Origin of the sequence: Massilia sp. MP_M2, from assembly GCF_039123635.1 — a bacterium.
Classification (GTDB): Bacteria; Pseudomonadota; Gammaproteobacteria; order Burkholderiales; family Burkholderiaceae_D; genus Telluria.
This window is the reverse complement of record NZ_JBCHJF010000003.1, coordinates 1-56464: the sequence shown is the minus strand read 5'-3', so window position 1 is coordinate 56464 and position 56464 is coordinate 1. Positions and strand designations below refer to the sequence as shown.

Genomic DNA, 56464 nt, shown 5'->3' with positions numbered 1-56464 from the left:
CGTTCCTGCTGTCTTCGTCGCTGCTGGGCGTGATGGCCCAGCGCCTCGTGCGCAAACTCTGCTCGCAGTGCAAGACCTTCGACGGCACCACCTGGCACGCGGTCGGTTGCGAGCGCTGCGGCCACACCGGCTACCACGGCCGCGTCGGCGTCTACGAGCTGCTCGAGACCACTGACCAGATCCGCGCCCAGATCCACAACCGCGCGTCTGAAGCCGACATCCGCGTCGCCGCGCTGGGCGTGGGCATGAAGACCATGCGCGACGACGGCGAACGCTGGTTGCTCGACGGCACCACCACACGGGCCGAAATCGTGCGCGTGACCAAGGACTAACCGATGCCGGCATTTCGTTACGAGGCGGTCGACAACGCGGGCGCCACGCGCAAGGGCGTGGTCAACGCCGACAGCCCGCGCGCTGCGCGCGCCGATCTGCGCGCGCAGGGCCTGACGCCACTGAGCGTCGAAGCCATTGCGGCCCAGCTCGACGCCGCCGGCGTGGCCCGCTCGCGCGGCATCGGCGAGCGTCTGTCGCAAAACGAACTGGCCCTGTTTACGCGCCAGCTGGCCAGCCTGCTGGAGGCCGGGCTGCCGCTCGAGCAAGCCTTTACCGCCTTGCTCGAACAGGCCGAGCGCCCGTACGTGCGCGATCTGGTCGCGTCGATCCGCGCCGAAGTCATCGGCGGCTCGGCCTTCTCCACCGCCCTGACGCACCACCCGCGCGACTTCGCCGAGATTTACCGGGCCCTGGTCGGCTCGGGCGAGCAGATCGGTCAACTCTCGCGCGTGCTCTCGCGTCTGGCCGATTACATCGAGCGCCGCAACGCCCTCGTGCAAAAGGTGCGCCTGGCATTCACGTATCCGGCGATCGTGACCGTGGTCGCGTTCGCGATCGTGATCTTCCTGCTCACCTATGTGGTGCCGCAGATCGTCTCGGTGTTTGCCAACACCAAGCAAAAGCTGCCGTTCCTCACCGTCGTGATGCTGGCCGTGTCCGACTTCGTGCGCGCGTATGGCATCTATGTCGGCATCCTGATCGCCGGCGCGTTCTGGCTGTGGCGGCGCGCGCTGCGCAATCCCGTGCTCAAGCGCCGCTGGCACACATGGCTGCTGACCGCGCCTATCTACGGCAAGTTCGAGCGCAGCCTGAATACCGCGCGCTTTGCCAGCACGCTGGCAATCACCACCGGCTCGGGCGTGCCGATCCTGCGCGCGCTCGACACCAGCCGCGAGACGCTGTCGAACGTGGCGATGGCCGAACTGGTCGAGCAGGCCACGGCCAGCGTGCGCGAAGGCGTGAGCCTGGCGCGCGCGCTGTCGGCGCAAAAACTGTTTCCACCGATGCTCGTGCACATGATCCGCGCCGGCGAAATCACCGGCGAACTGCCGGCCATGCTCGAGCGCGCTGCCAATTCGCAGCAGGCCGATCTCGAGCGCCGCACGCTGACCATCGCCGGTCTGCTTGAGCCGGTGCTGATCCTGGCGATGGGCCTGGTCGTGCTGCTGATCGTGCTGGCAGTGCTCATGCCGATCATCGAAATCAATCAGCTGGTGCAATAAGACAATCGCGCAGCGATGCCAATGACCCAGATGCGAAAGACACCATGAACAAGCGTTTGCCCCTTTATTTGAACCTGCTGGTCCTGCTCGTGCTGGCGGTATCCATCGCCTATTGGGTGCTGCAGCTGTACAAGCCCGAGCAGCGTCCGCTGGCCGCGGCGCCCATGGCGACCCAGCCCGCACCGAGTCCCGAGGCCGCGGCCACGCTGTTCGGCGGGCAGCCGACGGTCGCAATTTCGAGCTTCCAATTAACGGGTGTGGTCTCGGCCGGCGCCAACAGCGCCGTGATCCTGGTGGCCGACGGTTCGCCGCCGAAAGCGGTGCGCATCGGCCGCGAGATCGCGCCGGGCGTGGTGGTGGCCGAAGTGCATCGGCGCTATGTGATGTTGTCTGACAGCGGCGTCATGAAGCGGGTCGAGCTGGCGCCCGATGCCGGCCAGTCGAATGCGATCAGTCAGCCAGTGCCGCGCGCGGTGCCGCAGCAGCCGATGATGGAACCGCAAATGGCGCCGGGTGTAGTCAGTGCGCCGCCGATGATGCAAAGCGTACCGCCGAATGCCAATCAACAGGGGATGCAGGGCCAGCCCCGGGATCCACCGCCCGAGCAAGACAATCCGGGCCAGCAAGGTCAGCCGCAGATGCCACCGAACGCACAGCCGATGAACGAAGAGCGGCCGGTGATGTAATCACTGGCATGTTGGCGGCCCGGTCACTCAAAAGCACCTGGCCGTAACTGCAGCCGTAGCCACTCAGCGCCGCAATGCTGTAAATGCCGCCAGTTCCCACGACCTGAAGCCCAGCAGCAGCGTATGCCCCTTGCGCTCGTCGGCCGGCAGGCGCCGGTCGTTGCGGTGCAGCCGCGCCAGCTCTGCCGCCAGCTGGTCGATCTTCAGCGACAGTTCGAGCGCACTGGCCGGCGACAGCCGCGCCGGCAGGCACAGCAGGGCTTCGCCAGCGCCGTCGAAGCGGCCCGAGAAGTAATCGCTCACGACGTTCTCACGGAAGAAATGCTGCACCGGGCCATCCGGCAACCAGCGAAATGCATTCGATACCCGCAGCAGATAGCGGTTCAGCGGTTTCAGTTCGATCAGGCCCAGCCGGTCGAGCTCGGCGAGCAGCGTGATGCATTCGGCCTCGGTCAGGTCGTAGGTCTCGATGATCTGTTCAATGCTCCAGTGGCCCAGACAACAGATCGCCATCAGCAGCAGGCGTGGGTTGGCAACGATCGAGCGCTCCTGCGTCAGGCTCAGCGCATCGAGCTGGGGCCGCGCCTCGATCGCGCCGCGCAGCAGGTCTTCCAGCCCGATGCCGGTAGCCTGGCAAATCTCCGCCAGGCGCGACAGCGCCATGTCTTTTTGCCCGAACATGCGCTTGACGCTCGATTCGCTCACGCCAATGCGCTCGGACAGCGTTTTATACGTGATGCCGGCGGCGCGCAAGCGCATGCGCAGGGCGTCGAGGATCAGATCGGGTGAACTCATGGACAATCCAGGGAAAATGACAACGGCTGACTGTAACGTCGAATCACGGTGTGGACAAGGCGCGTACGGCCAATGGTGCGCCGCTGACCCAAAAAAACGGACACCGAGGTGTCCGCAAAGAGTGTATGCACAGCATACTTAGCGCCGGTTCAGTCGTCGTCACCGGCCACCAGCTTGACCTTCCTGAGCGCCTGCTTGGCAGCAGTGCGCTCGCTCGAGAGCGGCTTGGCATGCGGGCCGGCGGCGCGCGCCTTGGCCAGCGCGGCGATGGGATTGCGCGGCTTGCCCGCTTGCTGCGACGGTTCGATCCGCAACCGCATTTTCTGCCGCGTCGCCAATGCCTTGTTTGCCATGCCGCCTTCCCGCAAGAAAATTACAGCACGTAGCGTGACAGGTCTTCGTTGACCGCCAGCGCGTCGAGCCGATCGTTGACAAAGGCCGCGTCGATCCGCACCACCTGGTCTTTTTCAGCACCGGCGGTGAACGAGATTTCCTCGAGCAGCTTTTCCATCACCGTGTACAGGCGGCGCGCGCCGATGTTCTCGGTACGCTCGTTGACCGAAAACGCGATCTCGGCAAGGCGATGGATGCCTTCGTCCAGGAACTCGACCTGCACGCCCTCGGTGGCCAGCAGCGCCTGGTACTGCTTGGTCAGGCTGGCGTGGGTCGACGTCAGGATGCTCTTGAAATCTTCGATCGACAGCGATTCGAGCTCGACGCGGATCGGGAAGCGACCCTGCAACTCGGGGATCAGGTCCGACGGCTTGGCGAGGTGGAACGCGCCCGACGCGATGAACAGGATGTGGTCGGTCTTGATCATCCCGTACTTGGTGTTGACCGTCGTGCCCTCGACCAGTGGCAGCAGGTCGCGCTGCACGCCTGCGCGCGAGACATCGGCGCCGCCATTCTCGGAGCGGGTCGCGATCTTGTCGATCTCGTCGAGGAACACGATGCCGTTCTGCTCGACGTTGGTGATTGCCTTTTGCTTGAGCTCGTCTTCGTTGAGGAGCTTGCCGGCTTCTTCGTCGATCAGGATTTTCATGGCTTCCTGGATCTTGAGCTTGCGCGGCTTCTTGCGCGCATTGTTGGCGCCGGCGAACATCGACTTGATCTGCTCGGTCATTTCTTCCATGCCCGGCGGTGCCATGATGTCCATCTGCGGCGCAGCATCCGACACCTCGATCTCGATTTCACGATCGTCGAGCGCGCCTTCGCGCAGGCGCTTGCGGAAGGTCTGGCGCGTGGCGTCGCCTTCCTTGCTATCCGGCGTATTGGCGGTGTTGAAGCCGAAGTCGCGCGCCGGCGGCACCAGGATGTCGATGATGCGGTCTTCGGCCGCGTCTTCGGCGCGCTGACGCACTTTTTTGGCTTCGCTGGCACGGGTCTGCTTGATGCCGATGTCGATCAGGTCGCGGATGATCGTGTCGACGTCGCGCCCGACATAGCCGACCTCGGTAAACTTGGTCGCCTCGATCTTGATGAACGGCGCATCGGCCAGCTTGGCCAGGCGGCGCGCGATCTCGGTCTTGCCGACGCCTGTCGGGCCGATCATCAGGATGTTCTTCGGCGTGATTTCGTGGCGCAGCGGTTCTTCGACCTGCTGGCGGCGCCAGCGGTTACGCAGCGCGATCGCGACGGCCTTCTTGGCCTTGCCCTGGCCGACGACGTGCTTGTCCAGCTCAGAGACGATTTCGGGTGGGGTCATGTTCATGAAGCTGTTCATATCAGTCCAGGGTCTCGATGATGTGGGACATATTCGTGTAGATGCACAGCTCGCCCGCGATGGTCAGCGCCTTCTTGATGACTTCGGCAGGTGCCATGTCGGTGTTCTCGTACAGGGCCTTGGCGGCCGACTGCGCATAGATGCCACCGGAGCCGATTGCGCCGATGCCGTCTTCCGGTTCGAGCACGTCGCCGTTGCCGGTGATGATCAGGGTCGTCTCGCGGTCGGCCACGAGCAGCATGGCTTCCAGGCGGCGCAGCACGCGGTCGGTGCGCCAGTCCTTGGCCAGCTCGACCGAGGCGCGCAGCAGGTTGCCCTGGTGCTTTTCAAGTTTGCCCTCGAACCGATCGAGCAGCGTGAAGGCGTCGGCGGTGCCGCCAGCGAAACCGCACAGGACCTTGCCCTGATACAGCTTGCGCACCTTGCGGGCCGAGCCCTTCATGACGACGTTGCCGAGCGTGACCTGCCCATCGCCGCCGAGCGCGACCTGATTGCCGCGGCGTACGCTGACGATGGTTGTACCGTGAAATTGTTCCATTTTTACCTCGTGATTGTCTGGCCATCAGCAGGTGGGGACCGTGCGCGGGATTGCAAGATTATTCGAACGGGAAATCCGGATGCGCCACCAAAGCCGGGGCGTTGCAGCGTCAGTAGCGGTGGGGATGTAGCCGCACGCCGGCGCCGGCGCCCAGCAGCCGCAGCAGGGCGGCCACGAGATGGTTCAGTTCGCGCAGCTCGACCGTGCGGCCTGCTGCGGCCTGCGCGTCGAGCCGCGCCAGCAGGCTGCCGGCGCCGGCGTAGTCGATGCGCGCCAGCCGCGAGCAGTCGAGCACGAGCGTGTCGCGCTCTGCGGCGTAGGCCTCGATGGCCCCCATCAATGCCGGGTCCAGGCTGGTGATCACGGCTGGCAACATGAAGCGGTCGCCGTGGCTCGGGGCCGGTGCGGCCGTCGAGACGTGGCGGGGCGCTTCGAACGAGGGTGGCGAGACTTCGTAGGTGACGCAGTAATCCATCGCCGCTTCTTCGAAGTCTTTTTCGCGGTTGGTCAGCAGCAGCAGTTCGAGCAATAGCAGCCATGGCGCCGGGCTGGCCCCGCGCTTGCCGATGACGAGCATCGGACGCAGCGTCGTGATCAGCGTGTCGGCTCCGGCGAGCACCAGGCCGCGGTTGCTCGCGCGCAGCGTCTGCAGCGCGGCCAGCAGGCAGTCGGCACCGTCCGCGTCGATGCTGCGCACCTTGCCGAAATCGAGCCGCACGTTCGGCGCCGGCGCGTCGAGCACGCGCCGCAGGCTGGGCGCAACGCTTGCATCGAGCAGCGTGTCGAAGGCTTCGACGGTGGCCACGCCCTGCGCCGGCTGGCTGGCGATCGAGGCGGGTGGGAGTGGCTTCCAGGTGGGCGGCGAGGTTTCGAAGTGGCTGGCGTAATCGATGGCGACGCTTTCGAACGCTTCTTCGCGGCCGTCGGCCTGGTACAGATCGAACAGCATCCACCATGGCAGGCGTTCATGGCGGCCCAGCGTCGCGAGCGATTCACGCAGCAATTGTTCGGCAGTGGCACTCTGGCCGTTGGCGTACAGGATGGCGCTTTCGTCGACCGCCGGGGCGCTGGCGGGCGCAGCCGCCTGGTCGGGGATGTCCTCAGGATCGGGCGCGGTCGCCGCCGTGACGCCGTTGGCGGGACGGCGGGCACTGTCCCAGGCCGGCTCGTCGTCGAACATGTCGGACGCGAATTCGAGTTCAATTTCGTCGATCTTGGCGGCGGTGGCGCGGGCGATTTCACGCTGGCGCTCGCGCTCGGCATCAGACGCCAGGCGTGATGGTTCGCTGCGCAGGCGCGACTCGGGTGGCGGCCAGCTGGGCGCGGCCACCGCATCGTTCTTTTTCTTCAGGAAGGAAAAAAGCCCCATGCTCACCGTTGTCTCGATAACGTGTCCACCATGACCTTAGCACGGACCTTTGCGACGTATGCTGTGCACACGTGGCCGGGCGCCAGTGTATCCGAAAGGAAATAGTCGTATGGTTTCGAGTCATTGTAGCGTGCGCCCATGGAAAGGATGGCGGCTGTCATGCGTCGTTACAAACATCAGGAAATGATGTCTGCAAACAAAAAAAGCATGCGACGGGTCGCATGCTTTTTGGCCGGTGCTGAATCACTGTTCAGCACGCGCATCAATCAGTCGCCGTACAGCTTCTGCTTGAGTTCGCGACGCTGCTGGGCTTCCAGCGACAGCGTGGCGGTAGGGCGGGCGATCAGGCGCGGAATGCCGATTGGCTCGCCGGTTTCTTCGCACCAGCCGTATTCGCCGCCGTCGATCGACTGGATCGATTGCTGGACTTTCTTGAGCAGCTTGCGCTCGCGGTCGCGGGTGCGCAGTTCGAGCGCATGTTCTTCTTCGATGGTTGCGCGGTCGGCCGGATCGGGAACCAGCACGGTTTCGCGCAGGTGTTCCGTGGTTTCGCCGGCGTTCTTGAGCAGTTCGCGCTCGAGTTCCTGCAGGCGGCTCTTGAAGAATGCCAGCTGGGCCGCGTTCATGTAGTCGCCTTCGCCCATCGCGCGAATCTCGTCTTCCGTAATGATACGGTCGTCGGGCTGGGCGGAATTCTGTTTCGTTGTTTTAGTCATGATGCCTTCGATACGACAGGGGTTTGCATTTTATCAGCTTGCCCATCAGTAACACCGCACAAAAGGGTGCATGCTGGCAAGCTGCCTTGATGGCGACGGTACGCCATCCTATCTCCGTCCGCGCCGCATGGGCGGCAAGGGCGGTTCACCACTGGCTGTTTGAAGCGCGTCGTGGCGGTCCGTGCGGCCCGGCCTGGCACACTGGCGACGCATGGCGCCGGACATGCTTGCTTGGCCAGTCAAACTGATGCAGTTTATACCAAACATTGTTCCAGTCCGCGGATAAATACGTCTTTTGGTAAATTTTTACCAATAAAGACCATCTTGGTGGCGGGCGATTCATTCTCCGCCCATTTCGGTCCCACGTCGCTTCCCATGATCTGATGCACGCCCTGGAACACGACCTTGCGATCCACGCCATCCATCCGCAACACGCCCTTGTAGCGCAGCATTTGCGGGCCGAAAACCTGGACCAGGCTGCCGAGGAATTGTTCCAGGCGTTCCGGGTCGAATGCGCGCTCGCTCTTGAACACGAACGCGGCGATGTCGTCGCTGTGGTGGCTGTGATGGTGGTCGTGGCTGCACGACGCATCGTGCACGTGGTCGTGGCCGCAATCGGCGCCATGCTCGTGCTTGTGATCATGGTCGTGATCGTGCTCGTCTTCGCCGTCGACACGCAGGAAATCGGGATCGATGTCCAGCTTGTCGTTCAGGTTGAAGCCGCGCAGGTCGAGCACGTCGGCGATCGGGGCGCGGCCGAAGTCGCTCGTGGCGATCGACGCGCGCGGATTGATGCGCTGCAGGCGCGCCTTGAGCGCATCGACGGCGGCGGCATCGACCAGATCGGTCTTGGACAGCAGGATCTTGTCGGCAAAGCCAACCTGGCGCTGGGCTTCCTCATGCGCGGTCAATTGTTCCATCGCATGGCGGGCGTCGACCACGGTAACGACGGCGTCGAGCAGGTAGTGGGCGCCAACTTCTTCATCGACGAAGAAGGTCTGGGCCACCGGGCCCGGATTGGCCAGGCCCGTCGTTTCGATGACGACGCGATCAAAGTGGATCTCGCCAGCGGCGCGTTTCCTTGCCAGGCTGTTGAGTGCCTCGATCAGGTCGCCACGCACGGTGCAGCAGATGCAGCCGTTGTTCATCTCGATGATCTGCTCGCCGGCGTCCTGCACCAGGATTTCGTTGTCGATGTTTTCTTCACCGAATTCATTCTCGATGACGGCGATGCGCATGCCGTGGTCTTCCTGCAGGATGCGGTTGAGCAGGGTGGTCTTGCCCGCGCCGAGAAAGCCGGTGAGGATGGTGCTGGGGATCAGGTCCATTGGTTCGCTACTCGTGGTTGACATCAAGGTTGGACAAAAGAACCGGGCGATTATGCCGCAATTCTTGCAACCTCACCATCTAGCGTGTCGCGTGCTGATCGCGTTCGAACCATGGGGGAACTTCTGGCCTGATCGGCAGGGGGGCTACTTCTTGTCCACCGCGTCGTGCGCGCGCGCGGTGTCGGCAGCGGCAATGACTTGGGCAATCGCGGCAATCACGAGCTGCGGTTGTTCCTGGTGGATGTTGTGGCCGCTATCGGGCGTCACCACGTGGCTGCCGCGCCTGAAGCCGCGAAAGAAGCGTGCATGCAGGTCGCGCCAGACGTCGACGGCTGCCGGGGTTTCCAGGAAGAGTTGTGGCTGCTCGCGACGCTGCACGGACGTGAGCACCACGACCGGCACATCCGGCAACAAACCGGCCAAGGGCAGCTGGCCGCTGTCGAGGATCGCCTGCACCTGGCCCAGTTCGGCCTGGAACTTGGGCGGCATGTATTGCACCAGCAGGCGGGCATCGTTGTCGACCGCGGCAGCATCCAGCTTGCGCAGTTCAGTGTTCTGGTGCTCGTCGCTGGGGTCGACGAACACCATGCCGGCGATCTGGGCCGGATGACGTGCGGCGTAGCTGCGAATCAGGAAGCCGCCGTAGGAATGGCCCACCAGCACGAAGGGCGGGCGCAAGCCTGCCGCGGCGATCACTTGTTCCAGTTCATCGGTACGGCTGGCCACGGTCGGCGTCCCGGGGCGCGCCTCCGAGCTGCCATGGCCGGCGCGCGAGTACGTGATCACCTTGTTCGACCTGGCCACCTGCGGCGCCACATCGCGCCATACATTCAGATCGCGCCCGAAGCCTGACTCGAAAATGACGGTATAGGGACCAGCGCCCACGCTGGCCAGCTGCACCCGGTACGGGCCGACGTCCAGCACCTCCGGTGCGTCCTTTGGCATGGCAGCAGGCGTTTGCGCGCCGGCAAACGTGCTCAGTGCCAGCAGGACGGCACCGACGGTGCGGGACAGGTAGACCATGGTGACTCCATCAAATGCGTTGTCATCCTGTCTGCATGCGGCGACAATTGGATGGGAAGCAATATTCTAAGAAATGCGGCAAGACACCGGTACTGTCAAATATGTCAGTCGGGCAGCGGGCTGGGGGAATCAGTGGCAAACGAATCGATGGCGCAATGGCGTGTCCGTCATCTGGAAGCAATGGGACGGGCCGTGGATGCCGATGGCCTGTTCGCAGTCGTCGCCGGCGCGGCGCGCGAACTGGGTTTCGACTATTGCGCCTATGGCATGCGCAAGCCGATGCCGCTGTCGAAACCGTCGACCGTGATGCTGAACAATTACCCGGATGCATGGCAGGCGCGCTATGCCGACCAGGGTTATCTCGGGCATGACCCCACGGTCCGGCATGGTGCTGCATCGCTATTGCCGCTGTTGTGGAGCGAGTCGGTATTCGCGCAGGCGCGCCCGCTGTGGGAAGACGCGCGTGGCCATGGTTTGCAGGTGGGCTGGGCGCAGGCGTCGCGTACACCGGACGGCTGCGTCGGCATGCTGACGCTGGCGCGCTCGCACGATGCGCTGTCCGAAGCCGAGCTGGACCAGAGCGAAGCCAATATGTCGTGGCTGGCGCATGCGGCGCATCAGGGCCTGGCCCGGTTGCAGCGGCCAGCGCCGGGTGCGCCGGTGCTGGCGCTCAGCGCGCGGGAAGCCGAAGTGTTGCGCTGGATGGCCGATGGCAAGACCTCGAGCGAGGCTGGCACCATCCTCAGCCTATCGGAGCGGACCGTCAACTTTCACGTCGCCAATGCCCTGCTCAAGCTGGGCGCGGCCAACAAGACCGCCGCCGTGGTCAAGGCCGCGTTGTTCGGCCTGCTTTAAGAGGCCAGTTGAAGACGCCGCCTCAAGATTCCGGCTTGGCTTTCGCCCGCGGGTGCGCCGCGTCGTACACTTTTGATAAGTGCTGAAAGTCCAGTGCTGTATAGATTTGGGTGGACGTGATGCTGGCGTGGCCCAGCAGTTCCTGCACCGCGCGCAGGTCGCCCGACGATTGCAGCAGGTGCGACGCGAACGAATGGCGCAGTACGTGCGGATGCACGTGCACCGGCCTGCCGGCGCGCAGCGCGTGCTGCTTCAGGCGGGTTTGCACGACGCGCGGCGTGATGCGGGTGTCGCGCGCCGACAGGAACAGCGCGGCGCCCCCGTCGCGGGCGGCAGGGCGCACCGCGAGCCAGCGCGCCAGCGCCTCGCGCGCCGGGCCGCCGACCGGCACCCGGCGCATCTTGTTGCCTTTGCCGGTCACCACCACTTCGCCCGCCTGCAGGTCGAGCCAGCCCAGCGAGCCCGGCTGACCGCCGCGCGCATCCTGCCAGGCCACGTCCAGGCCCGCCAGTTCCGACACGCGCAGGCCGCTCGAATAGAGCAGTTCGAACATCGCGTGATTGCACAGCTCGAACGGCTCGAGGTGGCCGCGCTGGTTTGCTTCCATCAAATGCACCGCGTCGTCGACCGCGAGCGCCTTCGGCAGGCTCTGCGCGCGCTTCGGGGCGCGTACGCCGTCGACCGGATTGGCAGCAAGCGTCGTCTGGTGCGACAGCCATTCATAAAAGCCGCGCCAGCCGGAGAGCTTGCGCGCAATGGTGCGCGCGGACTGGCCACCGGCATGCAGCTTGCCGGCAAAGCGGCGGATGTCGGCGTGGACCAGCCGGGCCCAGTCGCTGTGGCCGGCCAGCCCGGCCAGCTCAAGCAGGTCGCGCCGGTAGGCGGCGATCGTGTGCGGCGACAACTGGCGCTGGGTGGCCAGTTCGCCAAGGTAGCGCGCGGCCCAATCGGATGACGGATCGCGCGCGTCCATGCTGGTCAAGCGCGCAGCGGCGCCAGGGCGGTGGTGGCGGTGGCGGCGATGTGGACCAGGAAATCGGTTGCCATCGCGGTGGTGAAGCGCGCCGGATCGGGCGAACCGAGCACCAGCAGGCCAAAGCTCTGGCCCGGCGCACCGAGGGGCAGCATGACCGTCGAGCGGATCGATGCGGCGTCGTCCAGCCAGCGCACCGCTTCGAAATCATTGTTCGGGCCGCAGTACGGCGCGCGCAGGCTGTTGGCGAAGATACGTGCATCGTCCGAGACATTGCTGGCGAACCAGGCAGCGGCATGGTCCGGTGTTACATGCCACAGGCGCAACGTCACTTGCGGCACCGTGAAGTGGGTGCGCAAGCCCTCGGTCAGGTCACGCGCCATCGCAGCGCCACCCTTCGAGACCAAGAGGGACTGGGTCCAGGCGTGGAAGCGGTTGGCGATGCCAGCGTTTTCTTCGGCGCGGCGCGACAGGTCGGCGAGGCGCAGCTCGAGGGCGCGGTATTTGTCGCGCATGACTTCCATCTGGCGTTCCTGGAGCGACACGGCGCGGCCGGTCAGTGGGCTCGACAGTTTCACGTCACCCAGCAGGCCGGCTTGCTCCTGGAAAAACTCCGGATGATCGGTCAGGTATTGCGCGACGGTACTGGCGTCCAGTGGTGCAGTGCTCATGGGGGAATAGGGTATTGAAATGGATCGAATCATTTTAACCGACGCTGGGCATTGCACCGGAGAACAAAAAAGACGCCCGCAGGCGTCTTTGCATGAACGCGGGTGCGGTCAGAAGCGGTGACGGATACCCATTTGCAAGGCGCGGCCATCGGCGCCCGGCGCTTCGGTAAAGCCGCCCGGATTGCCCGAGGTGCCTGGCGAATACTGCGCTTCGTTGTCGTTCTTGATGAACGCCAGCGCCGTGTACAGGTCGGTACGCTTGGACAGATAATAGTTGTAGCCGACGGCATACAGATTGGCATCGCTGTTGGACGTGGTGCGGTCGTTCTGGTGCGCGTACGACGCGACGATGCGGCCGTTGCCGATCTTGTAGTGGACGCCGACCTGATAGCTGTTGGCGTCCTGCTTCGTGTTGGCCGAGATCGCGTTGGCGAAGATGCCGCGCAGCGCCAGCTGGTTCGGCAGTGGAATACCTTGCGCGGTCAGCGCTGGTGCCACGGCTTGATCCCAGCCATTCAGGTAGTCGGGGATCAGGGCCGAATTCTCGTTGCGCTGGCTGTGGAAGCCGGCGAAGAACTTCCAGCTCTCGCCCAGCGCGTAGGAGCCGCCGACGGTCAGCGTGCGCAGGCTCGGCCGGTTCTGCTGGTCGTAGCCATGGTTGTAGCCGACACCGACGTCGAAGCCGTTGGCCTTGTACGTCATCGCGCCGGCGCGGAACTTGTTGTAGCGACCGAGATAGCCGGAGTTGCGCGCGCCGTACATGACCGAGCCGCCCAGGCCATTCGGCAGCGCGATGCGGTACTGGATGGCTTCCTGCGAGCGGATATCCGCGCCCAGTGCGGTAAAGCCGGCGGTGCCGCCCGTGATGTGGCCCCAGGTGCCGGCGGTGCCCGATTCAAACGCATCGGCCATATTGAACACTTCGTAGCCAGGCGTGTACATGCGGCCCAGCAGCACGGCGCCGATCGGGGTGATCAGGCCGACCATCGAGGTGCGGTCAAACAGCGCTTTTTCCTGGTTGACGGCAGGGCCGCCCGGCGGCTGGATGGCCGCTTGCAGACGGTCGCGGATCGCGACCGGGATGCGCTCCATGCCGCGCAGCAGGTAGCGGCCCGGATTGTCGTTCATCAGCGTCGGCTGCTGCGAACCGGTGTCGAGCTCCACCCGTGCTTCAAGATTGAAAATCGCCTTGTAGCCATTGCCCAGATCTTCGGAGCCGCGCAGGCCGAGGCGTGAGCCGTCGGCACCGCCGCTATAGATCTTGGCTGGGCCGCCTTTTTGCCACATCACGCCGGCGTCGGCAATGCCGTAGATCTGGACGCTGGTCTGGGCCAGGGCGGTGCTTGCGAAGGTCGCGCCGAGCAGGGCGGCAATAAGGCTTTTGTTCATTGTGTCTCCATATTATTTTATTGTCGCGTGGCATAGGCCCGCCACGCAAATATGCCATTGCCTTGCTGCACTGTACAGAACGCTCGTTCGGAAAGGGCCTCGCGGCGCGTTGTCGTTGTGAAAACGCTACAGAGCGTTGCAAACGACAAGGGCGGACACCGTTGCCGATGCCCGCCCTCAAGAGCTTGCAGCCAGCCGCAATGGGTTCAGAACGTGTGGTGAATGCCAATGTCGTACTGGTTGATGGTGCCCGGGGCGGTCAAGAGCCCTTTCTTGCGCGACACGTCGAAATACAGGTAGGTGCGCTTGGACAGGCTGTATTCGTAGCCCAGCGACAGTTGCTTGACCTTTTCCAGACCGTTGGTGTCCTTCTGACCATAGCCAGCGAGGAACTTCCCGGGACCGATCGTGTAATTCGCGCCCACGACCCACGAACTGGTATCGGTATTGAACAGCCGCGTATTGTCTTCGTCGAGCCGTGTGAACGTGCCCATCAGCTTGAGTTCTGGCGTCGGGGTGACCGAGGCGCCAATTGACCAGACCTTCGATTCGACGGCGTTGCGCTCATAAGCCGCCATCAGGGCGGCCGGGCCGTTGTTGTACGTGCCTGAAATGGAGAACGGATTGGCCGAGGCTTCGGTGCCGGCCGCGTACTGCGGCGCTGCTGCATTGCCACGCCCAATGATGGCCACAGCGCCATTGTTTTCTTTGGTGGCGATGGCCGTATTGAGCTGGAAGCCATTCACGACCGGCGAGTTGTACCAGACCGCGTTCGACCAGCGGTTGCCGGAAGAGCCGACCGGGTCGAGCGGCTGCGAGCTGTAGCCGGCCACGCTCAGGTCGGTATAAAAGCCGCCCGCGGTTTCGATCGCGTGGAACGGTTCGAAGGCGCCGATGGTTTCGTGGAACGGGGTCAGGCCGCGCCCGATGCGCAGCATGCCGAAGTCGCCCTGCAGGCCGACGCGGCTCTGGCCCTGGAACAGACGGCGCCCATTGCCATCGGGGCCGATTTCGGCGCTGCCGGTGTCGGGCTCATAGCGCGTTTCAAGTTGGAACAGGGCCTTGAGGCCATTGCCCAATTCTTCGGTGCCCTTGAAGCCGAGCGTGTTGGCCGAGCGCTTGCCGATGCTGACGTTCTGGCTGCTGCGTTTGACGATGCCGGCATCGAGGTTGCCGTAGACCTGCACTGACGTCTGCGCATGGGCCGCACCGGCGCAAGCGCCAAGCAGTGCGACAGCCAGGAGAGAGGTCTTCATCGGGTAATCCTGTAAATAAAGTGAACACGTACATCTGGAGCGTTGAGACCCTGGCTGAACGCGTGATACGTGCACCTTAAATCTTTCAAACGTCAAGACTAGCTAATCCGCCAATTATCGGGTGGCTGCCGCACTCCCTGCCAATAAATCGAACGGTGCTGTTGTATTTTTGAAACTGGTGTCATAAAACGGCGCAACACGACGCCTTTCGACGTGGCAATCCAAGGTGACCGACGGTGGCATGACGGTTTGCCTTGCGATTATCCGGAACAGTTTCATCGGTTTCAGGCTGTTTTGCGACCTCTCAATCTGCTCCGGAATCCAATCGAATCGCCATCTGCCACGGCGTAGACTTTGGCCTCGTTCGCACAGCAGCGCCGTGTGGTGCCGATAGCTTGTATATTTGCAACTTCCACGTTGCCGCTGTGTGTTGCAGCCACACTTTCCACGTCTTTCACGTATTCCAACGATGGCTAACCGCGAAGAACTGGCGATCATCCGCAATGCCCGTGCCGGCCAGGTGGCAGCCCAGCTCGCGCTGGGCAAGCTGTACCTGTTTGGCAGCAGCAGCTTGCCGCAAAGCCTTCCTACCGCACTGCACTGGCTGGAGCGCGCGGCGCGGCAAGATTGTCCGCCGGCCTGGCAATTGATCGGCAACCATATCCCGCTTGAGCTTGCGCAGCGCGACGCAGCCGCCGTGTCGCATTGGTACGAACGCGCCTATGACGACGGCAGCGTGCATGCCGGCCTCGTGTTTGCGCAACTGGTGCTCGATCCCCTGGCGCCCGCCGCGCAGCAGCCGGCCAAAGCCGTACGCGCGCTCGAAGACGCCGCGCGGGCCGGTTTTTCGCATGCCCAGGCTCTGTTAACCCAGCAACACGCGCATGTCGCCAGCAGGGCGGCGGCCACGCCAGCCATGGCGGCCCGTACGCCGGTGGCACAGGGCGCGCTGCATGGCGGGCGGCCCTCGCCGGCGCAGTGCGCATCCATGGCACAGCACGCGGGCCTCGACGCCCTGTGGTTCGCGCGGCGCTGGGCCGATTATCTGCGCCTGGCGTTGCCGCAGGCACGGGCACTGGTCGACCAGCCCGGCGAGCCCGGCGAACTGCGCCGGTTTGCGCCCGACGAGATCGCGCTGCTGTCGCGTTGTGCGCGCCTGATGGACCCCGCGCTCGATGGCGCTCATGGTGTCGGTGGCGTTAATGATGCGGCTGCGGCCGGCGCTGCGCCGGTATCCTGCGATCCCGCTGAACTAGCCATCTTCTGGGAACTGGCTGCAGCCGAACACGATCCCCACGCGCAACTGGCGCTGGGTCTGCGTTCTGCGCGCATGCGGGTGGATGGCCGGCGCATTGGCAGTGGCGATGTACATGCCGCGCACGTTGCCAATTTCAAAAGGGCCATCCGTTGGCTGACACTGGCGGGCGAGCAGGGACTGGCCGAGGCGTGGTACGCGCTGTCGCGCATCTGTATCAAGCCAGAATTCTCACAGCGTAATGTGGCCGATGCCCAGCGCTACCTCGAACGCGCGGCCGAGATGGGGTACCGTGATGCCCAGCTCGAATGCGGCCACAACGCCTGGCGCGGGCGCCGCGAAAACGAAAGCAATGATGTGCGGGCGGTGTACTGGCTGCAGAAGGCGGCGCAGCAGGGTGCGCCGGACGCGGCCAGCCTGCTGCACAAGATCGCGCCGCGCTTGAACACCACGCCGTACACCGACACGGGCGCCTTGCTGGCACTGCACCCCGGGGCGCTGGCGGCGCATCCGCTGCTGGCGGCGCGCCTCGAATTGGCACAGCGGTTCAACCTCTCGCGTCCCGAAGCCTTGCTGCTCGATGTGGTTGCCGCCGACCAGGGCCACTGCCTGGTCATCGATATCCGCGCCAGTTACGGCCGCAGCAAGCGGCGGTTGGTGATGGTGGCGTCGGCGCCCGAGCGCCAGGCGCTCGACCGCATCGTGCGCCTGTTCGAACCGGTCGATTGTGGCCCGGCCGGGCCGGAAGGCAACTACCGCCAGCGCCTGTACCGCCTGCGCACGCTGCTCAAGATCGCGCAGCCTGACAGCGACGACGGGGCCGGGGCCAATGTGGGATTGGCGGCCTGATGCGCATGCCGGTAGGGTGAGCGGGTTTCCCGCTCACGCGTTCAACCTACATCGCTTTTGTGGCGCACTACGGCCGGGCGGCTTCAGATTCAGATCTCGACTTCGCCTTCAAACACAGACACGGCCGGGCCGCTCAGGTACACCGGCTGATCCGGGCCGGCCCAGGCGATGCTGAGCTCACCGCCACGGGCCGAGACGCGCACCGGCGAATCGAGCAGGCCGCGCCGGATGCCGGCCACGACCGCAGCGCAGGCGCCGGTGCCGCAGGCCAGCGTCTCGCCCGCGCCGCGCTCGAACACGCGCAGGCGGATATGGTGCCGGTCCATCACTTGCAGATAGCCGGCATTGACCCGTTTGGCAAAGCGCACATGGCGCTCGATCAGTGGGCCGGTATCGAGCACCGGCGCCGCATCGACATCATCGACCACCTGCACCGCATGCGGATTACCCATCGACACGACCGACACGAAAACGGTCTCGGCGCCAACCGACAACGGCCACAAGGTGTCGTCACCCTGGATCGTGCCTGTCAGCCCGGTCGCGTCGAACGGCACGTCGGCCGGCACGAGGCGCGGCGCGCCCATGTCGACCGTGACGCTGCCATCGTCTTCCAGGCGCGGGTTGATGATGCCCGACATGGTCTGGACGCGGATGCTGCGTGCCTGTGTCAGCCCCTTGTCGACGACAAAGCGCACGAAGGCGCGTGAGCCGTTACCGCACTGCTCGACTTCGCCGCCATCGTTGTTGAAGATGCGATAGCGAAAGTCCACGTCGGCGCCCGTCGGCCGTTCCACGACCAGGATCTGGTCGGCGCCGATGCCGAAGCGGCGGTCGGCCAGGCGGCGCCATTGTTCGATGCTCAGGTCGACCTGCTGGTTGATCGCATCGACGACGATGAAGTCGTTGCCGGCGCCGTGCATCTTGGTGAATTTCAGTTTCATGGCTTCAATCGTACAGCGAAGGTTCACCCGGCGGCCGGGTTTTAAACCGTTTATGGGTCCAAAAATATTGTTCCGGCGCCTCGCGCACGCGCTCTTCGATGAAAGCGTTCATGCGGCGGGTCGCTTCGACCATATCGTCGCCCGGGTAGTTTTCCCAGGCCGGATAAAAGCGCACGCGCCAGCCCTGGTAATTCGGCAGGTACGTGGCGATCACGGGAATCACCTTGGCGCCGGTGGTGCCGGCAATGCGGCCCAGCGCGGTGAGCGTCGCGGCCGGCACGCCGAAGAACGGCACGAACTCGGCATCCTTTTCGCCGAAGTCCATGTCGGGCAGCATGAAGTAGGGCAGGCCGTCGCGCAGTGCGCGCAGAATCGGCTTGATGCCTTCCTTGCGCGTGACCAGGCGTACCGGACCATAGCGTTCGCGGCCGTGGCGCAGCAGGCGGTCGAAGTCTGCGTTTTTTTGCGGCACGTACATGCTGCACACCGGAATCACGCGGGCGCCGATGCCGGCCACGTCCAGGCACACGAAGTGCGGACACAGCAGGATTGTCGGGCCGTCCTGCATGGCCGCCAGCGGCACCGATGGTTCGATCTGGATCAGGCTGCGCACACGTTCTTCCGGCGCCCACCACAGGATCGAGCGCTCGAAAATGCTGCGTGCGTAGGCGCGGAAATGCTGTTTGGCGATCGTGCGGCGTGCCCGCTCGTCGAGCTCGGGCAGGCACAGACGCAGATTGGTCAGCGCGATCTTGCGGCGTTTACCCAGGATCACGAACATCAGGCTGCCAACCGCTTCGCCGAAACGCCCCAGAATAGGTAGTGGCAAGAAATGCAGCAGCCACATAAACCCCAGCAAGATCTTCATGACGCGACCTCGCTGTCCGGGCCCGCCACGCCGTCCGGCTGCTTGTAGCGGTTATAGCTCCAGAAATACTGGGCCGGCGCACGGGCGATGAGTTGCTCCATTGCCCGATTGATGGCCGCTGCCTGCTCCGCGCCCGTGCCCGACAGGTCGCCATCGAATTCGACGAAGCGCACGATGTAGCCGGCGCCATGCGCGCGGCGCTCGGCGTACACCAGCAGGATGTCGGCTTTGCCGAGCTGGGCCAGCTTGGCCGGCAGCGTCATCGTATAGGCATTGCGGCCGAAAAAGGGCGCCCAGACGCCTTCGCCTTCTTGTGGCACCTGGTCTGGCAGCAAGCCGATCGGCTGGCCGCTCTTGAGCGTCTTGGCCAGTATGCGCACGCCCGACAGATTGGCCGGCGCCAGATGCAGGTTGTGGCGCGCACGGGCGCCTTCGACCAGCGGCTTCAGTGCGCTCTGGCGCGGGGGGCGATACATGACCGTCAACGCCGTGCGCAGCGCGATTTGCTGGGCCGTCATTTCAAAGCAGCCCAGGTGTGGCGTAAGAAAGACAATCCCGCGACCGGCGTCGAGCCGCGCCTGGACCAGGTCCCAGTTCTCCACTGTGGCATGCCTGGCAACCCGCTCCGGGTTGGCGCACCAGACGAACGCGAGCTCGATGGCGGCCTTGCCGGCCTCGGCCACGGCCGCACGCCAGTGGGCGTCATAGCCGGCCTGGGCCATGTTGGCGCGCAGGCGCTTGCGATACGATGGCGACAGGCCATAGACCAGCCAACCCATCGCCGCGCCCAGGGCGTGCAGGAGTGGCAAGGGAAACACCGAGAGTGTTCTGAAAAGTACAACTAGCATGTCGATTGTTGGGGGGCGGACGCCACGCGCGTTTCCACACCAAAATTCCAAGGAAGCGTAAAATACCACTTTATGCAGGATCCGCCGAGTTAACAGACAACTTGCGAAGCGGAATATAAATGTCGCTAAAGCGTCGCAGGCTCAGTTTGCTGCGGCAGAATTATGACCCGTACCAGGAGCCTTCATGTCGAACGACTACCTCTTTACCTCTGAATCCGTTTCCGAAGGCCACCCAGACAAGGTGGCTGACCAGATTTCCGACGCCATCCTCGATGCGATCCTCACGCAGGATCCAACCGCCCGCGTCGCTGCGGAAACGCTGTGCAACACCGGCCTCGTCGTCCTGGCCGGTGAAATCACCACCCACGCCAACGTCGACTATATCAAGGTCGCCCGCGACACCATCAAGCGCATCGGCTACGACAACACCGATTTCGGCATCGACTACAAAGGTTGCGCCGTCATGGTCTGCTATGACAAGCAGTCGCCAGACATCGCCCAGGGCGTCGATGAAGGCAAGGGCATCGACCTCGACCAGGGCGCCGGTGACCAGGGCCTGATGTTCGGCTATGCCTGCGACGAAACGCCAGAGCTGATGCCAGCTGCCATCTATTACGCGCACCGCCTGGTCGAGCGCCAGTCGCAGCTGCGCAAGGATGGCCGCCTGGCATGGCTGCGTCCGGATGCCAAGTCGCAAGTCACGCTGCGCTACGTGAACGGTCGCCCGGTGGCCGTCGATACCGTCGTGCTCTCGACCCAGCATCATCCTGACGTGACCCACGCGCAGATCGAAGAAGCCGTCATCGAAGAAATCATCAAGACCACGCTGCCGCGCGAGTGGCTCAAGGACACCCGTTTCCTGGTCAACCCGACCGGTCGCTTCGTCATCGGCGGCCCGCAGGGCGATTGCGGCCTGACCGGTCGCAAGATCATCGTCGACACCTACGGCGGCGCAGCCCCGCACGGCGGCGGCGCGTTCTCGGGCAAGGATCCTACCAAGGTCGACCGTTCGGCTGCCTACGCCGCCCGCTACGTGGCCAAAAACATCGTCGCCGCCGGCCTGGCGCGTCAGTGCCAGGTGCAGGTCAGCTACGCCATTGGCGTGGCGCGTCCGATCAATATCACCGTGTACACCGAAGGCACCGGCGTGATTTCGGATGACAAGATCGCAGCGCTGGTCAACGAACACTTCGACCTGCGCCCGAAAGGCATCGTCCAGATGCTCGACCTGCTGCGTCCGATCTACACAAAGACCGCCGCCTACGGCCACTTCGGCCGCGAAGAGCCGGAATTCACGTGGGAACGCACCGACAAGGCAGCCGAACTGCGCGCAGCAGCCGGCCTCGCATAAGTTCCTGGCGCGCGCGCCGCGACAGTACGACGAACCCCAAAAATTGCGCTGCAGTTTTTGGGGTTTTTTCTTGCCGATTGCAATAGAAGGACGCCATGCAGGTACTGCCCATCTATCAAGTCGGTGCCTTCACGAACCGGCTGTTTGGCGGCAATCCGGCTGCGGTCGTCGTGCTGGACGCATTTCCCGACGACGCGCTGCTGCAGACGATCGCTGCCGAAAACAATCTGGCCGAGACGGCGTTCCTGGTGCCGCATGATGGGCAGTACCGTCTGCGCTGGTTCACGCCGCTGCTCGAGGTGCCCCTGTGCGGGCATGCGACGCTGGCGAGCGCGGCGGTTGTCATGGAACGGCTCGAGCCCGGTCGCACGGAAGTCGTGTTCGACACGGCGAGCGGTCCGTTGCCGGTGCGGCGTTCAGCAACCGGCTACGTGCTGAATTTTCCTGCCCGCAAACCAGCGCCGGTGGCGCCGCCGCCCGGTCTGGGCGCCGCATTGGGTTGCAATCCACACGAACTGCTCGAAGTCCTCGACGATGGATTCGGCTATACGGTGGTGCTGGCAGACGCACGCGCCGTGCGCGAACTCGCGCCTGACTTCAATGCCATCGCGCGCCTGGCGCGGCCCGGCCTGGCCGTGACGGCGCGGGGCGACGGCGACTACGATTGCGTCAGCCGCTACTTTGCACCGGCCAAGGGCGTGCCGGAAGACCCCGTCACGGGCAGCGCCCATTGCGCGCTTGCGCCATACTGGGGCGCGCGGCTGGGCAAGACGACACTGCGCGCCTTCCAGGCATCGCGCCGCGGCGGCGAACTGGCCTGCCGGCTGGTTGACGGCCGGGTCGAGCTCGAAGGTGGATGCGTGCTGTATCTCGAAGGCCGCATCACCGTCTGAACCATCCCCTTTCACTTCACAGGAGCCCCCATGCTGAAAATTCTCGGAAAAGCCGCCTCGCTCAACGTGCGCAAGGTCTTGTGGACCTGCAGCGAACTGGATATCCCGTTCAAGCGCGAAGACTGGGGCGCAGGCTTTCAGTCTCCCCAGCAGGAAGCCTTCCTTGCGCTCAACCCGAACGCCACGGTGCCGGTCATTGTCGATGGCGACTTCGTGCTGTGGGAATCCAACGCGATTTGCCGCTACCTGTGCGCCAACAGCGCCGAACAGCACCTGCTGCCGGCTACGCCGCGCGCCCGCGCGCTGGTCGAGCAATGGATGGACTGGCAAGCCACCGAATTGAACAATGCCTGGCGCTATGCGTTCATGGGGTTGGTACGGAGCAGTCCGGCGCACCGCGATCCCGACCAGATCGCGGCCAGCATCGCGAGCTGGCACCGACATATCGGCATCCTCGAGCGCCAGCTGAGCGCCACCGGCGCCTACGTAACGGGCGCGCAATTCTCGCTGGCCGACGTCGTGCTGGGCTTGTGCGTCAACCGCTGGCTGCTCACGCCGATGGAGCGGCCGGACTATCCGGCCGTGCTCGCTTACATGGAACGCCTGAATGAACGTTCAGGATTCCGGACGTTCGGCGCTAACGGCGAGCCGTGAATGTTGAACGGTGGGCCGTTGCTGTCGGGTCACGCCGTGTCCCGGTGCCCGGCCAGGCAAGCATATCCATTGCGGATCAGGCGTGCTAAACTAATCCGTTCCGAGGAGCGTTGCGACTGAAAGACTGCTTTCAGCCAGGCTCGGATATCAGCAACTGCGCTCACGTTACTTTTTTCTAATCATTGAAAGGAGGGCGTGATGAACGCCGTACTCAAAGAAACTGCCGACTATCTGGTCGCCGACATTTCCCTGGCCGCCTGGGGCGAGAAAGAAATCCGCATCGCTGAAACCGAGATGCCGGGTTTGATGGCGATTCAGGAAGAATACGCTGCCACGCAACCGCTCAAGGGCGCGCGCATTGCCGGCTCGCTGCACATGACCATCCAGACCGCCGTGCTGATCCGCACGCTGGAAGCACTGGGTGCCACCGTGCGCTGGGCATCGTGCAATATCTACTCGACGCAAGACCACGCTGCCGCGGCCATCGCCTCGGTTGGCACGCCGGTGTTCGCCGTCAAGGGCGAAACCCTGGACGAATACTGGGAATACACCCACCGCATCTTCGAATGGCCAGGCAACAGCCACGCCAACATGATCCTGGATGATGGCGGCGATGCAACCCTGCTGCTGCACCTGGGCGTGCGCGCCGAGTCCGATATTTCGGTGCTCGACAAGCCGGGTTCGGAAGAAGAAATCTGCCTGTTCAATGCGATCAAGGGCCGTCTGGCACGTGATCCGAAGTGGTACTCGAAGCGCCTGCCAGAAATCAAGGGCGTGACCGAAGAAACCACGACCGGCGTGCACCGCCTGTACCAGATGCACCAAGAGGGCAAGCTGGCCTTCCCGGCCATCAACGTCAATGACTCGGTCACCAAGTCGAAGTTCGACAACCTGTACGGTTGCCGTGAATCGCTGGTCGACGGCATCAAGCGCGCTACCGACGTCATGATCGCCGGTAAAGTGGCCGTCATCGCCGGTTACGGTGACGTCGGCAAGGGTTCGGCCCAGGCCATGCGCGCGCTGTCGGCGCAGGTGTGGGTGACCGAAATCGATCCGATCTGCGCACTGCAGGCGGCGATGGAAGGCTACCGCGTCGTGACGATGGATTACGCGTGCGAACATGGCGACATTTTCGTCACCTGTACCGGCAACTACCACGTCATCACCGAGCAGCACATGCTCAAGATGAAAGACCAGGCCATCGTCTGCAATATCGGTCACTTCGACAATGAAATCGAAGTTGCCGCGCTCAAGAAATATGAGTGGGACAACATCAAGCCGCAGGTCGATCACGTCATCTTCCCTGATGGCAAGCGCATCATCCTGCTGGCCGAAGGCCGTCTGGTGAACCTCGGTTGCGGTACCGGTCACCCGTCGTACGTGATGAGCTCGTCGTTTGCGAACCAGACGATCGCCCAGATCGAGCTGTTCATGAACACCGAGCAGTATCCGGTGGGCGTGTACACGCTGCCGAAGAAGCTGGACGAGAAAGTCGCGCGCCTGCAACTGCGCAAACTGAACGCCCAACTGACCACGCTGACCGAAGAGCAAGCCAAGTACATCACGGTGAGCCAGGATGGCCCGTACAAGCCGGAGCAATACCGTTACTGATCAGTCCCTGACTGCTTAGTCGCCGTTCCGTTGTTGTGTGAAACGCCTTTCGGGGCGTTTCGTTTATCCAAATCCACGAAAGTCTGTACCGATGCGCCTGTTAATCACTTGGCTGATCAATGCTGCGGCCCTGATGACCCTGCCTTACCTGATGCACTCCGTCGAAGTCTCGAGCCTCGGCACCGCCCTGATCGCCGCGCTGGTGCTGGGCCTGGTCAATACGCTGATCCGTCCCGTCCTGGTGCTGTTGACGCTGCCAGTGACGGTGCTCTCGATGGGCCTGTTCATCCTGGTCATCAATGCCGTGCTGTTCTGGCTGGTGGCGAACGTGGTGGGCGGCTTTGAAGTTGCCGGTTTCTGGTCGGCCTTCCTGGCAGCCATCTTGTACAGCATCATTTCGTGGGCGCTTTCTTCCTTGCTTCTCTCCGACAAAGATGGAAACTCCTGATTTCAGTATCGAGTTCTTCCCGCCCAAGACGGCGGAAGGCGCCGAGAAACTGCGCGTCACGCGGGCCAAGCTGGCCGAGTTGCAGCCCAAGTATTTCTCGGTGACGTTCGGCGCCGGCGGCAGTACCCAGCAGGGTACGCTGCAGACGGTGCAGGAAATCCAGGCCGCCGGCCACGAAGCCGCGCCGCACCTGTCGTGCGTGGGCGCCACGCGCGAGTCGATCCGTGCCGTCCTCAAGCAGTACCAGGACAGCGGCATCCGGCGCGTCGTGGCGTTGCGGGGCGACTTGCCGAGCGGTTACGGCGGCGCCGGCGAATTGCGCTATGCCAGCGACCTGGTCGAATTCATTCGCCAGGAAACCGGCGACTGGTTCCGCATCGAAGTGGCGGCCTATCCCGAAATGCACCCGCAGGCACGTTCGCCGCAGGACGACCTGCAAGCGTTTGCGCGCAAGGTGAGTGCCGGGGCCGACGCCGCCATCACCCAGTATTTTTACAATGCCGACGCGTATTTCGCCTTTGTCGACAATGTGCGCAAGCTGGGTGTGACGGTGCCGATCGTGGCCGGCATCATGCCGATCACGAACTACACGCAATTGCTGCGGTTTTCGGACATGTGCGGCGCCGAGATCCCGCGCTGGGTGCGTCTCAAGCTTGCCAGCTTTGGCGACGATAGCGCCTCGATCAAGGCCTTCGGCCTGGATGTTGTCACTGGCCTGTGCGAAAAGCTGCTGGCTGGCGGTGCGCCGGGTCTGCATTTCTACAGCATGAACCAGGTGGCGCCGACGGCGGCGATCTGGCAGCGGCTCAGGGCTTGAGCGGCTGCGCCAATGTGATTTGAACGCGTGGGCGGCGGAGCCGCCCACCCTACGTTGGACGGCACGGTTTATCCTTCACGCCATAATCATGCGTAGGGTGGGCCGAGACGCGCAGTCGGCTTGCCGTCCACGCGTTCAACCTACGTTCGATACGCCCGGCCACATCACGCTTCGGTCATCACCCGATCGAGCGGTACATCGTGCGCGTCACCGACGAACTCGACCAACTGGCACGCATACGCAATGCCCACCGTGCTCGGGCGCGGCTCGGGGGCCAGCGTCCGGTCGTAAAAGCCGCCGCCATACCCCACGCGATACCCCAGCGCATTAAATCCCAGACACGGCACCAGCAGTGCCGGTGGCCGCGCCACCATGCGCAACTGGGCCGGCACCGCCACGCCCATCCGGTCCTTGACGGTCGGCTCGCCCGGCAGCCACTCGGCAAATTCCAGCGCTGCATGGCGCGCCACGACCACGGGCAGCGCCAGACGTACGCCTGCTGCCGCCATTTCCGCGTACGCTGGGCTCAGATCCGGCTCGCCCGCGAGCGGCCAGTAGACGGCCAGCGAGGCGTGTGGATTGGCCCGCCACCATGCCAGCACGCGCGCGCCGATGCGCTCGTCCCACGCGGCCTTGTCTGCCGGATCGAGCGCACGCCGGCGCGCCTTGAGCGTGTCACGCAACAACGCCTTGTCTTGATGTGGTTGCTGTAGAGCACTTGTGTCTGGTGGCGGCACAGAGGCGCGTGGTATTCTTGGTTCGCCGGTCATGGTTTCAATGCAGCGTATTGTGAGAGTGGTGGATGTTTCAATCGAAATTGCCTGTCGGCCTTTTGCCGGCTGCTATTGCCCTTGTTCTGAATCTGGCGTTCGTGCCAGGTGCAGCGGCCCAGGAAGACCCGGAAGCACCCGCGCCCGAGGTAGCATTGTCCCCCGTTCCGGCGGGTGCGCCTTCCGTGGCGGGCGCAGCCAGCCGCGCCGACGACGACAACTTCATGTTGCTGCGCGAAGCGGCGCGCCAGAGCGACGACGCGCGGACGAATGCGATCGCGTCGCGCCTGCCGGTGACCAATTATCTGCTGGCATCCTACGTTGACTATTATCGTCTGAAACCGCGCCTGCGCGAGGCCATCCAGGACGAGGTGCTGCAAGTGCTGCGGCGCCACGAGGGCACGGCGGTGGCCGAGCAGCTGCGTGCCGAATGGCTGATGGAGCTGGGCAAGCGCCGCGAGTGGAACACGTTCGAACGCGAAGCAGGCGCGCTGGCCCAGTCGGGCAGCCTGCCGATCCGCTGCTACGCGCTGCTGTCCAAAGCCGAGCGCGGTGAGCGCGTTGCCGACGAAGCGCGCGTACTCCTGAAAACCCCGGCCGGCTACGGCGACGCCTGCGGCGCCCTGATCGCGCAATTGGTGGCCAATGGCCAGTTCACCGAAGCCGACCTGCTCACGCAACTGCGCCTGGCGGGCCTGGACAATGCCAGCGGCCCGGCGCGCCGCGCTGCTGTCTTGCTCGGCCTGTCCGAAACCCGGGCCACCCAGGCGGTCGACCTGCCTGCCGTGGCGATGGCGCGCGGGATCGGCAACAGCCGCGCCGAGCGCGAGCTGTACCTGGTTGCCGTGGGCCGCATGGCGCGCACCACGCTGCGCCTCGCCGTGGCCGGCCTCGAAAAGAACAGCGCCCAATTGACGGGCGAAGAACGCGCGATCGGCTGGGCCAATGTGGCGCTGGCCGCATCGATCGTGCTGGCGCCCGAAGCGCACGAGTATTGGGAACGTGCGAAAGGCGCGCCATTGAGCGACTTCCAGATGCAATGGAAGACCCGCATGGCGCTGCGCCGCGGCGACTGGAAAACCGTGCGCACCACGATCGAGACCATGCCGCCGGCCTTGCGCGCCGACTCGACCTGGGTCTACTGGCTCGGGCGCGCTCACCAGGGCGAAGGCCGCCCGGCCGAGGCGCGCGCGCAGTGGCAGAGCATCGCCGGCCAGACCACCTTCTATACCCAGTTGGCCCAGGAAGAACTGGGCAATCAGGTGGTCGCGCCGCCGCCGATCGCGCCGATCACGGCCGCCGAACTGGCCCAGGCCACGGCCAATCAGAGTCTGCAACGGGCCATCAAATTCTACGATCTGCGCCTGCGCGCCGAAGGCAACCGCGAATGGAGCTGGGGTCTGCGCAACCTGTCCGAACGCCAGTTGCTCGCCGCCGCCGAGCTGGCGCGCCGCAACGACCTGCTCGACCGTATGGTCGAGACGTCGCTGCGCACGCGCACCGAGTTCAGCTATGACCAGCGCTTCCCGGCGCCGCACCTCGACGTGCTGCGCCCCACCGCCCAGGGCCTGAGTCTCGACAAGGCCTGGGTGTATGGCCTGATCCGGCAAGAATCGCGCTTCATCCGCGATGCGCGCTCGGGCGTGGGCGCATCGGGCCTGATGCAGGTGATGCCCGCCACCGGCAAATGGGTGGCGGCCAAGATTGGCCTGAACAACTTTGTCACCAGCATGCTCAACGACCTGCACGTGAACATCACGCTCGGGGCCAACTACATGACGATGGTGCTGAACAATTTTGAAGGCTCGCAAGTGCTGGCCACGGCCGCCTACAACGCCGGCCCGAGCCGCTCGCGCACCTGGCGCAGCCGGCTCGACGCGCCGATGGAAGGGGCGATCTTCGTCGAAACCATTCCGTTCACCGAAACGCGCGGCTACGTGCGCAACGTGATGGCCAATGCCACCAATTACGCCTCGATCTTCGAGGGCAAGCCGCAGTCACTCAAGGCGCGCCTGGGCACGATCACGCCGCGCCCGTCCACGTCCGTGCTGGACTGACAAGCGGGGCCCGGCTGCGGTTCACCCTGCTGTCGGGCAACCGCCTTGACAGCCGCGGCATTGGGCCGCAAGCTGATGTCGATTACCGCAGCCGTCCCGGGCGTCCAAGCGCCGCCCGGGACGCCCTTCGCCACGTACTTGACGAGACCCCATGCAGACCATCGAACGCGACCCGATCCTCACGCAGACCCTGGACCAGACCCGCAGCCCCGGCTTGACGCTCATCATCGGCAACAAGAACCTGTCGTCGTGGTCGATGCGCCCCTGGGTCGCGGCCATGGCCTTCGGGATTCCGTTCACTGAAATCAAGGTTTTGCTCGACCAGCCCGACACGTCCAACGAGATCGCGCGCTATTCGCACGCGGGCCGCGTGCCGGTGCTGCTGGCCGGCGAAATGACGGTGTGGGACAGCCTGGCGATCACCGAATACCTGGCCGAGCAGTTTCCCGACAAGCATATGTGGCCGCAAGACGTAGCAGCACGCGCACTGGCGCGCTCGATCGTGGCCGAGATGCACGCCGGCTTTGGCGAACTGCGCAGCGCCATGCCGATGAATATCCAGGCCCGCCTGCCGGGCCGCGGCCGCACGCATGGCGCGCAGGCCGACATCGGCCGTGTCTGCGAAATCTGGGAAGACTGCCTGTCGCGCTTTGGCCATCACCAGTTCCTGTTCGGCGCGTTCTCGATTGCCGACGCCTTCTATGCGCCGATCGTGCTGCGTTTCCAGACCTATGGCGTGACGCTGGCCCCGGCGCTGCAAGCGTATTGCGAGCGCGTGCTGGCCCATCCGGCCGTGGCGCGCTGGGTGAACGAGGCGATGCTGGAAAACCACCCGACGCCGCTGCACGACGCCGATTTGCCGGAGTAAACGATGCGCAGTTATGTTGTCGGCGGCGCCGTGCGCGACGCGCTGCTCGGGCTGCCGGTCAAGGACCACGATCACGTGGTCGTGGGTGCCACGCCCGAACAGATGATCGAGGCCGGCTTTCGCGCCGTAGGCAAGGATTTTCCGGTCTTTTTGCATCCGAAAACGCAGGAGGAATACGCGCTGGCGCGCACCGAGCGCAAGACCGCGCCCGGCTATCACGGCTTCGTGTTCCATGCGGCGCCCGATGTCACGCTCGAACAGGACCTGGTGCGGCGCGACCTGACCATCAATGCGATGGCGCAGGGCGAGGATGGCGTGATCGTCGATCCGCTGGGCGGCCGGCGCGACCTGGAAGCGCGCCTGTTCCGGCACGTGTCCGATGCCTTTGCCGAAGACCCGGTGCGCATCCTGCGCGTTGCGCGCTTTGCCGCGCGCCTGCCCGAATTTCGGGTGGCGGGCGACACCAATGTCTTGATGCGCCAGATGGTCGAGGCGGGGGAGGTCGACGCCCTCGTGCCCGAGCGCGTCTGGCAAGAGCTGGCGCGTGGCCTGATGGAGCGTCAGCCGTCGCGCATGCTGCTCGTGCTGTACGAGTGCGGCGCGCTGGCGCGGCTGTTGCCCGAGCTCGATACGCAAAAGCACACGCTGCGCGTGATCGACACCGCCGCGCAGCAGGACCACCCGCTCGAGATCCGCTTCGCTGCGCTGATGCGCGACGCTGGCATGGCCGCCGTTGAAGCGGTGGCGAAACGCCTGAAAGTGCCCAACGAATGCCGCGACCTGGCCCTGATGACTGCGCGCGAACATGGCCTGCTGGCGCAGGCGCGTGAACTCGATGCCGAGGCGCTCGTCACGCTGTTCGAGCGCAGCGACGCCTTCCGCAAGAGCGCGCGCTTTGCCCAGATGCTGCTGGCCACGCAGTGCCACGCGGATGATCCAAAGCACGACCCGGCAGGCGACTGGCTGTTGCAAGCCCTGGGCGCGGCGCGCGGCGTGGATGCCGGCGCCGTGGCAGCGCGCTGCGACCAGCGTGATCGGATTGCCCAGGCCGTGCACGTGGCGCGGATGGACGCCGTGGCCGCCATTTGTAATAAAGTGTGAAAAACCGCCCTGTAGAGCCTCACAGTTACATGTAGTTACACCCCGCGTGCAGTATGGCCCAGCGTTTTGCTATTCTTCAATATGGTCAATTGTTGCGTTGGAGAAAAAAGATGTTCAGGATGCTGGGACGGCGGATAGGAATTTGGGTACGGCGCCGCCGCCTGTTATTGGCGACCCTGGCCGTCGTATTGATGAGCGCGCTGCTGGTCTTTTTGTACAGCCGCACCGAAGTGATCGACCCCGACGTACGCAGCAATGTGTTGCTCAATCTGCGCGAATTCGAAAAGCTCGATGCCGAATGGGATGCCAATCTATTGCGCGCCCACACCGGCCGCGCCGCGACCCGGCCCGACCTGAGCTCGCAACTGCCGCGCATGCACATCCTGATGGCGCGCCTCGAAGACGCCGCCCCGCTCACCGGCAGCCGCGCCGCCACCGAGGCCTGCGCCCAGCTGCGGGTGGCGCTGCGCAACAAGGAAATGCTGGTGGCCGAGTTCGCGCGGCACAATCCGCGCCTGCGCGCAGCGCTGCTGCACATGCCGCCGGCCGTGGCCGATCTCAAGACCGACATTTCGGGCATCGAAGGCGCGCTGGCGCCGGCCCAGTTCGTCGTGCGGCTCGACACGACCCTCAATGCGCTGCTGAGCGACATCCTGCGCTACAACATCGCCCCATCGCCCGCGCTGGCCAACCGCATCGACGAAATCCTGGGCAATGTCGCGGCCCAGGAGATCGCCTTTTCACCGGCCGTCGTCGACAAGATGGACGCCGTGATCCTGAGCAGCCGCGTCATCCTCGAAAAGCGGCCGCTGGAAAATTTGCTCGAAGCGCAAATTGCTGCCGTTGGCAGCGATGTCGTGCTCGATCGCCTGGAGCAGGAATTCGAGCGCTCGTTCACCACCGTGCTGCTCGAGCGCCAGCGTTTTCGCGGCTACCTGGCGGCGTATTCCGGCCTGCTACTGGTGCTGCTGGCCTATGCCGGCGTGCGCCTGCGCCGCAGCTACCGCATCATCGGCGTCGTCAACCACCGCCTGCAGGCGGCCAACGAAACCCTCGAGCAGCGCGTGGCCGAGCGTACCGCCGAGCTGCAGGCGCAGTCGGTCCAGCTCGAACGCCTGGCCCAGCACGACAGTCTGACCGGCCTCATCAATTACCGGCAACTGACCCGCCTGCTCGAACGGGCGCTGGCCCGGGCCGACCGCCGCGACAGCGTCGTGGTGCTGATGTTTATCGACCTGGACGGCTTCAAGGCAGTCAACGATACCTGGGGCCATGCGACCGGCGACCTGGTGCTCAAGACCGTCGCGCGCCGCGTGCAGGCCAGGCTGCGCGCCGAAGATGCGCTGGCGCGCCTGGGCGGTGATGAATTCGTTATCCTGCTCGAAGACGTGACGTCGCGCGACGGCGCGCTGCGCGTGGCCCGTCTGGCGCTGGCCGAAATCGAGTCGATCACCGAGGCCGATGGCCACGCCGTCAGGATCTCGGCAAGCATCGGCATCGCCAGCGCGCGCGGCCAGATGGGTGCGGCGCGCGGGCAGGACACTTTGCTGGCCGAGGCCGACAAGGCCATGTACGCAGCCAAGCAGGCAGGCAAGGGCCGTTTCGTGGTCAGCGAGCAGGCGCAGTGGCGCGACGAGGACGACCCGGCGGAATCGGTGCCGGAAGGGGCACGGCGCGAGCGGGCGAAGGAGGGCGCCGCCGACAGCACGGGCACGAGCACAAGCACAAGCACAAGCACAAGCACAAGCACAAGCACAAGCACAAGCACAAGCACGGCAGGGGCCGACCGGATCGGCTAAGATTCAGGGTGACATCGACAGGTTGTCGCGCACGGGAAGGTGTGAATATGCTGGACAATCCATTACGCCGCTGGTTGCAGGGCTTGCGCGGCAAGAAAGGGCAGCCGCCGGTCCTGGTCAAGGAATTGCACGAGCGCGACCGCCGCCGCGTGCTGCGCCATCTGCTCGCGCTCGACAAGGATGACCGCCTGCTGCGCTTTGGCAGCATGATGTCCGACGACGGCATCACGGCCTATGTCGGCAAGCTCGATTTCGAGCGCGACATCGTCTTTGGCGTCGTGAGCAATGTGTTCCAGCTGGTGGGCATGGGGCACCTGGCGTTCGCGGCGACCGAAGGGCGTACCAGCACCGCCAAGGCGCAGGTGGCCGAGTTCGGCGTGTCGGTGTCGGCCTCGGCGCGCGGGCAGGGCGTGGGCACGCGCCTGTTCCAGCGCGCGGCGATCCACTGCCGCAATTCGGACGTCGACACGCTCTACATGCAGTGCCTGACGTCCAACAAGACGATGATGCACATCGCAAAGAAAGCCGGGATGGTCGTGACGCGCGAATACGGCGAAGCCGACGCCCACCTCGAATTGCCACCGCCCAGCCCGGGCAGCGTGATGGCCGAGGCGTTAGAGGAGCAGTTCGCGGCGATCGATTACACGGTCAAGGCCAATACGCGGGCAGCGGTGAAGTTCTTCACGCCAAAAAAGTAGGGTGGACGCGGCCGGCGAGGCGGCTTGCCGTCCACGCGTTCAACGTCCGTCACTGCACCACTTCACACCAGCGGCATCGCCGTCGTTTCCTTGATCCGCTGCAGCGCAAAGCTCGACTTCACGTCCAGCACGGCCGGATGCTTGAGCAGCGTGCCCATCATGAAGCGCGAAAAGTGGTCCATGTCGCCCACATGCACGCGCAATAAAAAGTCCATGTCGCCCGTCATCGCGTAGCAGGCGACGACTTCCGGCCAACTGCCCACCGAGACCGCAAAATCGTTGCGCGGCGACGTTGCCGGCAAGCCCGGCTGGCGCGTGGTGCTGGCCACTTCGCTGTGCTTTTCCAGCCGCACGTTCACGTACGCCAGCAAGCCCAGCCCGATCTTGTCCGAGTCGAGCAGCGCCACGTACTGGCGGATCACGCCCGCTTCTTCCAGTCGCTTGATGCGGCGCAGGCAGGGCGACGGCGACAGGTTCACGCGCTCGGCCACATCCTGGTTCGACAAGCGGCCATCGTTCTGCAAAATCTCCAGAATTTTACGATCTGTTTTATCCAGCTCAATCTTTGACATACCTTCCCCACGTCGGTCTTTTGTATGGCAATTTTATTGCGCAATTCAAGAAGGAGGGGGAATTGTTTGGAATTTAATGCTGGGGGGGCAGGTCTATACTGGCGCAAGACGGGAGACCACTCCCGCCAAGGAGCGAGATGCAGGAAATGCACCGCTTCCGGCAACCGCCACCAGTTTCTTGGAGACACAATGAACGCACCACTGGACCGCGCCCACCTGGCGTCGCCGGCATCTGCACCCGCATCCGCATCCGCACCCGCACAAGACATCACGCTCGACGACAAATGGACGCTTGAGCGCGGCCGCGCCTTCATGACCGGCACGCAAGCGCTGATCCGCCTGCCTATGCTGCAGCGCGAGCGCGACGTCAAGGCCGGCCTGAACACGGCCGGTTACATCACCGGCTACCGCGGCTCGCCCGTCACGTCGGTCGACCAGACCGCGATGAAGGCCAAGGCGCACCTCGACGCGCACCACGTCAAGTTCCATCCCGGCATGAACGAAGACCTGGCGGCGACCGCCGTCTGGGGCACCCAGCAAACCAATCTGTACAAGGACGCGAAGTACGACGGCGTGTTCTCTATGTGGTACGGCAAGGGCCCGGGCGTCGACCGCTGCGGCGACGTGTTCAAGCACGGTAATAACGCCGGCTCGTCGCAATACGGCGGCGTGCTGGTGCTGGCCGGCGACGACCACGCGGCCAAATCGTCGTCCACCGCGCACCAGTCCGACCACATCCTGACCCACTGCGGCATCCCGGTGCTGTACCCGTCGACGGTGCAGGAATACCTCGACTTCGGCCTGCACGCCTGGGCCATGAGCCGCTATACGGGCCTGTGGGTATCGATGAAATGCGTCACCGACATCATCGAGTCGGGCGCTGTCGTCGACCTCGATCCGGACCGCGTGCAAACCGTGATTCCGACCGACTTCCAGTTGCCCGAGGGCGGCCTGAACATCCGCTGGCCTGACGCCGTACTGGACCAGGAAGTGCGGATGAGCAACCACAAATGGTATGCCGCGCTGGCCTATGCGCGCGCCAATAAGCTCAACCGTATCATCTGGGACAGCCCGCAGCCGAAGATCGGCATCATCACCGCCGGCAAGAGTTATCTGGACACGCGCCAGGCGCTGGCCGACCTCGGCATCGACGAGCAGGCTGCGCAGGACATTGGCCTGCGCCTGTACAAGGTCGGCATGACCTGGCCGCTCGAAGCCGAAGGCGTGCACGAGTTCGCACGGGGCCTCGATGAAATCCTGGTGGTCGAAGAAAAACGCCAGGTCATGGAATACGCGCTCAAGGAAGAGCTGTACAACCTGCCCGATGGCGAGCGTCCGCGCGTGGTCGGCAAGTTCGACGACACGGGCGAATGGAGCAACAAGAACCGCATGGGCCACGGCGACTGGCTGCTGCCAGCGACGTACGAGCTGAATCCGGCGCAGATCGCGCGCGCGATTGCCTCGCGCATCGGGCACTACTGCGCCGGCCACCCGGTCGCCGAGCGCGTCAAGCAGCGCATCGCCTTCCTCGAAGCCAAGGAACTGGTGCTGCGCAATATTCCGGCCAAGCCTAATCCGGAGACTGACCGCATCCCGTATTTCTGCTCGGGCTGCCCGCACAACAGCTCGACCAAGGTGCCGGAAGGCTCGCGCGCGATGGCCGGCATCGGCTGCCACTATATGGTGCTGTGGATGGACCGTGAAACGTCGACCTTCACGCATATGGGCGCCGAAGGCACGACCTGGATTGGGCAGTCGCCGTTCACCGACGAGAAGCACGTGTTCGTCAATCTGGGCGACGGCACCTACTTCCACTCGGGCATCCTGGCGATCCGCGCCGCAGTGTCGGCCAAGGTCAACATCACCTACAAGATTCTGTACAACGATGCGGTCGCGATGACGGGCGGCCAGAACGTCGACGGCCCGCTCGACCCGGGCATGATCAGCCGCCAGATCGCAGCCGAAGGCGTCACGCCCATCATCGTCGTCACCGATGAGCCCGATAAATACCCGAGCGACTATGCCTGGGCGCCCGGTACCACGGTGCGCCACCGGTCCGAACTGATGGACGTGCAGCGCGAACTGCGCGAAATGCCGGGCGTGTCGGCCGTGATCTATGACCAGACCTGCGCTTCTGAGAAACGTCGGCGCCGGAAAAAAGGCGAATTCCCCGACCCGGCCAAGCGCGCCGTGATCAACGAAGCCGTCTGCGAAGGCTGCGGCGACTGCTCGGTACAGTCCAACTGCCTGTCGGTCGAGCCGCTCGAAACCGAACTGGGCCGCAAGCGCCAGATCAACCAGTCCTCGTGCAACAAGGATTATTCGTGCGTGTCGGGCTTCTGCCCGAGCTTCGTCACCGTCGAAGGCGGCGGCCTGAAAAAGCCGAAAAAAGCCGCAGCGTCCGACGCCGCGCCGCCCGTGTTGCCGGAACCCTGTATCCCGTCGGTTGCCACGCCATTCGGCATTCTCGTGGCCGGCGTGGGCGGCACCGGTGTCGTCACGGTCGGCCAGATCCTGGCCGTGGCGGCGCACGTCGAAGGCAAGGGCGCCATCGTGCTCGACCAGAGCGGCCTGGCCCAGAAGGGCGGCCCGGTCATGTCGCACGTGCGCCTGGCTGAACGCCAGGCCGACCTGCACTCGACGCGCGTGGGCACCGGCAGCGCCGACCTCGTGATCGGCTGCGACCAGATCGTCACGGCCAGCCGCGACGCCTTGTCGCGCATGGGCGAAGGGCGCACCTGGGCCGCCGTCAATTCGAGCACCTCCACCACGGCCGCGTTCGTGAAGAACCCGGACTGGCAATTCCCGGCCGAAGGCTCGCGCGGCGCGATCGAGCAAGCTTGCGGCAAGGCCAACGTCGAATTCCTCGACGCCGGCAGCATCGCCACGGCGCTGCTGGGCGATGCGATCGCCACCAATATGTTCATGCTGGGCTACGCGTTCCAGAAGGGCCGCGTGCCGCTGCACGAAGCCTCGCTGATGAAAGCCATCGAGCTCAATGGCGTGTCGGTCGCGTTCAACAAGGCGGCCTTCAACTGGGGCCGCAGCGCCGGGCACGATCTGGCGGCGGTCAGCAAGTCGGCGCTGCCGGCCAAGGTGATCGAGTTCAAGCGCATGCAGACGCTCGACGATGTCGTCAAGCGCCGGGTCGAGCTGCTCACGGCCTACCAGGACACGGCGTATGCGGGCCAGTACACGGCCTTCGTCGAGCAGGTCAGGGCGCAGGAAGCGCGCCTGGGCAAGGGCACCCGCCTGTCGGAAGCCGTGGCCAAGTACCTGTACAAGCTGATGGCGTACAAGGACGAGTACGAAGTCGCGCGGCTGCACACCGATCCGGCGTTCCGTGAAAAAATCGCCAATATGTTCGAGGGCGATATCACGCTCAAGTTCCACCTTGCCCCGCCGCTGCTGGCCAGGCACGACAAGGAAGGCCGCGCCATCAAGCAGGAGTTCGGCCCGTGGATGATGCGCGCGTTCGGCGTGCTGGCGAAGTTCAAGGGCCTGCGCGGCACCGCGTTCGATGTGTTCGGCTATACAAACGAGCGCCGTGTCGAGCGCGCCCTGATCGGCGAGTACCGCGCGACGGTGGCGGCATTGCTGCCCAAGCTCACGGACGCCAATCTGGCGCAGGCCGTGGCCGTGGCCAGCATCCCGGAAGACATCCGCGGGTACGGGCACGTGAAGGAACGGCACCTGAAAGTGGCGAAGGAAAAAGAAGCGGCGTTGCTGGCGGCATTCCATGCGCCGGTGGGCGCAGCACCACGCGCGGCCTGATGGCGTTTTGATCACGCCGGCGTGGGGTGCGCGCCGGCGGTTTTTTGTTGATGCTTGTCGCCTTGGCATGCTTCGTTGTCGCCTGGCCTCAACTGTGACATTTGGTGGTGTTGTGCAGTAAAACCGCCGTCTATAATCATTTGCATGAGCCCGACATTCTCCCTTCCGCGCAAGGCATTTCCCGTCCGTCTGATGTCAAGCGCGCTGGGTGCGCTGTTCGTTCTCGCCGGGTGCGGCGGTGGCGGGGGCTCGCCCGGTGTGGGCGCGCGGCCGCCCGTGGCAGACACGCCAACGGCGCCGGTCACGCCAACCCCAACCCCGACCGTCAATAGCGCCACGCCGGAAGACCTCAATCCCAACCTGCTCGGCGATGCCTATGGCACTTACTGGAACAAGTGCGCCGCGCCGCGCGCGGGCTTTGATGCCAGCGGCAAGGCATATCCCGATGTGCAGGGCACGCTGCTGGACGAGCTGAAATTCCTGCGCGCCTGGACCAACCAGTACTACCTCTGGTACAACGAAGTCCCGAACACCTACAAGACGGCCGATTTCAAGAGCGCCATTGCCTACTTCGACGTGCTCAAGACGCCGGCCGTAACCGCCACCGGGCAAGCCAAGGACCGTTACCACTTCACCTATCCCACCGCCGAATGGGAAGCGATGCAGACCCAGGGCATCGACCTGGGCTACGGCATCACATGGTCGCGCAACGCGGGCGGCACGGCGCCGCGCACCTGGCTGATCACGGCCGTTGAGCCGGGTTCGCCGGGCGCCGCCGCAGGCCTGGTGCGCGGCGACCAGCTGACCAGGATCGATGGCATCGACTTCGTCAGCGCAAGCGACGCGGCATCGATCGCGCGCATCAACGCGGCCCTGTTCCCCGAAACGGCCGGCAGCGCGCACCGCTTCACGCTGCAGCGCGGCGGCGTGCCGTTCGAGGTGACGATGACGGGCGCCGAGGTGCGCATCGCACCAGTCAAGAACGTCAAGATCATCGACACCGCGACCGGCAAGGTCGGCTACCTGACCTTCGACACCTTCAATGCGGTCTCCGAAAAACAGCTGATCGACGCCTTCACCACGTTCCGCCAGGCCGGCGTGACCGACCTGGTGCTCGACATCCGTTACAACGGCGGCGGCCTGCTGTTCCTGGCCAGCCAGCTGGCCTATATGATCTCGGGACCGGAGTCGACGGCCGGCAAGGTGTTCGAGCAATCGCAGTACAACGACAAGTTGCCGCGCGAAGCGCCGCTGCCCTTCCGCTCGACCGCGTGGGGCTTTGCCTCGAGCAACCCGGTGCGCACCGGCACGCCGCTGCCGACCCTGGGCCTGAAGCGCGTGACGGTGCTGAGCACGGCCGGCACCTGCTCGGCCAGCGAATCGGTGATCAATGGCTTGCGCGGCGCCGATGTCGAGGTCATCCAGATCGGCGGCACCACCTGCGGTAAACCCTACGGCTTCACGCCGGTGCCGAACTGCGGCACGACGTATTTCTCGATCGAGTTCAAGGGCGTCAACAACAAGGGCTTCGGCGACTTTACCGATGGCTTTGCGCCGACCTGCCAGGTGGGCGACGACCTGACGCGGCCGGTGGGCGACCAGAGCGAAGGCTTGCTGGCTGCCGCGCTGACCTACCGCGCCACGCAGGCGTGCCCGGTGTCGACGACGGCCCGCGCCCGCGTCGTGCCGATGGAAATCGTGCGGCCGCAGGTGAAAGAAATCGCGATCAGGCCAACGCCCGGCGCCCCGCCGCGCTGAGCAGACCGGCCGTATTGACGGGCGGCGTGGCCAATCGGCGCGCCGCCCTTCGTGTTTCCAGAACTTAACTTTGCGTCAAGAACGCGTCTATAATCGTCGGCTTCCCTGTCACCTGCCGGAGCTTCTCGATGATTCGTTCTGCGTTACTGCTGGCCCTGCTGTCCGCATTCCCCCTGGCGCACGCCGCTACCCCCGATCTGACGACGATCTCGGAACGCTCCGGCTTCCAGGCCACCGGCCGCTACGATGAAACGATCGCACTGTGCGCCGCGTTTGCGCAGGCGTATCCAAAGCAGGTGCAGTGCATCGATTTCGGCATCACGCCGGAAGGCCGCCCGATGAAGGCGCTGGTGGCCAACAATAACGGCGTGTTCACGCCCGCGGCCGCCAAAAAGGCGGGCTTGCCCGTCACGCTGATCCAGGGCGGCATTCACGCCGGCGAGATCGACGGCAAGGATGCGGGTTTCCTGGCGCTGCGCGAAATCCTCGAAGGGCGCGCGGGCAAGGGCGCGCTCGACAAGCAGGTGCTGCTGTTCGTGCCGGTATTTAACGTCGACGGGCACGAGCGCTTCGGCAAATGGAACCGTCCGAACCAGCGCGGCCCGGTGGAAATGGGCTGGCGCACCACCGCCCAGAACCTGAACCTGAACCGCGACTACCTGAAGGCCGATGCGCCGGAAATGCAGGCGATGCTGGGCCTCGTCAACGCCTGGGATCCGCTGACCTATGTCGACCTGCACGCAACCAATGGCGCGAAGTTCCAGCACGATATCTCGATCCAGGTCGAGCCGGTGTATTCGGGCGACCCCGAGTTCCGCAAGGCCGGCCTGGCCTTGCGCAGCAACGTCATCAAGGACATCGCGAAAGAAGGCTCGACGCCGCAGTCGTACTACATGTCGTTCGTGAAGCAGGACGATCCGATGTCGGGCTTCGAGGACGGCGTGTCGGACCCGCGTTTTTCGACCGGCTATTTCCAGCTGCGTAACCGCATGGCGATGCTGGTGGAAACGCACTCGTGGAAAGAATACCCGGTGCGTGTGCGCATCACCCGCAACACCGTGGTGTCGGTGCTGAACCAGATCGCAAAGAACGGTGCGGACTGGCAAAAAGCGGCCTATGCGGCCGACGCGCGCGCAGCAAAACTGGGCAACAAGAAGGTGGCGCTGAACTACCGCACCACCGACAAGTCGGAGATGGTCAATTTCAACGGCTACGAATACACGCGCAAGCCATCGGAGATTTCGGGCGGCCTGATGACGCGCTACGATGAAACGAAGCCGCAAGTGTGGCGCGTGCCGCTGCGTGAGCAGGTCGTGGCCGATGTGGAAGTCACCGCGCCGGGCGCCGGCTACATCGTGCCGGCTGCGCAGGCGGCCATTGTCGGCGAAAAACTGCGCCAGCATGGCGTGGTATTCCGCAAGCTGGATCAGGGCGTGGCGCGCGCCAACGTCGAGACCTTCCGCGCCGACAAGGCGACGCTCGACGCTGCCTCGGTCGAAGGGCACCAGCGCCTGACGGTCACCGGCAAGTGGATGGCTGAACCACGCGCAGTGACGGCCGGTTCGCTGTTCGTGCCGATCGCGCAGCCGAAGGCGCGGCTGGTGGTGGCGATGTTCGAGCCGCAGGCGCCCGATTCGCTGCTGGCCTGGGGCACGTTCAACACGGCCTTCGAGCGCAAGGAATACATGGAAGACTACGTGGCCGAAGACGTGGCGCGCGAGCAGATGGCGGCCGACTCGAAAGTGGCGGCGGAATTTGCCGAGCGCCTGGCGTCGGACCCAGAGTTTGCCAAGAACCCGCAGGCGCGCCTGGCGTTCTTCGCCAAGCGGCATTCGTCGTATGACGAGCGCTTGAATCTGTATCCGGTGCTGCGCACGGATACGGCGCTGTAACCAGGGCTGTCATGGCCGAACGACAGGTCGGCCATGACGAGCCTCCCAGCAGCGACGACCTGAAGCAGCGTATTGGAGAACACGAATGCATGGCCCAAGTCCTGACACGATTTACCCGATGGAAGGTTTTCCGCAAATCTGCTTTCTGAAAAATGTCATCACACGGCCAAACATTGAAGTGGGTGATTTCACCTACTACGACGATCCGGATGGTGTCGACAACTTCGAAAAAAACGTGCTGTATCACTTTCCTTTTATCGGGGATCGGCTAAGAATCGGTAAGTTTTGTGCGATTGCACGGGGCGTCAAATTCATCATGAATGGTGCCAATCACCAAATGGGTGGTATCTCGACCTACCCGTTCTTTATCTTCGGTAACGGATGGGACGTTGCGCGACCAAGGTCAGACGAGCTGCCGTACAAAGGCGATACCGTCATTGGCAACGATGTGTGGATTGGCTACGATGCGCTGATCATGCCAGGCGTGACGATCGGCGACGGCGCGATCATTGCAGCGCGCTCTGTGGTAACAGCCGATGTCGCGCCCTATACGATCGTCGGTGGCAATCCGGCACAGATGGTGCGACCACGATTCGACGCGCAGAGCGTACGCAGACTGCAATCAGTCGCCTGGTGGGATCGTCCGATGGACTGGATCAGCCAGCATCTTGACCAGATTCGCGGGGGAGACGTCGATGCGCTTGAGCACGCGGCAAAAATTGATTTCTTGCGGTAAATGCGTTCATACGCGTCATCGCATCGTCTGCTCGCGCCATGCACCGGCGTTACGGTGTCTCCGGCAACGACGTCAACAACACTGTCGTTATTTTTCCATCTGCACCATTGATCAGCTGATACAGCCGGTCATACTCGTTGTCCCCGATGTCCGTCCCTGGCGCACCGCCGAACAGGCGCACCAGTTCCGGTAGCGTATTGGAGTGGCCTACCACCAATACCGCACCTTGCAGCGCCTTGACCCTGGCGACCAGCGCCTCCGGCTTGCCCGCATCGTATTGCTGCACGGGCAGGCTGAGCGACGTCGAGAGCGGCTGCGCGGTTTCCCGCGTGCGGACGGTAGCGCTGCTGAAGATGGCCTTGATGCCCGCGCGGTGCAGCATCGCGGCAATATTCTGCGCGCGCTGGCGGCCTTGCGGCGTGAGCGATGGGTCGTTGCCGTTGCTGGCTTTTTCGCCGTGGCGCACCAGGTAGATCATGTCGGGTTGGGCCATGGCGGCGCCGGGCGCGAGCAGGGCAACGGCCAGTGCCATTCGACCCAACAGTTGCAAGGGTCGTGTCAGGGAAAGTTGCATCGCAGTCTCTCAGCATGGTGTGGATAAAAGCAGCGTAGCACGGGGCTGTCAGTCGCCGTGTGCGTTGGCCATGCGTGCGGCCGCGACACCCGTCGTGGCGAAGCGTTCGCGATACACTTTCGGCGCAATCCCCAGCTTTTTCAGGAACACCCGGCGCATGTGCGCTTCGTCGCTGAAGCAGGCGCGCGCCGCGACCGTCTTCAGCGGCAGCGCCACGTCGGCCAGCAACTGCGTGGCGCGCTCGAAGCGGCAGGTTTCGATGAATTCCTGGGTGCTCATGCCCACCTCTTGCTGGAACACGCGGGCGAAATGGCGCTCGCTCATCATCGCCTTGTGCGCCAGCTGGGCGACCGACAGGCGCTCGTGCAGGTTATCCAGGATCCAGCTTTGCAGCTCGCGGATATTCGGCTTGGCCGTGCGCTCGCTGAGCAGATGCGCGCTGAACTGCGACTGGCCGCCAGGACGCTTCAGGTAGACGACCATCTCGGTGGCCACGTCCAGCGCCAGCGCGCGCCCGAAGTCCTGTTCCACCAGTGCGAGGGCCAGGTCCATGCCGGCCGTGACGCCGGCCGAGGTCCAGACATTGCCGGAGCGGATGAAGATGGCGTCGGCATCGATGTCGATGGCGGGGAAATCAGCTTGCAGGCGAGCGGCCACGCCCCAGTGCGTGGTGGCGCGTTTGCCGTCGAGGGCGCCAGCGGCGGCCAGGAAGAAGGCGCCCGAGCACAGGGCGCTGAGGCGCTCGAGGCGCGGGGTGGCGTCGCGGATCCAGTCGATCAGGGCGGCGCTTTCGACCAGCGCAGCCTGGATGTGGCGCGCACCCACCACCATTGCGGTGTGGGGCAGGGCCAGCATGTTGACCACCTTCGTGGCCTCGAGCGACATCAGGGTGTCCGAGCGGATCGGCCCGGTCTTGAAGGACGCCACGCGCACATCGTAGCCGGCCGCCTTGCCTTGCCGCGCCAGGTGCAGATTGGCGTATTCGAACACCGACATGGGGCCGATCGCTTCCATCGCCTTGAAGCCGGGGTAGACGACGATGTCGACGGTGATGGTGTCCGGAGGTGGCGCAGATGGCATCGGCAGGGCAGTCAGTGGCGAAGATCCGGTCATTATTGCACCAAATCCTGCCATTTCCGGCCCGGCGGCATCGGTGGCCGCACCCGCGCCGACACAATGGCCGCCTTCCATTTTACTTAGCCAGAGACCATCACCATGAAAACCAAAGCAGCCATTGCCTGGCGCGCCGGCGCGCCATTGACGATCGAAGAAGTCGATCTGGATGGCCCGCGCGAGGGCGAAGTATTGATTGAACTGAAAGCGACCGGCATTTGTCATACCGATTACTACACGCTGTCGGGCGCCGATCCGGAAGGCCTGTTCCCGGCGATCCTGGGCCATGAAGGCGCGGGCATCGTGGTCGATGTGGGCCCTGGCGTGACGACCTTGAGAAAGGATGATCACGTCATTCCGCTGTACACGCCCGAATGCCGCCAGTGCAAATTCTGTCTGTCGCAAAAGACCAACCTGTGCCAGGCGATCCGCAGCACGCAGGGCCGCGGCCTGATGCCCGACGCGACCAGCCGCTTTTCGCTCGATGGCAAGCCGCTGTTTCACTACATGGGCACGTCGACCTTCTCGAACTACATCGTGGTGCCGGAAATCGCGCTGGCGAAAATCCGTCAAGATGCCCCGTTCGACAAGGTCTGCTACATCGGTTGCGGCGTGACGACCGGCGTGGGCGCGGTGCTGTTTTCGGCCAAGGTCGAAGCGGGCGCCAACGTGGTCGTGTTTGGCCTGGGCGGGATCGGTCTGAACGTGATCCAGGCCGCGAAAATGGTGGGCGCCGACAAGATCATCGGTGTCGACATCAATCCGGCGCGTCAGGCCATGGCGCGCAAGTTCGGCATGACCCATTTCGTCAATCCGAAAGAAGTCGAGAATGTCGTCGATGCGATCGTGCAGATCACCGATGGCGGCGCCGACTACAGTTTCGAGTGTGTCGGCAACGTCAACACGATGCGCCAGGCGCTCGAGTGCACGCACAAGGGCTGGGGCAAATCGTTCATCATCGGCGTGGCGGCCGCTGGCGAAGAAATCGCGACCCGGCCATTCCAGCTGGTGACGGGCCGCGAGTGGCGCGGTTCGGCCTTCGGCGGCGCACGGGGCCGCACCGATGTGCCGAAGATCGTCGACTGGTATATGGAAGGCAAACTCAATATCGACGACCTGATCACGCACCGGCTGCCGCTCGAGCGCATCAATGAAGGGTTCGACCTGATGAAAAGCGGCGAGTCGATCCGCTCGGTGGTGCTGTACTGATGCCGCTGGCCGCGACCGTTCAGGCCAGCGCGGCCACGATGAAGTCGACGAAGGTACGCACCTTGGCCGACAGGTGCTTGCGGCTCGGATAGAGCGCATGGATGCCCAGCTCGGCTGACTGCCAGCCGGGTAGCACCTGCACCAGCCGCCCGGCAGCCAGATCCTCGCCCACGATGAAATGCGGCTGGAAGACGATGCCGGCGCCGGCGACGGCCGCCAGGCGGATCATGTCGCCATTGTCGGCCTTCATCGGGCCATGTACCGGCACGGTGAGGTGTTCGCCAGCGGACTCCAGGCGCCAGTCGGCGCCGCCCCCGCTCAATGAGTAGCTCAGGCATGTATGCCGGCCCAGGTCGTGCGGCGTCTGCGGCGTGCCGTGCGCGGCCAGGTAGCCGGGCGAGGCGCACACGATGCTGCGCGCGACGCCGAGCTTGCGCGCGATCAGATCCGATTGGGGCAGGGCGCCGATCCGGATCGCCACATCAAAGCCTTCCTCGATCAGGTCGACCTTGCGGTCCGACAGCGCAATATCGAGCTGCACCTGCGGGTAGGCCTGGGTATAGGCGCCGATGATGCTGCCCAGGCGATGCTGGGCATAGGACAGCGGAATCGTCACGCGCAGCACGCCGCGTGGCATCGTCGTCATCTGGCCGGCAATCTGTTCGGCCTCGTTCACGTCCCCCAGGATCTGCACGCTGCGCTCGTGGAAGGCACGGCCGGTTTCGGTCAGGCTCAGGCGCCGGGTGGTGCGGTTCAGCAGGCGCGTGCCCAGGTGTTCTTCGAGCTTTTGCACCTGCTTGGACACCATGGCACGTGACACGGCCAGCCTGGTCGCCGCAGCAGCGAAGCTGCCGCTATCGACCACGGCAACGTAGGTTTTCATCGAGCCGAGCAAGTCCATTGGGCGAGATTGTCAATCAAATGGAAATAGTTTAACCACCCTTACCTGCTTTATCAACGAAAGAGACATGGGTAACATGGACGCATCAATTAACGAGGTGCACCATGAACTTGCCTACTCTCTTCGTGTCACATGGATCGCCGATGCTTGCCTTGCAAGACAGTCCGGCACGCCGCTTCCTGCAGGGCCTGGGCCAGACGCTGCCACGGCCGAGCGCGATTGCGGTCGTCTCGGCGCACTGGGAAACCGCCGGCGGCCCGGCCGTCTCGCTGGCAGCCCAGCCAGAAACGATCCACGACTTTGGCGGCTTCCCGCAAGCGCTGTTCGACATGCGCTATCCGGCACCGGGCGCGCCTGCCGCCGCCGAGCGCGCGGCTGCGCTGTTCGAAGCGGCCGGCATCCCGGTCGGCCGCAGTGCGACGCGGGGCCTGGACCATGGCGCCTGGGTTCCGCTCAGCCTGATGTATCCGGCCGCCGATCTGCCGGTCATGCAGATCTCGATCGTGCATGGCGCCGCCCCCGCACTGCATCAGCAACTTGGTTTGGCGCTGCAAGCCTTGCGCCAGGACGGCGTGCTGGTCATCGGTTCGGGATCACTGACGCACAACCTGTATGAAATCCGCGGGCACAGCGCCGATGCGCCGGCGCCAGCCTGGGTCAGCGACTTCGGCACCTGGATGCGCGAGCGGCTGATTGCCAATGACCGCGCCGCCTTGCTGGACTACCGCCAGCTGGCGCCGATGGCCGCGAAAAACCATCCGACTGAAGAACACCTGCTGCCGCTGTTCGTGGCGATGGGCGCTGCCGGGCCCGATGCCAGGGCATCGCTGCTGCACACGAGTGTCGAACATGGCGTGCTGGCCATGGATGCCTACGCGTTCAACTAACGATTTACCTTGTTTTCATTTACGAAAGAACGATCATGCAAACGACTTCTACACAATTGAATACCAACACCAACGACGCCGGCAAACTGGTGCTGCGCGTCGCCCTGGCCACGATGCTGCTGTTCCACGGCGTTGCCAAACTGAGCGGCGGCATCGGCTTCGTGGCCGACATGCTGGCCAAAGCCGGCCTGCCCGCCGTGTTTGGTTACGGGGTATACATCGGCGAAGTCGTGGCACCGCTGCTGATCCTGTTTGGCCTGTTCACCCGTCCTGCCGCGCTGATCGTGGCCATCAACATGATCGTCGCCGTGCTGCTGGCGCACACGAGCCAGTTCTTCACGCTCAACGAGACCGGCGGCTGGGCGCTGGAACTGCAGGGCATGTTCTTCTTTGCGGCAGTGACGGTCGCATTGCTGGGGGCGGGACGTTACAGCATAGGCGGTGTCAACGGCCGCTTGAACTGAATCGCGCTGGTTCCAAAGCCGGGGTCAGGTCTGACATTCGGACACGGCCTCAGCCGTGGTCGAATAGTTTCTCTGAATGCTGAGAAATCTCAGCGCCAGCGATCCCGCATCCACTAGCGTGATCGGATGACACGACCACTCAGACTCGACTTTCCCGGCGCGCTCTACCATGTGACGTCGCGCGGCAACCGGCGTAGCACGATCTATCGCGATGAAGCCGATCGCCGGATTTGGTTAGAGGTTCTTGCAAAGGTGTGTGAACGCCACCACTGCGTCATCCACAGCTTTTGCCAGATGACCAATCACTACCATCTGCTGATCGAAACGGCTGAAGCAAATCTTCCGCAATGCATGCGTCAACTCAACGGCTTGTATTCGCAGCACGTCAATCGACGGCATCATCTTGTCGGTCACTTGTTTCAAGGGCGCTACAAGGCGATTCTGGTGCAAAAGGAAAGTTATCTTCTGGAAGTGTGCCGGTACATCGTGTTGAACCCATTACGTGCACATGTCGTCGAAGCACTGGAGAAATGGCGATGGAGCAGTCATCGTTATTTTGTCGGGGATGAAACGCCGCCTGCATGGTTGGCGCGCGATTGGCTCCTGGCGCGGTTCGGTGACACACGCGCCAGCGCCATTGAGGCATATCAGGCGTTTGTACTGGCGGGTGTCGGGCAAGCGAACCCGCTGAACGCCACCCGCCATCAAATCCTTCTGGGGGATGAAGTTTTCGTATCCGAGCACCAGCAGATGCAGCGATCTGAAGCGCTCAAGGAAACCAAGCGGGCGGCGCGGCGCGCAGTTGCGCTTCCCTTGGTCGACTACCAAGGCAAATATCCCGACAGGGCTGAGGCAATGGCGCGCGCCTACCGATCGACCGCCTACACCATGCCGCAGATTGCGATCTCCTTTGGCGTCTCGACCAAAACGGTCAGCCGCGCGGTTGCTGCTTTTGAGAAAGCGAATACCTAATGTTGAGGTCGTGTCCGAATGTCAGACCTGACCCCGGCTTTGAAGATCAGAGCTGCGCTAGCGAAATTGTGCCCGCGACCGGCGTCGAACATGGCTCTTCATCAAACGCGATATCCCCTAGCGGATTGGCCACGCCATCCGTCTTCAGATCCGCGAAGCCGAACAGGTTACGGTCCATCAAATGCGACGGCACCACGGTCGACAGCGACGAGAAAATGCTTTCCACGCGCCCCGGATGCTTCTTTTCCCACTCGCGCAGCATGTTCTTGATCTGCTTGCGCTGCAGGTTTTCCTGCGAGCCGCACAGGTCGCACGGGATGATCGGGAAGCCTTTTACCACCGCATAGCGCTCGGTGTCAGCCTCTTTCACATACGCCATCGGGCGAATCACCATGTGCTTGCCATCGTCCGACACCAGCTTGGCCGGCATGCCTTTCAGCTTCCCGCCGAAGAACATGTTCAGGAAGAAGGTTTCCAGGATGTCGTCGCGGTGGTGGCCCAGCGCGATCTTGTTGCAGCCCAGCTCATCGGCAACGCGGTACAGGATGCCGCGCCGCAGGCGCGAGCACAGCGAGCAGGTGGTCTTGCCTTCCGGGATCAGGCGCTTGACGATGCTGTAGGTGTCCTGGTTTTCGATGTGGTAATCCACGCCGAGCTTGTCCAGGTAGGCCGGCAGGATGTCAGCCGGGAAGTTCGGCTGCTTCTGGTCGAGGTTGACCGCGACGATGTCGAAGTGGATCGGCGCGCGCTCGCGCAGCGTCAGGAGGATGTCCAGCAGCGCGTAGCTGTCCTTGCCGCCCGACAGGCACACCATCACCTTGTCGCCGTCTTCGATCATGTTGAAGTCGCCGATGGCCTGGCCGACCTGGCGGCACAGGCGCTTGTGCAGCTTGTGGTTTTCGTGGGCGATCTTTTCCTGCTTTTTGGCGTCGATCACGGGGGCGGCCTCGCCCAGCGGGAAATCCGCCTCGGTCAGGCGCTCGATAACGGTTTCGTTCATGCTTCGTCCTTGATACGGAATACTTCGACGCCGACGCCTTCGCAATCGGCATACACGTCGGGTTTCATCGTCGACACGCCCGCCGCGCGCACGCGCGGATGGGCCAGCATGGCCTGGACCATGTCGTCGCACAGTGTCTCTTGCAGGTGGATATGGCCCTTGGAAATGCGCTGGGCCACCGTCTCGCGCATGAAGTCGTAGTCGACCACTTCAGACAATTGATCGGCTTTCGGCGTCGACGTCTCGAGCGGAATGTACAGCTCAACATTGATCAGCACACGTTGCTCGCCCTTCTTTTCGAAATCGTGCACGCCGATATTGATCATCACTTCGTAATTGCGCAGGAACAGCCGGCGGCAATTGCGCAAGCTCGGGTGGGACAGGGCGGACAACATGGTTAAGCCTTTTGGATAGATGATTCGGTGCTGCGGTTGTTGGGGTCGTCGCTACGCGGTTCGGTCAGGAACATGACGTCGCGCGTCGATGGCGTCAGGTGCTGGCCGCCATCGACCAGCAGGGTCGTGCCCGTCAGCGCGCGGGCGCTGGCGGCGTAGACGACCGCGTCGGCAATGTCTTGTGGCGTCGAGGAGCGCCCCAGCGGCGTGGCGCGGTGCGCCTGCGCAAAACCGTCCTCGCTCTGCTCGCCCGAGACCAGTGTGATGCCGGGCGCCACGCCCACCACGCGCACGGTCGGCGCCAGCGCTTGCGCCAGCATCGTCGTGGCCGCGTGCAGCGCTGCCTTGGACAAGGTGTACGACAGAAAATCCGGGTTGAGATTGTACAGTTTCTGGTCGAGCAGGTTGATGACCACGGCTTGCTCGCCTGGCGGCGTGGCCGCATGCAGCGCCTGCGCCAGCAGCAATGGCGCTGCGACATTCGCCGCCATATGCGCGTTCAACAGCGCTGGCGAAAAGTCGGTGGCGCTGTCGTATTCGAACAACGACGCGTTGTTCACGATGCATGTCAACGTGCCGAGCGCGTCGATGGCGCGGCCCGCCAGCAGCCGCACGGCGGCATCGTCGGCCAGGTCGCATTGCAGCAGCACGGCGCGCCGGCCCATGGCCAGGATGGCGTCGCGGGTGGCGATCGCATCCTGCTCGGAATGGCGGTAGTGCAGCGCAAGATCCCAGCCGGCCCTGGCCAGGCCCAGCGCAATGGCGCGCCCGAGGCGGCGCCCGGCGCCGGTCACCAGCGCAACCCGGGGCAGGGCGGTTGGAACTGTGTCGGTCATGATTGGTGATCCAGCCTGAACATCAGGCAGTAAATTGTTGATAAAAGCGAATCTGGCTACAATGCGGGCATGTCCCTTCCCGCTCCCGACCGCGACGCCCTGGCCGCGTCCCACGCACTGCAACAACTCATCGCTCGTGACATCGAAGACGCCGGTGGGCAGATCGCGTTTTCGCGGTTCATGGAACTGGCGCTGTACGCGCCGCGCCTCGGGTATTACAGCGGCGGCGCCGCCAAGCTCGGCGCCGAGGGCGATTTCATCACCGCGCCCGAGATGACGCCGCTGTTCGGGGCCACCGTGGCGCGCGTGGCAGCCCCTATTATCGCCCAAAGCGCGCCCGACATCATCGAGTTCGGCGCCGGCACCGGCCGCCTGGCGCGTGACGTGCTGACTGCGCTGGCGTGTCAGGGCGTTGCCGTCAACTCGTACACCATCATCGAATTGTCCGGCGAACTGCGCGCGCGCCAGCAGGCCAACCTGGCCGATCTGCCGCAGGTGCGCTGGCAGGACGCGATGCCCGCGCACTTCAGCGGCGTGGTGCTGGCCAATGAAGTGCTCGATGCGATGCCGGTCGAGCTGGTGATCCGCACGCGGGACGGCTGGCGCCGCCAGATGGTCACGATCGAGGACGGCGCGTTTGCCTTTGTCCAGGCGCCGCTCGACGCGGCCCTGCACGAGCAACTGGTGCGCCAGGTGCTAGACCACGAACAGATGATCGAAGGCTATGTCACCGAACTGCATCCGGTCGGCGCCGGCTTCATGGGCTCGCTGGCCGCGATGTTCGCGGGCGGCCGCGGCGCGGCAATCCTGTTCGACTATGGGTTCCCGGCCCACGAGTATTACCTCGACCAGCGCATCGGCGGCACCCTGATGTGCCATTACCGCCACCACGCGCATCCCGATCCGTTCTATCTGCCGGGCCTGCAGGACATCACGGCCCACGTCGATTTCACGGCGATGGCGCTGGCCGCCCAGGATGCCGGCCTGCCGGTGCTGGCCTACATGAGCCAGGCTGCGTTTTTGATCGGCGCCGGGATCGGAGAGTTGTTGCTTGAAAACAACCCTGAAGATGCGCTGCGGTTTCTGCCGCAGTCGCGCGCCGTGCAAAAGCTTGTTTCACCAGCGGAAATGGGCGAATTATTCAAGGTGCTGGTGGTCGGGCAGGCTGTAACATTGCCCGATGCAATCGTCCAGGCCGACCGCAGCCATCGTCTGTGACAATTGTGATATCTTGCACAACGGACACAATTGCGTCTAAGCTGTACGACATTCCAGCGCCAGGGTCCGGCCATCCGCCTGGGCCGAGGACGTAGCATCAATGGCAGGCATCAGCGGGCAGATTTGACACACCATGGCCAAGATTCACACACACTATGACAACCTGAAGGTGTCGCGTCACGCGCCCCAGGAAGTCATTCGTGCTTCGTACAAGGCGCTGAGCCAGAAATACCATCCCGACAAGAACCCGGGCGACGAAAAAGCCGCCCGCATCATGGCGGTCGTCAATTCTGCCTACAACGTCCTGGCCGATCCGGTGCGCCGCAAGGAGCACGACGAGTGGATCGCGTCCGAAGAATGGGAAGTCGAGTGGCTGGAAAGCTCGAATGCCAAGGACGGCCAGCTGCGCAAGGGAGGCGACGCGGGCGACGCCATGCCGGCGCACCGGCCGCGCCGCGCACGCCTGATGCGCGATCCGCGCTGGTGGCTGGGCCTGACCACCTGTTTCGTTGCCGGCGCCGCCGCTGCCGTCCTGCTCATCGGGCAGCCGGGCATGATGCCCGGCACGCTGGCCTGGAGCGGCGTGCAAAAGCCAGTGAGCGTGCTGGCCAGCACGCCGCCGGCACCCGTGCCAGCAGCGACAACGGCGGCGGCCGCAGCCGCAGCCGCCGAGCCCGCGCCTGCGCCCGATATCTGGGCCGGCCGTGGTGCGCCTGTGATTCGCACGCTCGGCATCGCCCAACTGGTGGTGCCCGCGCGCGTACCCGATTGCGGCACCGACCTGCAAACCCTGACGGCGCCAGGCGGCGAACCCTGGCCGGCCGAGTCGGCCTATCTGCCGGGCTACCCGGTCGGTAACGAAGGTGCGGGGCTGCAGGTGACGATCGACAATAGCGCAAACGCCTCGCCGGTGTTCGTCAAGCTGTACGACCTGGAGCGCCGCGCGAATGTGCGCCACGCCTTCGTGCAGCCGCGCGCGACGTTCACGATCGACCGGCTGACGGCAGGCAAGTACGAGGTGCTGTACCAGAACGTCGGCACCGGCGCCACAACGGCCGAGTGCGCCAGCCGCCCACCCGCGCAGTAAGTTGTCGTTTTTTATGCGCCGTGCCTGCCTGCGGAACTGCGCACCATGCCAATTTCATTTAATTCGTTCTGCGCCGTAATATACTGGATCGATACTGCGTGCCCATGCAGCCGCCCCACGCCCAACGCAGGCCAATACGGACCACAATGAACGAACTGGAAGGCCTGACGGCCCTGATCATCGAGCCCCATGCAGGAATGCGCGCCAGCATCCACAGCATGCTCACGCTGTGCGGCCTGACCCGGATCGAGCACGCCAGCACGTCCAACCAGGCGATCAAGCACCTGGGCCTGCGCCAGTTCGACCTCATCCTGTGTGAGTACGACCTCGAAGGCGGCCAGGATGGCCAGCAGTTGCTCGAAGACCTGCGCCACCACAAGCTGATGCGCCTGGCCACGATGTTCTTCATGGTCACCGCAGAAGGCAACCACAGCAAGGTGGTCAGCGCGGCCGAGCTCGCCCCGACCGACTACGTCCTCAAGCCGTTCACCGCCGACCGCCTGCTCGAGCGTATCGGGCGCGCGCTCGACAAGCGCAATGCCTTCCTGCCCGTGTACACGCTGATGGAGGCCGGCGACCAGGTGGAGGCGATTGCCGCCTGCATCGAGGGCCAGCGCCTGCACACGCGCTACGCCATCGACTTCCTGCGCCTGCGCGCCGAGCTGCACATGTTCCTGGGCCAGGCCGAGCTGGCCGAGCCGATTTACCGGCACCTGGTCGAGATCAAGGCGATTGCCTGGGCCCGGCTGGGGCTGGCCAAGACGCTGTTCGTGCGCAAGCGCCTGGCCGAAGCCAAAGAGATTCTCGAAGAGCTGGTCGACACCAACCGCAATTTCGTCGACGCCTTCGACTGGCTGGCGCGCACCCACGCTGCGGCCGGCGAGCTCGACAAGGCGCAGGCCGTGCTCGCCGACGCGGTGGCCGTCTCGCCCCACGCGGTGCGGCGCCTGCGCACGCTGGCTGACATCGCCTTCGATGCGGGCGACATCGACACCGCCGAAAAGTCGCTGCGCCAGGTGGTGGGCAAGGCCAAGTATTCCGAGTTTCGCGATCCCGAAGACCACGTCAAGCTGGTGCGCACCCTGGTGGGCAAGGGCGATCCGGTGGGCGCGGCGGCCGTGGTGCGCGATCTCGACCGCACGATGGGCGGGCGCGCCACGACGGCGCTGTGCAGCGCGGTGGCCTCCGCCCTGGTGCACGAGTACACCGGCAACGAGGTGCGTCTGGGCGAAGCCTTGACCACGGCGGTGGCGGCCTGCCAGGATGCACCGGGCGTGTCGGTCGACATCAAGCTCGAACTGGCGCGCAGCTGCCTCGACCATGACATGGAAGAGGGCGCCTGCTCGGTCGTGCGCGATGTGATGCGCAATGCCGGCGACGAAGCCGTCATGGCGCGCGCGGTGGGCGTGATGGACAGCGCGGGCAAGGGCGAACTGGCGCGCTCGATGGTCAAGGAAAGCCGCCAGCACGTGGTCGACCTGGTCGCCAGCGGCGCTGCACGCGCCAAGAGCGGGGACTACCGGGGCGCGGTCACGCTGATGCTCGAAGCAGCGCACAAGCTGCCGAACAATCCGTCGGTGGCGTTCAATGCCGCGCTGGCCGTGCTGCGCTGCCTTGAGGCCGGTGGCTGGGACGAGCGGCTCGGTGGCCAGGTCCCGACCCTGATCGGCAACGTGCGTAAGCTCGACCCGCTCAATCCCAAGCTGCCGGCGCTGGCAGCGCTGTTCCAGCAAGTGCTCAAGCAGCACGATCAGGGCGGGCGCCAGGGGTTGCGCATCCCGGCGCCCAAGGCGGGCTGACGATGGCCGATCTTCCCCACGGTGCCCATGGCCACGCCACCGCGGGTCGGGTGCGTGACGCGCTGATGCGCAAACTGAGCGGCACCGAGCGCATGTTCAGTCTTGGCGGCACCATGACGCGCGTGATCGGCATGGGTTACAGCGTCGACGAGGGCTCGGCCGACCTCGCGTATTACGTGATGGCCGACGTGGCGCTGACTCAGCGCATCCTGCGCCTGTCGAACACGGTGGCGTACCGCACGCAACTGGGCGCGCCGGTGACGACGATCTCGCGCGCCATTTCTTTGCTCGGCTTTGACAATGTGCGCGCCGCCGCGCTGGCGATGCTGCTGGTCGACGCGCTCGACGTTGCCGAGCACAGCGTGCGGGTCGAACTCCAGGCGGCGCTGTGCGCCAGCCTGGTGGGCCAGGAAATGGCGCACCGCAGCCCCCATCCGGGCGCCGAGGAAGCGGGGATCTGCGCGCTGTTCAAGAACCTGGGGCCGATGCTGCTGGCCAGCCACGAGCCGGAACGCTACCGCGAGATCGCCGCCCTGGTCGCCACCGGCAAGCACACCCACGCGCAAGCCTCGCGCGTGATCCTCGGCTGCACCTTCGAGACCCTGTCCGAGGCCGTGCTGCGCGAATGGCAACTGCCCGAGCTGATCATCAAGGCCCAGGCCTCGCCCCCGCCCATGCCAAGTATGCTCGAGGTCGCGCCAGAGCGCGCCGAGTGGATGCGCCAGGTGGCAGCGTTCAGCCAGGACGTGGCGCGCCTGATGGGGCATCACCATGACCCCGCCAATGCGCCCGACGCCGAGGCGCTGCTGGCGCGCTACGGCGTGGCGCTCGGACTCGACAGGCCCGGGCTGGCAGCGCTGTTCGACACGGTCCAGGAAAGCATGAGCGGCATGCTGCAGAGCATGAACATGGAGCGCGCGCCCAAGACCGACCCCAAAGCCGGCAGCAGCCTGCCGAACGTGCTGGCGCTGGCGATGCTGGACGCGGGCGAGGCCGACGAAGGCGAGTTCTACCCCAGTGGCAAGCCCAAGAATGCACGCGACCTGCTGCTGGCGGGCGTGCAGGATGTCTCCGTGCTGGGCGGGTCTGCCGCGAACGCCAACGACGTCATCATGGCCGTCCTTGAAACGCTGTACGGCGCGCTGGGCTTTCGCTTCGCCACCATCTGCCTGCGCGATGGCCGGACCGGCAAGTTCCGGGCGCGCGCGTCTCTGGGGGAGGGCAAAGCCGAGCTGCAGGATGGCTTTACCTTCCCGTGCGCCTTCACGCGCGACCTGTTTCATCTGGCGCTGGAAAACAATGCCGACATGATGATCCCGGATGCCTTCAGCCCCAAGATCCGCGATCTGCTGCCGGCCTGGTACAAGACGCTGCTGCCGGACGCCGAGAGTTTCATCGTGCTGCCGCTGGTGGTGGGCAAGGCGCAGCTGGGGCTGTTCTACGCCGACCGCATCTTCACGGCACCCGAGGGCGTGCCGCCGGATGAGACGGCGCTGATCAAGGCGTTGAAGGCGCAAGTGCTGGCCGCGCTGGCGCCGGCTTGACGAAGAAGACAAGTTTTTTTCGTGCCGCGCAAAATGACCCTTGCGGCTTTACAGTCCGACCGTTACAATCACGCCCCGAAGCAACGCTGTCAGGCGAAGTAGAAAAACCTTCTACCCAAACCTGATTGACAGTACGTTGAGCTTGCTTCATACTCTGCGGTTCTTCGCGGTGGGGTGGCCGAGTGGTTAAAGGCAGCAGACTGTAAATCTGCCCTCTCTGAGTACGCTGGTTCGAATCCAGCCCCCACCACCAAAAGAAGATCGTGAAGTCGAATTGAAGTTGTACCTCGCGGGTGTAGCTCAATGGTAGAGCAGAAGCCTTCCAAGCTTACGACGAGGGTTCGATTCCCTTCACCCGCTCCAGTGTTTTGCGGTGTGCAAGTTGAACATCGCACCAAATCAGCCCTTGTAGCTCAGTGGTAGAGCACTCCCTTGGTAAGGGAGAGGCCACGTGTTCAATCCACGTCAAGGGCACCAGAATTTTGTACGGCAGTCGCGTTGCACTCGTCCGTCAGGTGTGCCTGGTAATTCTCAAAAATATCGTTAGATCTTAGGAGTCTGAAATGGCAAAAGGTAAATTCGAACGGACCAAGCCGCACGTAAACGTCGGCACCATCGGTCACGTTGACCACGGTAAAACCACGCTGACGGCTGCAATCGCTACCGTCCTGTCGAAGAAATTCGGCGGCGAAGCCAAGGCCTACGACCAGATCGACGCGGCACCAGAAGAAAAAGCACGCGGCATCACCATCAACACCGCGCACGTCGAGTACGAGACCGAAAACCGTCACTACGCTCACGTTGACTGCCCAGGCCACGCCGACTACATCAAGAACATGATTACCGGTGCTGCGCAGATGGACGGCGCGATCCTGGTGTGCTCGGCTGCTGACGGCCCAATGCCACAGACCCGCGAGCACATCCTGCTGGCCCGTCAAGTTGGCGTTCCGTACATCATCGTGTTCCTGAACAAGTGCGACCTGGTCGACGACGCAGAACTGCTGGAACTGGTCGAAATGGAAGTTCG

General features: G+C 64.2%; 52 protein-coding genes, 3 tRNA genes and 1 riboswitch (1 of these 56 cut by a window edge). Of the genes, 32 read left to right on the top strand and 23 right to left on the bottom strand.

Annotated features, from left to right (window positions below):
* The 3 genes in view from gspE to RCH14_RS07940 are tightly spaced (at most 44 nt apart) and all read left to right on the top strand, a layout consistent with a single transcriptional unit that may run on beyond the window.
* On the top strand, positions 1-332 hold the 3' portion of the coding sequence (gene gspE, locus RCH14_RS07950; RefSeq protein WP_343025601.1) for a type II secretion system ATPase GspE. The gene continues 1090 nt to the left of window position 1, outside the view; only the last 332 of its 1422 coding nucleotides appear in the window; its start codon lies off the left edge, out of view; its stop codon occupies positions 330-332.
* Positions 333-335: 3 nt separating this feature from the next.
* Positions 336-1556 carry a type II secretion system inner membrane protein GspF gene (gspF, locus tag RCH14_RS07945; RefSeq protein ID WP_183554547.1) on the top strand — a complete coding sequence of 407 codons (1221 nt, stop codon included), beginning with the start codon at positions 336-338 and terminating at the stop codon, positions 1554-1556.
* A 44-nt stretch (positions 1557-1600) separates the two neighbouring features.
* The gene (locus RCH14_RS07940) at positions 1601-2242 is read left to right on the top strand and encodes a hypothetical protein (RefSeq protein WP_343025600.1); all 642 of its coding nucleotides are present in this window, start codon (positions 1601-1603) and stop codon (positions 2240-2242) included.
* A gap of 63 nt (positions 2243-2305) precedes the next feature.
* Here RCH14_RS07940 and RCH14_RS07935 read toward each other — a convergent pair whose 3' ends face one another.
* From RCH14_RS07935 to RCH14_RS07900, 8 genes are all read right to left on the bottom strand, one after another.
* Positions 2306-3037, bottom strand: coding sequence for a helix-turn-helix transcriptional regulator (locus RCH14_RS07935; protein ID WP_343025599.1), 732 nt, complete (start codon positions 3035-3037; stop codon positions 2306-2308).
* A gap of 149 nt (positions 3038-3186) precedes the next feature.
* Entirely contained in the window at positions 3187-3390 is a 204-nt protein-coding gene (locus RCH14_RS07930) for a hypothetical protein (RefSeq protein WP_183554541.1), read from the bottom strand.
* Between the two features lie 20 nt (positions 3391-3410).
* Complete coding sequence (gene hslU / locus RCH14_RS07925) at positions 3411-4748, bottom strand: ATP-dependent protease ATPase subunit HslU (protein ID WP_343025598.1); 1338 nt, start codon at positions 4746-4748, stop codon at positions 3411-3413.
* Between the two features lie 13 nt (positions 4749-4761).
* Positions 4762-5298: an ATP-dependent protease subunit HslV gene (gene hslV / locus RCH14_RS07920; RefSeq protein ID WP_343025597.1), complete on the bottom strand. Its 537-nt coding sequence runs from the start codon at positions 5296-5298 to the stop codon at positions 4762-4764.
* A gap of 109 nt (positions 5299-5407) precedes the next feature.
* Positions 5408-6667: an STAS domain-containing protein gene (locus RCH14_RS07915; protein WP_343025596.1), complete on the bottom strand. Its 1260-nt coding sequence runs from the start codon at positions 6665-6667 to the stop codon at positions 5408-5410.
* A 266-nt stretch (positions 6668-6933) separates the two neighbouring features.
* Positions 6934-7383, bottom strand: a complete 450-nt coding sequence (gene dksA / locus RCH14_RS07910) for an RNA polymerase-binding protein DksA (protein ID WP_343025595.1) — start codon at positions 7381-7383, stop codon at positions 6934-6936.
* Positions 7384-7637: 254 nt separating this feature from the next.
* The gene (locus RCH14_RS07905) at positions 7638-8711 is read right to left on the bottom strand and encodes a GTP-binding protein (protein WP_343025594.1); all 1074 of its coding nucleotides are present in this window, start codon (positions 8709-8711) and stop codon (positions 7638-7640) included.
* 144 nt (positions 8712-8855) lie between these two features.
* Positions 8856-9734 carry an alpha/beta hydrolase gene (locus tag RCH14_RS07900; RefSeq protein WP_343025593.1) on the bottom strand — a complete coding sequence of 293 codons (879 nt, stop codon included), beginning with the start codon at positions 9732-9734 and terminating at the stop codon, positions 8856-8858.
* Between the two features lie 132 nt (positions 9735-9866).
* On the opposite strand from RCH14_RS07900, the gene RCH14_RS07895 reads away from it, so the two are divergent.
* Entirely contained in the window at positions 9867-10589 is a 723-nt protein-coding gene (locus RCH14_RS07895; protein WP_343025592.1) for an autoinducer binding domain-containing protein, read from the top strand.
* Positions 10590-10611: 22 nt separating this feature from the next.
* Here the strand turns inward: RCH14_RS07895 and RCH14_RS07890 are convergent, their stop codons facing one another.
* The 4 genes from RCH14_RS07890 to RCH14_RS07875 form a co-directional block, all read right to left on the bottom strand.
* Positions 10612-11562, bottom strand: coding sequence for a tyrosine recombinase XerC (locus tag RCH14_RS07890; RefSeq protein WP_343026022.1), 951 nt, complete (start codon positions 11560-11562; stop codon positions 10612-10614).
* 5 nt (positions 11563-11567) lie between these two features.
* Positions 11568-12233: a DUF484 family protein gene (locus RCH14_RS07885; RefSeq protein ID WP_343025591.1), complete on the bottom strand. Its 666-nt coding sequence runs from the start codon at positions 12231-12233 to the stop codon at positions 11568-11570.
* Positions 12234-12341: 108 nt separating this feature from the next.
* Positions 12342-13622, bottom strand: a complete 1281-nt coding sequence (locus RCH14_RS07880) for a porin (protein WP_343025590.1) — start codon at positions 13620-13622, stop codon at positions 12342-12344.
* 206 nt (positions 13623-13828) lie between these two features.
* Complete coding sequence (locus RCH14_RS07875; protein WP_343025589.1) at positions 13829-14878, bottom strand: porin; 1050 nt, start codon at positions 14876-14878, stop codon at positions 13829-13831.
* A 469-nt stretch (positions 14879-15347) separates the two neighbouring features.
* On the opposite strand from RCH14_RS07875, the gene RCH14_RS07870 reads away from it, so the two are divergent.
* A complete protein-coding gene (locus RCH14_RS07870) occupies positions 15348-16982 on the top strand; it encodes a hypothetical protein (RefSeq protein WP_343025588.1) in 1635 nt (544 codons plus the stop codon).
* Between the two features lie 89 nt (positions 16983-17071).
* Here the strand turns inward: RCH14_RS07870 and dapF are convergent, their stop codons facing one another.
* From dapF to RCH14_RS07855, 3 genes are read right to left on the bottom strand one after another with little or no spacing between them, the layout of a single operon-like run.
* Positions 17072-17923, bottom strand: a complete 852-nt coding sequence (gene dapF / locus RCH14_RS07865; RefSeq protein WP_343025587.1) for a diaminopimelate epimerase — start codon at positions 17921-17923, stop codon at positions 17072-17074.
* A gap of 4 nt (positions 17924-17927) precedes the next feature.
* A complete protein-coding gene (locus RCH14_RS07860) occupies positions 17928-18791 on the bottom strand; it encodes a lipid A biosynthesis acyltransferase (RefSeq protein ID WP_343025586.1) in 864 nt (287 codons plus the stop codon).
* Complete coding sequence (locus RCH14_RS07855) at positions 18788-19639, bottom strand: lysophospholipid acyltransferase family protein (protein WP_343025585.1); 852 nt, start codon at positions 19637-19639, stop codon at positions 18788-18790. The genes RCH14_RS07860 and RCH14_RS07855 overlap by 4 nt, the downstream gene beginning before the upstream one ends.
* Positions 19640-19823: 184 nt before the next feature.
* Here RCH14_RS07855 and metK point away from each other — a divergent pair, with 184 nt between their 5' ends.
* From metK to metF, 6 genes are all read left to right on the top strand, one after another.
* Positions 19824-20990: a methionine adenosyltransferase gene (gene metK, locus RCH14_RS07850; protein ID WP_343025584.1), complete on the top strand. Its 1167-nt coding sequence runs from the start codon at positions 19824-19826 to the stop codon at positions 20988-20990.
* 95 nt (positions 20991-21085) lie between these two features.
* Positions 21086-21883 carry a PhzF family phenazine biosynthesis protein gene (locus RCH14_RS07845; protein WP_343025583.1) on the top strand — a complete coding sequence of 266 codons (798 nt, stop codon included), beginning with the start codon at positions 21086-21088 and terminating at the stop codon, positions 21881-21883.
* Between the two features lie 30 nt (positions 21884-21913).
* The gene (locus RCH14_RS07840; RefSeq protein ID WP_343025582.1) at positions 21914-22537 is read left to right on the top strand and encodes a glutathione S-transferase; all 624 of its coding nucleotides are present in this window, start codon (positions 21914-21916) and stop codon (positions 22535-22537) included.
* 96 nt (positions 22538-22633) lie between these two features.
* A riboswitch (S-adenosyl-L-homocysteine riboswitch) is annotated at positions 22634-22706 on the top strand.
* Positions 22707-22735: 29 nt separating this feature from the next.
* The gene (ahcY, locus tag RCH14_RS07835) at positions 22736-24148 is read left to right on the top strand and encodes an adenosylhomocysteinase (RefSeq protein WP_343025581.1); all 1413 of its coding nucleotides are present in this window, start codon (positions 22736-22738) and stop codon (positions 24146-24148) included.
* 91 nt (positions 24149-24239) lie between these two features.
* On the top strand, positions 24240-24596 hold the full coding sequence (locus RCH14_RS07830; protein WP_343025580.1) for a phage holin family protein: 357 nt from the start codon (positions 24240-24242) through the stop codon (positions 24594-24596).
* Positions 24583-25413 carry a methylenetetrahydrofolate reductase [NAD(P)H] gene (gene metF, locus RCH14_RS07825; RefSeq protein ID WP_343025579.1) on the top strand — a complete coding sequence of 277 codons (831 nt, stop codon included), beginning with the start codon at positions 24583-24585 and terminating at the stop codon, positions 25411-25413. The genes RCH14_RS07830 and metF overlap by 14 nt, the downstream gene beginning before the upstream one ends.
* Positions 25414-25577: 164 nt before the next feature.
* On the opposite strand, the gene RCH14_RS07820 is transcribed toward metF, so the two are convergent.
* Complete coding sequence (locus tag RCH14_RS07820) at positions 25578-26183, bottom strand: 5-formyltetrahydrofolate cyclo-ligase (protein ID WP_343025578.1); 606 nt, start codon at positions 26181-26183, stop codon at positions 25578-25580.
* A gap of 32 nt (positions 26184-26215) precedes the next feature.
* Here RCH14_RS07820 and RCH14_RS07815 point away from each other — a divergent pair, with 32 nt between their 5' ends.
* The 5 genes from RCH14_RS07815 to RCH14_RS07795 all read left to right on the top strand — a co-directional run bounded on the left by RCH14_RS07815 (position 26216) and on the right by RCH14_RS07795 (position 32706).
* On the top strand, positions 26216-28240 hold the full coding sequence (locus tag RCH14_RS07815) for a transglycosylase SLT domain-containing protein (protein WP_343025577.1): 2025 nt from the start codon (positions 26216-26218) through the stop codon (positions 28238-28240).
* 151 nt (positions 28241-28391) lie between these two features.
* A complete protein-coding gene (locus RCH14_RS07810) occupies positions 28392-29108 on the top strand; it encodes a glutathione S-transferase family protein (RefSeq protein WP_343025576.1) in 717 nt (238 codons plus the stop codon).
* 3 nt (positions 29109-29111) lie between these two features.
* Complete coding sequence (locus tag RCH14_RS07805) at positions 29112-30209, top strand: multifunctional CCA tRNA nucleotidyl transferase/2'3'-cyclic phosphodiesterase/2'nucleotidase/phosphatase (RefSeq protein WP_343025575.1); 1098 nt, start codon at positions 29112-29114, stop codon at positions 30207-30209.
* 110 nt (positions 30210-30319) lie between these two features.
* On the top strand, positions 30320-32008 hold the full coding sequence (locus tag RCH14_RS07800) for a diguanylate cyclase (RefSeq protein WP_343025574.1): 1689 nt from the start codon (positions 30320-30322) through the stop codon (positions 32006-32008).
* A gap of 47 nt (positions 32009-32055) precedes the next feature.
* Complete coding sequence (locus RCH14_RS07795; protein WP_343025573.1) at positions 32056-32706, top strand: GNAT family N-acetyltransferase; 651 nt, start codon at positions 32056-32058, stop codon at positions 32704-32706.
* A gap of 62 nt (positions 32707-32768) precedes the next feature.
* On the opposite strand, the gene RCH14_RS07790 is transcribed toward RCH14_RS07795, so the two are convergent.
* Positions 32769-33278, bottom strand: coding sequence for an Lrp/AsnC family transcriptional regulator (locus tag RCH14_RS07790; RefSeq protein WP_183554481.1), 510 nt, complete (start codon positions 33276-33278; stop codon positions 32769-32771).
* Positions 33279-33467: 189 nt separating this feature from the next.
* Here RCH14_RS07790 and RCH14_RS07785 point away from each other — a divergent pair, with 189 nt between their 5' ends.
* The 4 genes from RCH14_RS07785 to RCH14_RS07770 all read left to right on the top strand — a co-directional run bounded on the left by RCH14_RS07785 (position 33468) and on the right by RCH14_RS07770 (position 41438).
* Positions 33468-37052 carry an indolepyruvate ferredoxin oxidoreductase family protein gene (locus RCH14_RS07785; protein WP_343025572.1) on the top strand — a complete coding sequence of 1195 codons (3585 nt, stop codon included), beginning with the start codon at positions 33468-33470 and terminating at the stop codon, positions 37050-37052.
* A gap of 144 nt (positions 37053-37196) precedes the next feature.
* Positions 37197-38810, top strand: a complete 1614-nt coding sequence (locus tag RCH14_RS07780) for a S41 family peptidase (RefSeq protein ID WP_343025571.1) — start codon at positions 37197-37199, stop codon at positions 38808-38810.
* A gap of 128 nt (positions 38811-38938) precedes the next feature.
* Positions 38939-40702 carry a M14 family metallopeptidase gene (locus tag RCH14_RS07775; RefSeq protein WP_343025570.1) on the top strand — a complete coding sequence of 588 codons (1764 nt, stop codon included), beginning with the start codon at positions 38939-38941 and terminating at the stop codon, positions 40700-40702.
* A gap of 85 nt (positions 40703-40787) precedes the next feature.
* Positions 40788-41438 (top strand): Vat family streptogramin A O-acetyltransferase, encoded by a 651-nt coding sequence (locus RCH14_RS07770; protein ID WP_343025569.1) that lies wholly within the window; start codon positions 40788-40790, stop codon positions 41436-41438.
* A gap of 49 nt (positions 41439-41487) precedes the next feature.
* Here the strand turns inward: RCH14_RS07770 and RCH14_RS07765 are convergent, their stop codons facing one another.
* Positions 41488-41970, bottom strand: coding sequence for a phosphoglycerate mutase family protein (locus tag RCH14_RS07765; RefSeq protein WP_343025568.1), 483 nt, complete (start codon positions 41968-41970; stop codon positions 41488-41490).
* Between the two features lie 90 nt (positions 41971-42060).
* Positions 42061-43125 (bottom strand): GlxA family transcriptional regulator, encoded by a 1065-nt coding sequence (locus RCH14_RS07760; RefSeq protein WP_407070062.1) that lies wholly within the window; start codon positions 43123-43125, stop codon positions 42061-42063.
* 102 nt (positions 43126-43227) lie between these two features.
* Between RCH14_RS07760 and RCH14_RS07755 the strand changes: the two genes are divergently transcribed.
* Entirely contained in the window at positions 43228-44334 is a 1107-nt protein-coding gene (locus tag RCH14_RS07755) for an S-(hydroxymethyl)glutathione dehydrogenase/class III alcohol dehydrogenase (RefSeq protein WP_343025567.1), read from the top strand.
* Between the two features lie 19 nt (positions 44335-44353).
* Here the strand turns inward: RCH14_RS07755 and RCH14_RS07750 are convergent, their stop codons facing one another.
* Positions 44354-45217, bottom strand: a complete 864-nt coding sequence (locus RCH14_RS07750; protein WP_343025566.1) for a LysR family transcriptional regulator — start codon at positions 45215-45217, stop codon at positions 44354-44356.
* A 122-nt stretch (positions 45218-45339) separates the two neighbouring features.
* Between RCH14_RS07750 and RCH14_RS07745 the strand changes: the two genes are divergently transcribed.
* The 3 genes from RCH14_RS07745 to RCH14_RS07735 all read left to right on the top strand — a co-directional run bounded on the left by RCH14_RS07745 (position 45340) and on the right by RCH14_RS07735 (position 47558).
* A complete protein-coding gene (locus tag RCH14_RS07745) occupies positions 45340-46122 on the top strand; it encodes a class III extradiol ring-cleavage dioxygenase (protein ID WP_343025565.1) in 783 nt (260 codons plus the stop codon).
* Between the two features lie 35 nt (positions 46123-46157).
* Positions 46158-46586 (top strand): DoxX family protein, encoded by a 429-nt coding sequence (locus RCH14_RS07740; protein ID WP_343025564.1) that lies wholly within the window; start codon positions 46158-46160, stop codon positions 46584-46586.
* Positions 46587-46712: 126 nt separating this feature from the next.
* On the top strand, positions 46713-47558 hold the full coding sequence (locus tag RCH14_RS07735; protein WP_343025563.1) for a transposase: 846 nt from the start codon (positions 46713-46715) through the stop codon (positions 47556-47558).
* A 46-nt stretch (positions 47559-47604) separates the two neighbouring features.
* On the opposite strand, the gene ttcA is transcribed toward RCH14_RS07735, so the two are convergent.
* The 3 genes from ttcA to RCH14_RS07720 are packed head-to-tail and all read right to left on the bottom strand — an operon-like array spanning position 47605 to position 49789.
* A complete protein-coding gene (gene ttcA, locus RCH14_RS07730) occupies positions 47605-48558 on the bottom strand; it encodes a tRNA 2-thiocytidine(32) synthetase TtcA (protein WP_343025562.1) in 954 nt (317 codons plus the stop codon).
* Positions 48555-48953, bottom strand: coding sequence for a dihydroneopterin aldolase (locus tag RCH14_RS07725; protein WP_343025561.1), 399 nt, complete (start codon positions 48951-48953; stop codon positions 48555-48557). The genes ttcA and RCH14_RS07725 overlap by 4 nt, the downstream gene beginning before the upstream one ends.
* A 2-nt stretch (positions 48954-48955) precedes the next feature.
* Positions 48956-49789, bottom strand: coding sequence for an SDR family oxidoreductase (locus RCH14_RS07720; RefSeq protein WP_343025560.1), 834 nt, complete (start codon positions 49787-49789; stop codon positions 48956-48958).
* 69 nt (positions 49790-49858) lie between these two features.
* Here RCH14_RS07720 and RCH14_RS07715 point away from each other — a divergent pair, with 69 nt between their 5' ends.
* The 8 genes from RCH14_RS07715 to RCH14_RS07680 all read left to right on the top strand — a co-directional run.
* Positions 49859-51007 (top strand): SAM-dependent methyltransferase, encoded by a 1149-nt coding sequence (locus tag RCH14_RS07715; protein ID WP_343025559.1) that lies wholly within the window; start codon positions 49859-49861, stop codon positions 51005-51007.
* 133 nt (positions 51008-51140) lie between these two features.
* A complete protein-coding gene (locus tag RCH14_RS07710; protein ID WP_343025558.1) occupies positions 51141-52094 on the top strand; it encodes a J domain-containing protein in 954 nt (317 codons plus the stop codon).
* 146 nt (positions 52095-52240) lie between these two features.
* Positions 52241-53893, top strand: a complete 1653-nt coding sequence (locus RCH14_RS07705; protein ID WP_343025557.1) for a response regulator — start codon at positions 52241-52243, stop codon at positions 53891-53893.
* Between the two features lie 2 nt (positions 53894-53895).
* Positions 53896-55437 carry an HDOD domain-containing protein gene (locus RCH14_RS07700; protein WP_343025556.1) on the top strand — a complete coding sequence of 514 codons (1542 nt, stop codon included), beginning with the start codon at positions 53896-53898 and terminating at the stop codon, positions 55435-55437.
* 168 nt (positions 55438-55605) lie between these two features.
* Positions 55606-55690 (top strand) — tRNA-Tyr (locus RCH14_RS07695).
* 36 nt (positions 55691-55726) lie between these two features.
* Positions 55727-55800 (top strand) — tRNA-Gly (locus tag RCH14_RS07690).
* A gap of 39 nt (positions 55801-55839) precedes the next feature.
* A tRNA-Thr gene (locus RCH14_RS07685) sits at positions 55840-55914 on the top strand.
* An 86-nt stretch (positions 55915-56000) separates the two neighbouring features.
* The coding region (locus tag RCH14_RS07680; RefSeq protein ID WP_290420889.1) for a GTP-binding protein at positions 56001-56464 on the top strand (464 nt) is incomplete at its 3' end.

Bases quoted from the DNA above. Each gene is read 5' to 3' on its own strand.
- gspF (WP_183554547.1), top strand. From the start codon at position 336: ATGCCGGCATTTCGTTACGAGGCGGTCGACAACGCGGGCGCCACGCGC.
- RCH14_RS07940 (WP_343025600.1), top strand. From the start codon at position 1,601: ATGAACAAGCGTTTGCCCCTTTATTTGAACCTGCTGGTCCTGCTCGTG.
- RCH14_RS07935 (WP_343025599.1), bottom strand. From the start codon at position 3,037: ATGAGTTCACCCGATCTGATCCTCGACGCCCTGCGCATGCGCTTGCGC.
- RCH14_RS07930 (WP_183554541.1), bottom strand. From the start codon at position 3,390: ATGGCAAACAAGGCATTGGCGACGCGGCAGAAAATGCGGTTGCGGATC.
- hslU (WP_343025598.1), bottom strand. From the start codon at position 4,748: ATGAACATGACCCCACCCGAAATCGTCTCTGAGCTGGACAAGCACGTC.
- hslV (WP_343025597.1), bottom strand. From the start codon at position 5,298: ATGGAACAATTTCACGGTACAACCATCGTCAGCGTACGCCGCGGCAAT.
- RCH14_RS07915 (WP_343025596.1), bottom strand. From the start codon at position 6,667: ATGGGGCTTTTTTCCTTCCTGAAGAAAAAGAACGATGCGGTGGCCGCG.
- dksA (WP_343025595.1), bottom strand. From the start codon at position 7,383: ATGACTAAAACAACGAAACAGAATTCCGCCCAGCCCGACGACCGTATC.
- RCH14_RS07905 (WP_343025594.1), bottom strand. From the start codon at position 8,711: ATGGACCTGATCCCCAGCACCATCCTCACCGGCTTTCTCGGCGCGGGC.
- RCH14_RS07900 (WP_343025593.1), bottom strand. From the start codon at position 9,734: ATGGTCTACCTGTCCCGCACCGTCGGTGCCGTCCTGCTGGCACTGAGC.
- RCH14_RS07890 (WP_343026022.1), bottom strand. From the start codon at position 11,562: ATGGACGCGCGCGATCCGTCATCCGATTGGGCCGCGCGCTACCTTGGC.
- RCH14_RS07885 (WP_343025591.1), bottom strand. From the start codon at position 12,233: ATGAGCACTGCACCACTGGACGCCAGTACCGTCGCGCAATACCTGACC.
- RCH14_RS07880 (WP_343025590.1), bottom strand. From the start codon at position 13,622: ATGAACAAAAGCCTTATTGCCGCCCTGCTCGGCGCGACCTTCGCAAGC.
- RCH14_RS07875 (WP_343025589.1), bottom strand. From the start codon at position 14,878: ATGAAGACCTCTCTCCTGGCTGTCGCACTGCTTGGCGCTTGCGCCGGT.
- RCH14_RS07870 (WP_343025588.1), top strand. From the start codon at position 15,348: ATGGCTAACCGCGAAGAACTGGCGATCATCCGCAATGCCCGTGCCGGC.
- dapF (WP_343025587.1), bottom strand. From the start codon at position 17,923: ATGAAACTGAAATTCACCAAGATGCACGGCGCCGGCAACGACTTCATC.
- RCH14_RS07860 (WP_343025586.1), bottom strand. From the start codon at position 18,791: ATGAAGATCTTGCTGGGGTTTATGTGGCTGCTGCATTTCTTGCCACTA.
- RCH14_RS07855 (WP_343025585.1), bottom strand. From the start codon at position 19,639: ATGCTAGTTGTACTTTTCAGAACACTCTCGGTGTTTCCCTTGCCACTC.
- metK (WP_343025584.1), top strand. From the start codon at position 19,824: ATGTCGAACGACTACCTCTTTACCTCTGAATCCGTTTCCGAAGGCCAC.
- RCH14_RS07845 (WP_343025583.1), top strand. From the start codon at position 21,086: ATGCAGGTACTGCCCATCTATCAAGTCGGTGCCTTCACGAACCGGCTG.
- RCH14_RS07840 (WP_343025582.1), top strand. From the start codon at position 21,914: ATGCTGAAAATTCTCGGAAAAGCCGCCTCGCTCAACGTGCGCAAGGTC.
- ahcY (WP_343025581.1), top strand. From the start codon at position 22,736: ATGAACGCCGTACTCAAAGAAACTGCCGACTATCTGGTCGCCGACATT.
- RCH14_RS07830 (WP_343025580.1), top strand. From the start codon at position 24,240: ATGCGCCTGTTAATCACTTGGCTGATCAATGCTGCGGCCCTGATGACC.
- metF (WP_343025579.1), top strand. From the start codon at position 24,583: ATGGAAACTCCTGATTTCAGTATCGAGTTCTTCCCGCCCAAGACGGCG.
- RCH14_RS07820 (WP_343025578.1), bottom strand. From the start codon at position 26,183: ATGACCGGCGAACCAAGAATACCACGCGCCTCTGTGCCGCCACCAGAC.
- RCH14_RS07815 (WP_343025577.1), top strand. From the start codon at position 26,216: ATGTTTCAATCGAAATTGCCTGTCGGCCTTTTGCCGGCTGCTATTGCC.
- RCH14_RS07810 (WP_343025576.1), top strand. From the start codon at position 28,392: ATGCAGACCATCGAACGCGACCCGATCCTCACGCAGACCCTGGACCAG.
- RCH14_RS07805 (WP_343025575.1), top strand. From the start codon at position 29,112: ATGCGCAGTTATGTTGTCGGCGGCGCCGTGCGCGACGCGCTGCTCGGG.
- RCH14_RS07800 (WP_343025574.1), top strand. From the start codon at position 30,320: ATGTTCAGGATGCTGGGACGGCGGATAGGAATTTGGGTACGGCGCCGC.
- RCH14_RS07795 (WP_343025573.1), top strand. From the start codon at position 32,056: ATGCTGGACAATCCATTACGCCGCTGGTTGCAGGGCTTGCGCGGCAAG.
- RCH14_RS07790 (WP_183554481.1), bottom strand. From the start codon at position 33,278: ATGTCAAAGATTGAGCTGGATAAAACAGATCGTAAAATTCTGGAGATT.
- RCH14_RS07785 (WP_343025572.1), top strand. From the start codon at position 33,468: ATGAACGCACCACTGGACCGCGCCCACCTGGCGTCGCCGGCATCTGCA.
- RCH14_RS07780 (WP_343025571.1), top strand. From the start codon at position 37,197: ATGAGCCCGACATTCTCCCTTCCGCGCAAGGCATTTCCCGTCCGTCTG.
- RCH14_RS07775 (WP_343025570.1), top strand. From the start codon at position 38,939: ATGATTCGTTCTGCGTTACTGCTGGCCCTGCTGTCCGCATTCCCCCTG.
- RCH14_RS07770 (WP_343025569.1), top strand. From the start codon at position 40,788: ATGCATGGCCCAAGTCCTGACACGATTTACCCGATGGAAGGTTTTCCG.
- RCH14_RS07765 (WP_343025568.1), bottom strand. From the start codon at position 41,970: ATGGCACTGGCCGTTGCCCTGCTCGCGCCCGGCGCCGCCATGGCCCAA.
- RCH14_RS07760 (WP_407070062.1), bottom strand. From the start codon at position 43,125: ATGACCGGATCTTCGCCACTGACTGCCCTGCCGATGCCATCTGCGCCA.
- RCH14_RS07755 (WP_343025567.1), top strand. From the start codon at position 43,228: ATGAAAACCAAAGCAGCCATTGCCTGGCGCGCCGGCGCGCCATTGACG.
- RCH14_RS07750 (WP_343025566.1), bottom strand. From the start codon at position 45,217: ATGAAAACCTACGTTGCCGTGGTCGATAGCGGCAGCTTCGCTGCTGCG.
- RCH14_RS07745 (WP_343025565.1), top strand. From the start codon at position 45,340: ATGAACTTGCCTACTCTCTTCGTGTCACATGGATCGCCGATGCTTGCC.
- RCH14_RS07740 (WP_343025564.1), top strand. From the start codon at position 46,158: ATGCAAACGACTTCTACACAATTGAATACCAACACCAACGACGCCGGC.
- RCH14_RS07735 (WP_343025563.1), top strand. From the start codon at position 46,713: ATGACACGACCACTCAGACTCGACTTTCCCGGCGCGCTCTACCATGTG.
- ttcA (WP_343025562.1), bottom strand. From the start codon at position 48,558: ATGAACGAAACCGTTATCGAGCGCCTGACCGAGGCGGATTTCCCGCTG.
- RCH14_RS07725 (WP_343025561.1), bottom strand. From the start codon at position 48,953: ATGTTGTCCGCCCTGTCCCACCCGAGCTTGCGCAATTGCCGCCGGCTG.
- RCH14_RS07720 (WP_343025560.1), bottom strand. From the start codon at position 49,789: ATGACCGACACAGTTCCAACCGCCCTGCCCCGGGTTGCGCTGGTGACC.
- RCH14_RS07715 (WP_343025559.1), top strand. From the start codon at position 49,859: ATGTCCCTTCCCGCTCCCGACCGCGACGCCCTGGCCGCGTCCCACGCA.
- RCH14_RS07710 (WP_343025558.1), top strand. From the start codon at position 51,141: ATGGCCAAGATTCACACACACTATGACAACCTGAAGGTGTCGCGTCAC.
- RCH14_RS07705 (WP_343025557.1), top strand. From the start codon at position 52,241: ATGAACGAACTGGAAGGCCTGACGGCCCTGATCATCGAGCCCCATGCA.
- RCH14_RS07700 (WP_343025556.1), top strand. From the start codon at position 53,896: ATGGCCGATCTTCCCCACGGTGCCCATGGCCACGCCACCGCGGGTCGG.